Origin of the sequence: Fortiea sp. LEGE XX443, from assembly GCF_015206815.1 — a bacterium.
Lineage (GTDB): Bacteria > Cyanobacteriota > Cyanobacteriia > Cyanobacteriales > Nostocaceae > Nostoc_B.
In genome coordinates this window covers 1-54,278 of record NZ_JADEXZ010000039.1, presented here as the reverse complement: position 1 = coordinate 54,278, position 54,278 = coordinate 1, and the positions used below count along the sequence as shown (strand labels likewise).

Genomic DNA, 54,278 nt, shown 5'->3' with positions numbered 1-54,278 from the left:
CCGTTCCCCCTGCCCCCTGCCTCTAATCAAATTTTTTAGAGCATCGATTCAGTAATTAAAAACCTACCTGCCTCAGACTCCTTCCCTACGTTTGCATAGCGTGCCGTTCGCGGTAGCGTTGCGTAGCAAAGGCAAGGAAGGAGGAGCTAAACTCCCCTCTCCGCGTCGAAGAGGGGTTGGGGGAGAGGTTCTTCCAGCATTACTGAATTGGTGTTTTAGTAGTCTGACAAATCAATTTCTAGTTGACAGATTACGAGCCTGACGTTTTTGAACTTCTACAACAGCGCTTGTTCCTTGAATACCATAGCGAGTCACCGCAGAAATAGCGACATCTTCAACTTGAGGATTATTGATCAAAGTTGAATTCTGCCCAGCAGGTAAAATACTGGTATTCCACTCATTACCTATTTTGCTTTGCACAACCCATAACCAAACTTGTTGCTTACCTGTGGGTTGCCATTTGAGTAAAATCTTATTACCAATGACATCTTTTTCTAGGCTCACCTGTGGTTTTTCTGGTGGTGTTTTATCTAACCAAGGTGATGATGGGACTAACGCCTGATGACTGTAAACATCTTGTGGTAATAAATCTGCTATTCCGCCACGATTTTGCAGCAGAGGTTTCATACTAAAGTGAATATTACCATCTGAACCGTTATGTCCTTGGGTGGTTTTAATTTGATAGATGATTTCCTTAGCAGGCCAAGCTGCGCTGCCACTTTGACCAACACGACTAGTATAAATTCCTGGCCAAATATGCCGCGCTTGGGTGTTTTGTTCTATCCACCAATTCAACAATACAGGATAGCTTTGTTGTTTTTGTTCAATTCTCCAGTAAAGTTGTGGTGATAGATAATCTAACCAGCCATTTATTAACCATTTGCGAGAATCAGCATACAGCTGTTGATAAGGATTAAAGGCTTTATCATTGCCTATTTGTTTCGGAAATCCTGGTTGCCAAACGCCAAAAGGACTAACACCAAACTTTACCCAAGGTTTAGTACTTTTAATAGTTTGATATAACCGTTGAACTAAGTTATTGACATTTTCCCGTCGCCAATCACTGCGGTTTAGTGTGCCTCCTGATTGTTGATATTTTTGCCAACTTGGTTGATCTGGAAAATCAACAGGTTTATTTTTACTATCCTTGATTGGGTAGGGATAAAAGTAATCATCAATGTGAACGCCATCGATATCATATCGATTCAAAACATCCATAATTACTGCAATGGAGTGATCTTGCACAGCTTTTTCTCCGGGATCTAACCAGAGATATTTGCCGTAACGTTTAACTAATTCTGGACGAGTTTTGCTGATATGATTTGCAGAAATGATCGATTTGGCTTGAGCATGACGAGCGCGATAGGGATTAAACCAAGCGTGTAATTCTAGTCCGCGTTTGTGGGCTTCTTCTACAGCGAAAGCTAAAGGATCATAAAAAGGTGCAGGTGGTTTACCCATCTGTCCAGTTAAAAACTCTGACCAAGGTTCGTATTTAGATTCGTATAAAGCATCAGCAGCGGGGCGGACTTGTAAAACAACTGCATTGAGTTTTAATTTTGCTGCGCGATCGAGTATTGTAATTAACTCTGCCTGTTGTTGTGCGGTGGTTAAGCCAGCTTTAGAAGGCCAATCAATATTTACAACACTAGCAACCCATACACCCCGAAATTCTCGATTTGGTGATGGTGGGGCGATCGCGGCTGGCTGGGGTGAAGAGTCAGCAATTTGGGATGGAAGGAGACAAAAAGCAGAAGGTAGGAGAAACAAGGGAAGAAGCTTGATGTTTCTCACAGTCTGGTTATTTGTACTATGCTGCACTAGACTTAAAAATCCACTAAGAAAAATGTCTTTGATGTTCACAAAAATTTTGCAGGAGCGTTTAACAGATTAAACTATAACGTTATGGAAAAGTCTTCTACACCCTCTAAGCGCCTTGCTTCCCTGGATGCGTTTCGGGGAATTGCGATCGCCTCTATGATTTTAGTGAATAATCCCGGAAGTTGGGATTATCTCTACCCTCCTCTCAAACACGCCGAATGGCACGGTTGCACGCCGACAGATTTAGTTTTTCCCTTCTTTTTATTTATTGTCGGTGTCGCCATGCCTTTCTCTTTTGCCAAGTACACCCCAGAAAATCGCCCGACTGCTGCTGTCTATCAGCGCATTCTCCGCCGCGGTGTGATTTTGTTTGCCCTTGGTTTGTTCCTCGCCTTGTTTTCTTTAACTCTTGATTGGTTAATCAAAGGTATTCCACCCAATTTCAGCACACTGCGAATTATGGGAGTTTTGCAGCGCATCAGCCTAGCTTATGTATTAGCAGCACTAGCAGTTCTCAATCTTTCCCGCCGTTGGTTGTGGATACTAGCAGCCGTTGTCCTAATTGGTTACTGGCTGGCTATGCAATTTATCCCAGTCCCCGGCTTTGGTGCTGGTAATCTCACCCCAGAAGGTAATTTAGGCGGTTACATCGACCGGATAATTCTTGGTAAGCATCTTTATCGCGGTGGACCTTTCGATCCTGAAGGTTTATTTAGTACTTTGCCAGCAGTCGTCACAGTTTTGTTGGGATATTTTACAGGTGACTGGTTGCGAACTCAGCCAATTAAAAGCCGCACTAGTGTAAATTTAGTAATCTTTGGCTTAATTGCTGTAATTATCGGGCAGCTTTGGGGGTTTGTATTTCCGATTAACAAACAACTGTGGACAAGTTCTTACGTTATTTTCACTGCGGGTTGGGCAATATTAACTTTGGCTTTGTGTTATGAACTCATAGAAGTCCGCAATTTCAAACGCTGGGGAATACCGTTGGAAGTTATGGGACTAAATGCAATTTTTTTGTTCGTTGGTTCTGGCTTGTTTAGCAGAATCCTTATTAAAACCAATATTGGCAGCACCACAACTTACACTTGGATTTATGAAAATCTATTTCGCCCTTGGGCAGGGGCGCTAAATGGTTCTCTAATATTTGCCATAGTTATGGTTTTATTTTGGTGGATGATTCTCTATGGCATGTATCGTCGTCGTTGGTTTTTGAAAATTTAAAAAAGAATACAGGTTTATTCATCTACCTTTCAGGTGAAGATCAAGAGCATCGCAACCTGTGTGTCATAGGCGATCGCGCAGAACAAGCAAACGACTCTTATTTTTAGGATCATTATTCTACTACTTTGTCAATACCTAAGACCTAGCTCAATAGCTAGAAATATTTATTACCTCATTGGTATGAAGCTAACGCACTTGCAAATCTTTAAGATGAATCCAAAGGCATTATTGCCTTTGGTAAACCTAAAAAATTTCAAGAGGGTGAATAAATGGCTATACAAGAACTCACCTTAAGTCAAGTAAACCAACAAGTACAGCAGTGTATTCAAAACTGCTTAGACTGCCAGAGCATCTGTTTAAATACCGTGACTTATTGCCTACAAAAAGGTGGTCGTCACGCAGAACTTGCTCATATTCGGCTATTACTTGACTGCGCTGAAATTTGTAACACAAGTGCTAATTTCATGCTTCGAGCTTCTGACTTACATGCTCGTACCTGCGGCACTTGTGCCGAAATATGTCAACGATGCGCTGATCAATGCGATCGCATGGGTGATGATACTCAAATGAAAGCTTGCGCTCAGATGTGCCGTCGATGCGCGGATTCTTGTCGCCAAATGGCAATGGCAACTGCCTAAGTTACAGTCAAAATAGCTGGCTGCTTTGCAGCTAAATATCACAAACTGTGCTTAAACATCTGGTAGTCAGCTAGAAGGAAAAGTGAAAACTTTCAATTTCACCTCCCAAAAGCTTACTTTGCTAACAAGGAAATTGTATAAAATTCCTCTTCAAAAAGAAATTGGAGAGGAATACGCTTATTCGTAGTAGCAGTAGTGTAGACAAAGCATACTCTAGTTATTTAGCCATTAATTAAAAAAATATTAACTTGCAACTATGTTTGTAAAAACAAGGTATATTTAAGGGCTTGTAGTAATACTGATCAGCATTAATTACTCTAAAAAATTTCCTAGTCATCCGGAATCGAAAAATTTAGTTTTGTAGCTTTCCGTATCCTAACAGCAATAATTCCAGTTATTAATCTGAGAATACTGAAATGGCAGTAAAGCAATTATCTGAACTAAATCTGGCTTCTTATATCTCCAATAAAACATTTTATCCATCTCCAATTGCCTGGGAAGATCAGGTGTTTTATTTTATGATGCTCGACCGATTTTCCGATGGTAAGGAGAATGGATATAAGGACAATTCGGGAAAAGTTGTCTCTAGTGGTATGACTCCCAGATTCACAGGTGATCATAATAACGCTACACGCACACCAGAAGATGCGGCGCGTTGGCGAGAAGCAGGTGTAAAATACGTTGGTGGAAATCTCAAAGGACTAATTAGTAAAGTAGGTTACTTAAAGCGTTTAGGCATAACAGCAATTTGGATTAGTCCGATTTTTAAACAGGTATCTTTTCAAGATACTTATCATGGCTATGGTATTCAAGATTTCTTAGAAGTTAACCCTCATTTTGGTAGCAGTGAGGATTTAAAAGAATTAGTTCAAACTGCTCATGACAATGGCATTTACGTAATTCTAGATATTATTTTGAATCATGCTGGTAATATCTTTAGTTACGAAGCAGGGAATGTTGATTACAACAACGGTAGAACCTATAAAGTCAAAGGCTTTAATGACGAAAACGGTCAACCTAGCATCCCATTTGTCAAAACTGATCCCAACAACCCGGCAACTTGGCCTAACGAAGATGCAGCAATTTGGCCAGTAGAATTTCAAGATCCATCTTTATATACCCAAAAAGGACGCATTAGAAATTGGGATGGTGATCCTGAATTTTTAGAAGGCGATTTTGAGGATTTAAAAGATATTAGTCATGGCTTTGGCAGCCTTGATTATTATGTCGCATCTCCGGCGCTTAAATATCTGGCTGAGGTGTATAAATATTGGATAGCCTACGCAGACCTTGATGGTTTCCGCATTGATACGGTCAAACACATGGATAAAGGTGCGACGCGCATTTTTGCTTCCATTATTCATGAATTTACTCAAAGTATTGGTAAGGAAAAATTCTTTTTAGTTGGAGAGATTACAGGTGGAAGACGCAGAGCTTTTGAAACATTAGAAGAGACAGGTTTAAATGCGGCTTTAGGTGTAGATGATATTCCAGATAAACTAGAATATTTAGTGAAAGGATATCGCAATCCTAGAGATTACTTTGGCCTATTTCGTAATTCCTTACTTGTGCAGAAAGAATCTCACATTTGGTTTAGAGATAAGGTCGTGACAATGTTTGACGACCATGACCAAGTACGCAAAGGACAAAACAAAGCTAGGTTTTGTGCAGATAAAGACGCATCAAAAGTGGTACTAAATGCGTTAGCACTAAATGCTTTAACGCTGGGTATCCCTTGTATTTATTATGGTACAGAACAATGCTTTAATGGTCATGGAGATAGCGATCGCTATTTACGAGAAGCCATGTTCGGTGGTGAGTTTGGTGCATTTGCGACTAAAGGCGTTCACTTCTTTAATGAAGAAAATTACGTCTATCAAGAAATCTCAAAAATTCTGAAACTCAGAAGAGAGAAAAAAGCTTTAAGTCGAGGTCGTCAATATCTCCGGCCAATTTCTGGTGATGGCGTAAACTTTGGTTTACCGCAAATGATTGGCTCCGAAATTCGATCTGTTGTACCTTGGTCTAGAATTCTCAGTAACCAAGAAATAGTTGTGGCTATTAATACCGACTATGACCAACCTCGTGAAGCTTGGGTAACTATAGATAATGAATTACACAATGATGGTGATTTCCTGACTTGCATTTACTCCACAGATAAACAACAGGAAGGCCAAAAGGTGAAAGTTGAAGCGAGAAATGGCAAATCTGTGAAAATTACTGTTCCTGCGGCTGGGTTGATAATTTACGAGTAATTTTCTTGTAGCTGCTCAATATTATCTCCTCTGGGGGCGTATATTTATTTATACGCCCTTTTATTATCTGTATTGAAGGGAACTCAAGAAAATAAATTATCCATTCTTCTCACATATTCCTAGATCCCTTGATTAAAGCCAGACTAGTTTTTATTCCACAGCCATGATTTGTATAATGGCGATGATCAATGTATCAGTGATACACACACCTATAAGTAAAACTTTGCTACTATCAAATCTGACTAATTTCAGTCTCCTTACACCAATTCTATTTGCTAGTTTGATGGGACTTTTTTTTCCCAAAGTTCTTTTAACTGCTTCTCAACTCAAGTCTCAACAAGAAGCTATTCATTAGACATTTCTAAACGAACCAGCAAATGATTTATATCTTGAGATTATTCAGTAATTCTTTTTTTTCTGCTAAATATTTAGCAATTTCTGCCGCACTAAGGGGGATCACTTTTCTGGTTGGACGTATTGGTTGTAATAAAGCATTTAAGCTACAACAGGAACTGCTTGCTTTTCTATACACGCAACCGTAACTGATACCGGGTAGACGAAAATAGCTACCTATTGCTAATTGTTGGAATGTCATCAGAGCCTCAGAACCTCTATTTAATAACTGCCAGGAAAGTCAAGATTTATTAACGAAGGTCACTATGATGATAGTCTGAATTTCCTCAAAAGGAGAGATGAGGAAATACTTGATCGAAAGTCTCTTGATATTGCCGCATTTTTTCCTTAACCTGTCTATGCTTAATCGTTAATATGTCTCTTACTGCCCTCTTACTCGTATATAGGCTATCGCCAGGGTATTTAAGCAATTTTTCGAATTATTTTCTTGAGCGAAAAATCTTTTGGCTGCATGTTATTTGCCGCACCAAAAAAGCCGTTTTGAGGAGATGCTTAGGTTAGCTCTTCAGGCAAAAAAAAACAATACATGCTAAAATTGTATCAAAATATGACAATTATTCAAGAGTAATTTGGAATAATTTTACGCTTTACCAACTTTAAAGGCTAAAATCTACGATTTTTGGAGTTTTTTAGGCTATGACAACCTCACAGGAGAGGATTATCCCCATTGATCTCCGGAACGAAATGTCCCGGTCTTATCTGGAATACGCCATGAGTGTGATAGTGGGTCGGGCGCTGCCAGATGCCAGGGATGGTCTGAAACCTGTGCATCGCCGGATCCTCTACGCCATGCACGAGCTAGGTCTAACGCACGATCGCCCCTTCAAGAAATGCGCCCGTGTGGTGGGGGAAGTTCTGGGTAAATATCACCCCCACGGCGACACAGCAGTGTATGATGCCTTGGTGAGGATGGCGCAGGATTTCTCCATGCGATCGCCCTTAGTTAACGGACATGGTAACTTTGGTTCGGTAGACAACGATCCCCCAGCGGCAATGCGATACACAGAATGCCGCTTACAAGCCTTAACCAGTAATGCTCTACTGCAAGACATAGAATCAGAAACCGTAGATTTTGCTGATAACTTCGACGGTTCCCAGCAAGAACCTACAGTTTTACCATCGCGTATCCCTCAATTACTCCTCAATGGGTCTTCCGGGATTGCTGTGGGGATGGCTACCAACATTCCTCCTCACAACTTAGGTGAATTGATTGATGGGTTGGTAGCAGTGATTCACAATCCCGAAATCACTGACCTGGAATTAATGCAGTATGTCCACGGGCCAGACTTTCCCACAGGGGCGCAAATTCTCGGCACAGCAGCCATTAGAGAAGCTTACACCACTGGGCGCGGTTCAATTACCATGCGCGGCGTGGCAAACATTGAAACCATCGAACAGCGAGGAAGGCCAGAAAGAGAAGCAATTATCATCACCGAACTGCCCTATCAAACCAATAAAGCGGCATTAATTGAGAAAATTGCCGAATTGGTGAACGATAAGCGCATCGAAGGCATTGCAGATATCCGGGACGAAAGCGATCGCGACGGGATGCGAATTGTCATCGAACTCAAGCGTGATGCTTATCCTCGCGTAGTTCTGAACAACCTTTACAAGCAAACGCCCCTACAAGCCAATTTTGGGGCGAATATGCTGGCGTTGGTTAACGGTGAACCGCAGATTCTCACCCTGAAGCAGTTCTTAGAAGTCTTCCTCAATTTCCGCATTGAATCCATTACTAGACGCACCCGCTACGAGTTGCGGAAAGCTGAAGAACGCGACCACATTTTACAAGGGTTATTAATTGCCCTGGCGCATTTAGATGCGATCATCAACTTAATTCGCCATGCACCTGACGCACCTACAGCTAAAGGTGAATTAATTACAACTTACGGACTTTCAGAAGTCCAAGCTGATGCAATTTTGCAAATGCAACTGCGACGCTTGACTGCCCTAGAAGCAGATAAAATTCGTCTAGAACACGAAGATTTACAAACACAGATTACCGATTTGCAGGATATTTTGGCACGTCGGGAAAGAATACTAGAAATTATCGAAACCGAAGTCGCACAAATCAAAACCAGCTTCGCCACACCCCGCCGCACAATCATTACCCACGCCGAAGGGGAAATAGATGAACGTGACCTAATCGCCAACGAAAAAGCGATCATTCTTTTAACAAAACAAGGTTACATCAAACGGATGCCCGTCAACACCTTCGAGGCACAAAGCCGCGCCACCAGAGGCAAAGCCGCCGCTAAGGTGAAAGATGATGACACCGTAGAGCATTTCTTGACTTGCTGCGATCACGACAGCGTTTTATTCTTTAGCGATCGCGGTGTAGTCTACTGCCTCAAAGCCTACCAAATTCCCGTGGGTTCCCGCACCAGTCGCGGCACACCGATTGTGCAGATGCTCCCCATTCCCAGAGAAGAAAAAATCACCTCCATTGTCCCCGTTGACGAGTTTAGCGATGACGAATATTTAGTGATGCTGACCAAAGGTGGCAATATCAAGAAAACTGCATTGGCAGCTTTCAGTAATATCAGAGCTAATGGCTTGATTGCAATTTCTCTAGAAGAAGGGGATCAACTCCGCTGGGTACGCCGCGCCAGAGTTGAAGACAGCATAATTATTGGTTCTCGTCTAGGGATGGCAATTCATTTTCGGTGTACCCACGAACAACTGCGTCCTTTAGGTAGGGCGACTCGTGGCGTGAAATCCATGAAACTCAAAAATGGTGATGAATTAGTGGGGATGGATATTATCCCCGCCGCCATTCTAGATACACTCGACACAGAGGAAGTCGAAATTGACGAAATCGAAACCGAAGATATCGAAAATAGTGAAGAAACCGCAGAAATACCAGCAAATGGTAGTGTCGGCCCTTGGGTGTTAGTCATTACAATGGGCGGATATGGCAAGCGCGTACCCGTTGGTCAATTCCGCTTGCAAAATCGTGCCGGTCAAGGTTTAATGGCGACTAAATTCAAAAATCGCAAAACTAAAGACAAATTGGCAACCTTGCAAATTGTCCACAGCGACGATGAAATTATGATGGTCACAAATCGCGGTATTATCATTCGTCAGGCGACAAATGCGATTTCCGTACAATCGCGATCAGCCACTGGCGTAAGAGTGCAGCGCCTAGATGAAGATGACGCAATTACCGGAGTTGCGATCGTTCCTCCCGATACGGGCGATACAGAAGAAATAGAATGAAGTATGAAGTGTGAAGTGTAAAGTATGAAATATCAGATAAAAAAGCTGCTTTCAGCCTTTAGCCTTTACATTTCATCCTTTCTCAGCGGGGTTTTGATGGGGCTAACCGTCGCCCCTGTGGGTGCATGGTTCCTGGCTTGGATAGCCCTAGCCCCGCTTTGGGTATTAGTCGTTAAAAAAAGTAAATTACTTTTACCTTTTACCTTTTACCTTTTGCCTTTACTCTGGGGGATTGGTTATCACGGTGTTGCCTTATCCTGGATCACAGGCATTCATCCTATGACATGGTTGGGTGTACCTTGGTGGCCGAGTTTGGCAATTACCCTATTTTGTTGGGGATTTATTAGCCTTTGGGGCGGGATATTTGTCGCCGTTTGGGCAGCTGTGATGATGCGGTTGAGAATGCAGAAACCTTGGTTGCGTGTTCTAATTGGCACAGCAATCTGGTGCGCCTTAGAAAGTCTGTGGAGTTCTGGTTCTTTATGGTGGAGTTCTCTAGCTTATACTCAATCACCACATAATTTAATAATTTTACACCTCGGTCAACTATCTGGCCCCAATACTGTCACAGCTGCGATCGCAGTCATCAACGGCCTCATAGCCGAAGCCTACCTACTCACCGTGCCTCGGCGGTTCGTAAATAAATACCTAGCACTGGCTACAGGATTATTTATCACCCTACACCTAATTGGCTTTTACTTATACAGTTACCCCATCGCCCAACCACCAGAAGCGGCTATAAAAATCGGCATTGTTCAAGGTAATATTCCCAACATAATTAAACTAAAACCTGAAGGTTTTCGCCGCGCCATTACAGGCTACACCAACGGATATTTAACCCTAGCCGAACAAGGTGTCAATGCTGTCCTCACACCAGAAGGCGCTTTGCCTATTTTTCAGAGTGATTTGGTAAACACTCCCATCATCTCAGCCGTTGAGAAAAAAGGTGTAGTAGCTTGGATTGGCGCTTTTGGTAAACAAGGACGCAGTTATACAAACAGTTTATTTACAGTTAATAGCAAAGGCGAAATTACCAGCCGCTACGATAAATCTAAATTAGTACCATTGGGCGAATATATTCCCTTTGAAGAGATTTTAGGTAAACTAATTAGCCGCTTGTCACCATTAAATGAACATCAAGTCCACGGTGCAACCAACCAGATATTTGAAACACCTTTTGGCAGAGCAATTGTAGGTATTTGCTACGAGTCTGCATTTCCTGAAGTCTTTCGCCGCCAAGCTGCGACGGGTGGGCAATTTATCCTCAGTTCTTCTAATGATGCCCATTACAGTGAAGCCATGCCATTTCAGCATCATGCCCAGGATATCATGCGGGCAATAGAAAGCGATCGCTGGTCAGCGCGGTCAACCAATACCGGATATTCGGCTTTTGTAGACCCCCACGGCAGAACTTTGTGGATATCTGGCTATAATACCTACGAAACTCACGCAGAAACTATTTATCGCCGACAAACGCAAACTTTATATGTGCGTTGGGGTGATTGGTTGACACCGTTGTTGTTGGGTTTGGGTGTTGTCGGGTGGTTTGCGGGTAAAACGAAGGAAGCCCACTAAGATGAAATTAAGTGACGCGATGTGCAACTTATTCTTCAAACCCCTCTCCAAACCTCTCCCCGCCGCGGAGAGAGGCTTTGAGTAATACTCCCCTTCCCTGGTAGGGAAGGGGTTGGGGGTTAGGTTTGAAAGAAAGTTGCACACCACGTTAAGTGATAATCATATATCAGCCCATGCTACAGTACGATCCGTTGGATTGCTTACCCTCGGCTGAGGATTTGCCAGACTCAGACGATACCCCTGTAGATAATGAACTACAAGATTTAATTCCCGGTTTATTAAAAGCTATATTAGCTATGGCATGGCCAGAGCGTATGGACTGGTTTTTTGGCGTTGATATGGGGATTTATTATGATCCTGACGAACCAGCCATTGTTCCAGATGGGTTTTTGAGCCTGGGAGTAGAACGCATTCTCGACGAAAACTTGCGTCTCAGCTATGTGCTTTGGGAAGAAAAGCGCGTACCGACGATGGTGTTAGAGGTAGTTTCTCACAAACGTCGGGGAGAATACTCCACCAAAAAAGAATTTTATGCCCAGTTGGGAATTTTGTACTATGTGATTTATAATCCCCTACGGCGGCAAAAAGCACGTTTAGAAGTGTATTATTTAGCTGATGGTAAATATAAATTGCTGCCAGGGAACCCAGTTTGGCTACCAGAAATTGGTTTAAAAATTGGCTATGAACGGGGAACTTATTTAGGAATTACGCGAGAGTGGCTTTACTGGTATGACGAGTCAGGACGGCGTTTGTTAACACCAGAAGAACGGGTGCAACAAGCAGAAAAACGCGCCCAAATACTAGCGGAACAATTGCGAAAGCTTGGTATAGATCCAGATTCTTTAATTTAAACAGGTTTATCTGTTAACACTTGAGTTGATTTATTAGCTTGCAATTGCACCCAAACAAAGAAGGGAATTGCCAGTAGTTGAGTTGCAGCCGAAAAAATTACTAGTAAGATGAGCGACCGATCGTACAAAACACCCATTAAAGTGCTGCCTAAAAACCAAGCAAAACCGTAGCCTGTGCTGAAGATACCATAAGCTGTGGCGCGTTTGTTTTTTGGGACAAGTCCAGCGATCGCAGCTTTTAAAATTGACTCTTGCGCTCCCATCCCAATACCCCAAAATGCCATACCTAACAACGCCATCTGTGTATTTCCTAAAAATACCAATGGCGCGAAAAAAGATGAAATAAAGGCAGAAACCATCAGGATAGAAATACCCATGCGATCAAACAGATATCCAAATATGAGTGCAGCTACAGCATCTACTCCCATTGCCAAAGCATAAAATAGCGGAATTGTTTGCCCAGAAGCAATATTCCCTTTTTGGAAATGGAAAGCTATCAACGGAAAATCAGCATATCCAGCCGCAATAATCGCTACTGCACCAAGATAAATCCAAAATGCTTGGGGTAATTTATCTTCTTGCTCTACCTCAGTTTCTACTTCAAAATCGCTGGGATTAGGGTATAGAAATTGCAAAACCAATAACACAATCAATCCCAACACCGCCGGGACAATCAAAATTGTGAAGCCGTTACGATACTCCCCTTGAAAGTACACCATTGCCGCTACAGCTAAAGGCCCCATCACAGCACCGGTTTGATCCATTGCTTCATGTAAACCAAAGCCAAAACCTCTGCCAATTTGGCTAACACCGTGAGACAGCAGTGCATCTCGTGGGGGAGTCCGCACGGCTTTACCAGTACGTTCTGCCATCATTAGACCTGCGGCTACTTCCCATCTACCTGCAAAGGCTAAGAGTGGAACAACAGCAGTGTTTAAAATGAACCCTAAAGTTGTGATCCCCCAATATTTACGCGTCTGGTCGCTGAGATAACCAATGGCTAGGCGCAAACCATAACCAATCAACTCACCAAAACCAGCTACTAGACCTACCACAGTGCCGCTGGCTCCCAAAACCTGCAAATAAGCCCCCGTAATACTACGCGCTCCTTCATAGGTGGCATCGGCACAGAGGCTAACAAAACCTAATAAAATGACAAATTTCAAAGCGGCTGTTTTTTGTAGCATACCTTGGTATCAATAAAAGTACTGCTTCATAGAATTCTGTCCTGATCGTTGTGAATAAAATCGGGCAGAAACTAGCCTGTTTGTGCCAAAAACAATATTTTTACCAGGAATTACTTCCTATGGCATTTGTAAGAACAGAATTTCGGTTATATCATAAAATCCTCAAATGATTTACAAAGTCCGCTCTAAACATTTGAATTAATTCACACAGTGCTGTTTAAATACATAAGAATACTTATTATCGAGACATCACACCTAATTTTCTATTGAAATAAATACATAACCGGGGTGATTTTGACATGGATTGTGTAGTATTTTTGGTGCTAGTCTGTCTTAGGATGAATTCAATGAAACAGCTCCTCAGAACAGTATTTGGCATTAAAACATACATCATTTGTTTGGTAACACCGATACTGGCAATTATTCTTAGTACTTCGCTATTAACTGCTCCGGCATTCGCTACTGGCGTGTATCAAATTCCGAATATCAAACCAGGTAGTGACTGGGTTGTAGATCAAGGTGAAGTGATTAGTCGGGTCAACGAAGGTAAGATCAGCAATATCCTTGGCGATTTGGCAAAGAAAACTGGTAATGAAGTGAGATTTGTCACCATTCGCCGTTTAGACTATGGTGAAACACCAGAAAGCTTTACTAAAGGGCTTTTTGAAAAATGGTTTCCGACAAAAAAAGCGCAAGCTAACCAAACCTTGTTAGTGCTAGATACTGTTACCAACGGTACGGCTATTCTGAGTGGTGATGAAGTCAAATCTTTGTTAACTGACTCTATTGCCAACAGCGTAGCTACAGAAACCCTAATTGCACCATTACGGGATGGTAACAAATATAATCAGGCATTTTTGGATGCAAGCGATCGCCTAGTCACAGTCCTTTCTGGTGAACCTGACCCCGGCCCACCACAAATTACTGATAATGTACAGGTCGAAGGAACCTTCACAAAAGCAGAAGATACCGACCAAGGTAACGCCACTGCTTGGGTTATAGGACTGTTAATTGCTGCAACCGTTATCCCGATGGCGACTTACTATATCTACCAAGTGAATCAACCATCATCGAACAGCTAATTTCAAAGTCTAAAGTGTGAAGTATGAAGTAAAAAATTTCAGACTTCATACTTCATAATTCATACTTTTTTTAGTCTTGAACATACTCTTGCTCTGTCACCAAAGCCACCTCAGCGCGGACAAATTCTCTTCCTAAATAGGCCGCATGGTCTAACTGAGTAACTGGACAGGGCTGAGTTTGTTCAAATATTTTGACACTCAGTTCTTTAGCTGTTCTGCCACTAAAAACTGTTGTGTAAGTTCTTTCTACTTTACCCCGTGCCGGGATGACTTTTCCTGTTTCGGGATCTACAGCTAAACCACGCTCATCAATGACATTGGTGAAATGCTTGGCATAGATTAATCCCTCACTTCTATCTAAATAGATGATGAAATATCCAGCAGGGTCAAGGTCAATATGACGCTGAGAAAGTTTATCATCAATTGCCACTAAATCTTTAACTATTAAATCCATACGTATGATCAAAAGCAAAATTCTTTATTCAGGGTTTTTACACTATATACTTAAGTGTAATTCCTATTTTCCTCAGTACGATCATTAAATCGGTAAGCGATTAATATCTTTGTTACAGCCAATAACTACCATTGCGGAACCACGTTCTAGTCGCTTGAGAGGGTCTGGATTAATTACAAATTTGCCATCTTGACTCACAGCCAGCAAATTCAAACCGTAACGGTTACGCAGTTGAATTTCTGTAATGGTTTTGCCGTGAAATTCATCTGGTACAATCATCTCGACAATACTGTGATCGGGATCGAGGTCAAATCGGTCTAATATTGATGGTTTGGTAAGAGTACGTGCTAAAGCACAACCGGCTTCGTATTCGGGAAAAACAACGTGATCTGCTCCTACTTTTTTTAATAATTTGCGGTGAACATCACTAGATGCTTTGGCAACAACATGAGGTACACCTCCTTCTTTGACATTTAGTGTGGTGATAATACTTTCTTGAATATAGTTGCCAATCGCCACAATGACCGTATCAAATTCAAAAACCCCAGCTTCTTTGAGCGCAGCGGGTTCAGTAGAATCTAGTTGCACAGCATGACCAACTATTTCTTCTGTTAATGCTTCTGAAACCCTTTTTTCATCAATATCTGTTGCCAGAACTTGATAACCTAATTTATGCAATGTTGAGCAGACAGATCGACCAAAGCGACCTAACCCAATTACCGCAAATTGGTGGTTATCTCTACGCAAACTGCGAAAAAACCCTAACGATGCAAGATTCACAGTTGTTATCCTTATTAACGCTCCCTGGATTTAGGACAAAAAATAGTAAGAACTAACTTGATGTAATAATTTTATTTTTTGCCTAGTGAGTTATATTTTATCAGTTTCAGTTAATAGTATCGATTTATATAGCAATCCTATTTAATTTACCTTGCTAAATAGGGACGAACAACAATATCCCCGATTCGTCAAAAAAAAATCAGGTATCTGAGCCTCTCAGAAATTTTAAATTTCAAATTTTAAATTGTTGGACTATCCCACAAGCAAATTTTCTTCGGGATAGTGAATTCTGCTAGGACGAGGATCACCGAGAACAGCAGCCATTAGTAATAAAACGCCGACTCGGCCAATATACATTGTGATAATTAGGATGAGCTTTGCTGGTATGGAGACACTGCCTGTAATACCTGTAGAAAGACCAACAGTGGCAAAAGCTGATACTACTTCAAATAGAATTTGAATAAAATCAAATTTTGGGTCTGTGAGTGAAATTATAATTGTTGAAAAAATTACGGTAGCAACGGAACCAACTAACACACCTACAGCTTTCAAAATTAAAGATATTGCTATTTTGCGCTCATATAACAAAACTTCTTCTTTTCCCTGAAGAATTGATTTAGTACAACTCGTGAGAACTCGCAGAGTTGTAGTTTTCATCCCGCCACCTGTGCCTCCAGGACTAGCACCAATAAACATGAACGCAATCGTAATAAATAAACCGGCAGAGGTCATTTTACCAATATCAATGGTATTAAAACCAGCAGTTCTAGGAGTGATAGATTGAAACCAAGCCACTAATAACTGATCAATTAAGCTGAGTTGACCAAAGGTTTCAGGGTTTCTAATTTCTATACAAAAAAAAGCAAACATCCCTAAGAATATAAGAATTAAAGTTGTACTGGTAGCAACTTTAAAATCTAGAGAAAATACCAAAGTTTCACTCTTTTTGAGCAAGCGATCGCGCAACCAAATATATATTTCTAAAATTACTTGATAACCAATCCCACCAAAGATAATTAACCCGGTAATTGTGAATACTACTAAAAAAGATGACTGGTATCCAATTAGACTATCTTTGAATAAACTAAAACCAGCATTATTCCACGCATTAACACTATGAAAAATCGCTAACCACAGCCCTTTTGACCAGCCGTGATCTGGAACAAAAGCAGGCAAAAGTAAAAATATCCCAGTGATTTCAAAAATTAAGGTAGTAGCCATAATTGAGCGAATAACTTGGGTACTACCACTCATACCCGGTCGGTCTAAGGCTTGTTGAATGGCGACTTTTTGTCGTAAATCAAACCTACGTCCAATCAACAAAATTAAAAAAGTGGTGGTTGTCATGTAGCCCAACCCGCCAATTTGAGCTAACAACACAATAAACAATTGTCCCCAAAAAGAAAAGTAAGTACCAGGGTCAACTACTGATAGACCAGTAACACAAACTGCCGATGTAGAAGTGAACAGTGCCACAATTGGGTCATTCCAAGCACCATCACTAGTCGAAAAAGGCAGCATCAGCAAAATTGTTCCCACAGTGATGACAGCCAAAAATCCTAAACAAATTGTCCGAGGAACAGTCATATCAAGGTAAAACCGCTAAATTCTTCCAAGAAGGGACTACACGATAGATTTTCCTAGAAGGAAAAACATTCTAATCTAATTAAAAACACACATGGTAGCCTAACCAGTATGTTTATTTAGAATCTATTTTGTCTTAACATTATTTGCTTCATGAGTAATACACTTTATCAACAAATTCAGCAGTTTTACGATGCTTCCTCTGGATTATGGGAAGAAATTTGGGGCGAACACATGCACCACGGCTACTATGGCGCAGATGGGACGCAAAAAAAAGACCGCCGTCAGGCACAAATTGATTTAATAGAAGAAATACTTAATTGGGCAAATGTAAAAACAGTAACCAATATTTTGGATGTGGGTTGTGGGATTGGAGGTAGTTCTTTATACTTGGCAGAAAAGTTTCATGCGAGGGCTACAGGTATTACTTTGAGTCCTGTACAAGCGGCGAGAGCTACAGAACGCTCTCAGGAAATGTTGTTAAATCTCAGAAGTCAGTTTTTGGTTGCTGATGCTCAAGCAATGCCCTTTGCTGATAATTCCTTTGACTTAGTTTGGTCACTGGAAAGTGGCGAACACATGCCAGATAAAATCAAGTTTATGCAAGAGTGCTATCGGGTGCTGAAACCAGGTGGTACTTTGATTATGGTAACTTGGTGCCATCGACCAACAGATGAAGCACCACTAACGGCAGATGAACAAAAACATTTGCAGGATATTTATCGGGTGTATTGTTTGCCTTATGTGATTTCGTTACCGGAGTATGAAGCGATCGCACATCAACTACCATTAAACAATATCCGCACTGCTGATTGGTCAACTGCTGTTGCGCCATTCTGGAATATGGTGATTGATTCAGCATTCACTCCCCAAGCCTTGTTTGGATTGTTGTGTTCCGGTTGGACTACGATTCAAGGAGCATTATCCCTAGGGTTGATGCGTCGCGGTTATGAGCGTGGTTTAGTTCGGTTTGGGTTGGTATGTGGAAAAAAATCATAATTCCTCATTTCACAACCTACGTAACTTCAAACCCGCGCAAACCTTCTGGTTTTTCATACTCAGTCACAATCTCTTGCACCACAGCCGCAGGTGGTCCGGAATGACACCAGCGAATCATTTCCTCCACAACCTCCTGCGCCCCTTCAAATACCGCTTCTACACGATAATCGGGAAGATTTCGCACCCAACCAGTTAAGCCCAATTGGCTGGCGGTATCGACGGTTGCATAGCGATAGCCCACTCCTTGAACTCGACCAGAAATGAACAGATGGGCGCGAATTATCTTTGGCAGTTGTTGGGAATGTTGCATAAACTGGTCAATTGTTTACGATTTCCAGTCTACCTGCATTTTAATTTCATACTTAACTTTCTAGATAATAACTTGGTTAGCAAATTTAGAGAATAATAGGATTATCATTATCTTTAAAGTATCTCAAGATAATGATAAATTATTTTTTATCCCTTTCTTCGCCGGATACCTGCATCCTTAATTACAGATTACTACTTACCAATCTGCTAATTTTTAAGTTTGAATTCTGCATTGGTTATGTCTAATTTACCACCACTTAACACAGATACAATCTGGGGAATACTTCAGGATCAAATTGATGATATTACAGTCAACCACTTAGTATGGTACTACTTAGGATATCACTATGACTCCACAACTGGGAAATGGGATAATAGCGCAGTTTCCCCAGAATGGCGAGATGAATACCCAGAACCACCCAACTTTCTAGAAAGCCGTCCCGCAACTATGAAGCTAACCCGTTCAATTCCCAAACAATACAAGCAAATTGCCAAAGAAAAGCTGGGTTTTAAAGGTTATAAACTGGGTGAATTTACACCAAGAGAGACTCGTAGAGCAACAGCCGCAAATTGGCTGTTAAGTTATTGGCAGCAACAACATCCTGAATTATAGTTATTAGATAAAGTTTATCCTAATATTCAGTTGAGATGATTTTATTTTCAACTGAATATTGTTTTATATACCAATCTTAAATTATTGGCGAACAACAAGATAACTGACTTTTTAAAAAAGCCAAATATCTGAGCTTTTTGGAGTGCTATGTCAATATATACAAATAAAGTAGAATTGATTTTTTAAAATCTATCTACTGATGGTAGATAGTGGATTTTGAGTATATGGTGAGCATTTACTGCAACTAATTACTAAAAAACACCTATTTTGAATATGAACTAGTCTCTCTTCAGATAGAGGAAGTACTTATTTAATTATTTCTTCAGACCGATATGCAAAATGATTAATAATTAAGAGAATACTGATACTCGCATTATATATTTCCAAAACTTTAACTTATGGCAAGTACCATTGAATTTAGATTATTTGCACCTTATAACAAAGGTGCAGCATTAATAGGTTCTTTTTCTGATTGGCAAGAAATTCCAATGGAAAAAGGCGAAGATGGTTATTTTCGGACAAATGTTGAATTAAGAGATGGTGTTTATCAATATAAATTTCGTGTTCAGTCAAAATCATGGTTTTTTGAACCAGATCAGTGGGTAAATGTTACCGACCCATATGCAACAGATATTGACGAAATTGGCGGACAAGATAATAGTATCATCCGCATCAAAGATGGGCAAAAAATTGTTGATACTTACGTTTGGCAACATGATGATAAACCCTTACCAGCAGACCATGAGTTAGTTATTTATGAATTACATGTGGGTGACTTTTCTGGTGGTGAAAATGACCCCCATGCGCGAGGTAAATATAAACATGTAATGGAAAAACTAGATTATTTGTGTGAGTTAGGAATCAACGCAATTGAGTTATTACCAGTTAAAGAATATCCCGGTGATTATAGTTGGGGTTATAACCCAAGATATTTTTTTGCTACAGAATCTAGTTATGGTTCTACAGAACAGTTAAAGCAACTAATTGATGAATGTCATAACCGAGGTATTCGTGTCATTATGGACGGGATTTATAATCACTCGGAAGCTTCCAGCCCTTTAACTCAAATAGACCATGATTATTGGTATCACCATGCTCCTCGTGACCCTGATAACAGTTGGGGGCCAGAGTTTAATTATGAATTTTATGATGAAAATTTAGAAACTTATCCAGCACGGAAATTTAGTGGTGATGCAGTCCGTTTTTGGATTGAAGAATATCATGTAGATGGTATTCGCTATGATGCTGCAAGGCAAATAGCTAATTACGACTTCATGCACTGGATAGTTCAAGAAACTAAAAAAACAGCTGGTGCTAAACCTTTTTATAATATTGCCGAACACATCCCTGAAACTGCAAGCATTACTAATGTAGATGGCCCGATGGATGGTTGTTGGCATGAAAGCTTTATGCACACAATTACAGCACATATCTTTGGTGAAACTTTTGATTTAGAAAACCTCAAAGATGTGATTGATCCTAAACGCCAAGGTTTTATGGGTGCTACCAATGTAGTAAATTATCTTAGTAACCACGACCATAATCGGGTGATAGTCGAGTTAGGTAATCGTAATATTTTTGATGAAGAAGCCTTTAGACGAATAAAATTAGGTGTAGCTATCTTGATGACTGCTGTTGGTGTACCTTTGGTGTGGATGGGACAAGAATTTGGCGAGTATAAACCCAAAACACCAGAATCATCCAAAATTGATTGGACACTTCTAGGTAATGACTTAAACCGCAGTTTATTTGATTACTACAAAGGCTTGATTAATTTGCGGAAAAATAGTCATGCCTTATACACCGAAAATATTGATTTTATCCATGAGAATCCTGAAGCTAAGGTGGTTGCTTATAGTCGTTGGAATGATGAGGGTTCCCGTGTTGCTGTGGTAGCAAATTTTTCGGAAAACTTTTTAGCTGGTTATCATGTTCCTGACTTCCCTTGTGGCGGTACATGGCATGAGTGGACAGGTAATTATGATGTTGAGGCTGGTGATGACGGAATTATGACTGATATTGGCCCATATGAAGCTAAGGTATTCGTCTGGCAGTAACAAGATTCTCTGACATTGAGTTGGACATATCATAAAGAAATAAAGGGGGCTATATTTGCCCCTTTTTTATTTATGATTATAAAACTAGCGATCGCCAGTAATTTTCTTTCTCAGCAAATACAGTTAAACTATCAATAGACTGAGGAGTAAAGTCTGTTTAAAAAAAAATCCATGAGTTAATTGTTGTGCTTTTGACTTAAAATGTGTATATTAATTTTCCCTCAAGCAATGAGATAACAAAAATCTCCAGAGTCGCTCCATGCACAACAAATTATCTAACACTAACATCAAAAGTTCTCACGTCTTATTAACGCCTCATGACGTTAAGACGAAATTACCGATAACTAAATCGGCAGAACATATAGTTCTAAAATATAGACAGGAACTAGAACATATTTTAGATTTTCAAGACAGTAGAAAATTTATTGTAGTTGGCCCTTGTTCTATCCACGACACAAAAGCAGCAATCGAATATGCCGAAAATTTGAAGATTTTAGCTGATAAAGTTAAAGATAAACTCTTACTAATTATGAGGGTTTATTTTGAAAAACCCAGAACAACAATAGGGTGGAAAGGGTTAATTAATGACCCTGATATGGATGATTCTTTCCATGTTGAAAAAGGGTTATTAACTGCCAGAAGCTTGTTATTAGAAATTACTGAATTAGAATTGCCTGCGGGTACAGAAGCCTTAGATCCCATCATACCCCAATATATTAGTGAACTGATTGCGTGGTCTGCCATTGGAGCTAGAACCACAGAATCACAAACTCACCGCGAAATGTCTAGCGGACTTTCCATGCCTGTCGGTTTTAAAAATGGCACTGATGGTAATATTCAAGTAGCTTTAAATGCTCTCCACTCAGCCAACAGTCCGCATAATTTTTTAGGGATTAATCACAAAGGACAGGTTAGCGTATTTCAAACTAGAGGTAATCCCTATGGTCATGTTATTTTACGAGGTGGTAATCAGCCTAATTATGATGCGGCCAATGTCAAATTGGTGGAAGAAAAATTAAAACAGTCCAATTTACCACCAAGAATTGTGATTGACTGTAGTCATGGCAATACAAATAAAGATTACCGATTGCAATCTACTGTGTTCGCCGATGTGATTCAACAAATAATTAATGGTAATACATCAATTGTCGGCATGATGCTGGAATCTCATTTATATGAAGGTAATCAACCGATGAATTGTAAACCAGAGGAATTAAAATATGGTGTGTCTGTAACCGATAAATGTATTGGTTGGGAAGAAACAGAACGAATTATTTTAGCAGCTCACGAAAAATTGAGCTAGTGGTAGAGACGTTGCAATGCAACGTCTCTCGATTAAGTTTACAAAATCGTGCCAACTTCTTTCAAATAAACCCTATTGAATGGCTCATCTTCACCCAAGGTGTAGTCTTCTATTAACCCCTTGCGTCTAATGGAAATATCCTTGTCTTTTTTAATGACAACTGTTGAACCATCAATCACATCACGCACCAACATCATTTCGCTTTCAGTGGGATTATCTAAAATTACGAGATTACTTCCCTGATAGAACATACCCTCTGTTTCCAAAATGTCTGATTCATACTCAGCAATTAATAAATCCAGTTTAGGATGACGAAGTAAACTTTGGATATTGCTGTTGTAATCTGGACGAAGGACTTTTTGTGAGCGATTAACAAAAACAGCCTCACGACAAACAGCACCTACTGTCCATTCGGGGTGGTGCAACAAAATATGGTCAATTATTGTTTGTAGTTCTTGAACTGAGATTTTGTTAAAGGTAATAGTGGGAATTCTGGCATCAATACCCGACTCAAAAAAAGTTTCGAGGATGTGGGATGGGACATCAACGCTTTCACCAACTGCCGGGTTAAGGTGCATTAAAATGCCTGGTGCTGCATTAATTTCTAGGATGGCAAGGTTACTCTTTTTCCAAGATTCTGCCAAATCTTCGGCAATAATATCAATGCCAAGGCAAGTTAGCCGAAAGTGTTGGGCAATGTCTTGAGCCAAGATAATATTATCATCATGAATTGTGTGGGTAGCATTGATACTCATACCACCAGCGGAGAGATTGGCAACTTTACGCAGGTAGACAGTCTGACCTTTCTCTGGCACACTTTTTAAGGACAAACGTTGTTCTTCTAGATACAATTCCATCGCCTCATCAATCTGAATGTTGCTCATTGGCGAGGTGGGTGAATCTAAACGTGCAGGTTTACGATTTTCTTGTCGGATTAACTCGTTAATGGTGTGCTTGCCATCACCTGTCACCGACGCTGGACGGCGTTCTGTAGCTGCAACGAACTTACCATTGACACAAAGTAAGCGAAAATCCTTACCGGAAATGCTTTTTTCGACAATTATGCGGGTGGGTTGGTCTTCGGGAATGGCTGCTAAGGCGCGACCATAAGCAGATTCTAACTCGTAAGAGTCCTGTACTTCTGCGGTGACACCAATTCCTTTGTGACCAACCACCGGTTTGACAGCTACAGGATAACCAATTTCTTTGGCTACTATCAAGGCTTCTTTTTCAGAAGCCACGATTTCACCGTTGGGAACTGGGAAGCCTAAATTATGCAAAAAGTCCTTACAGTCATCCTTGCGGGTCGTGAAGTCAGAATCGAGATGGCTATCACAGTCAAAGGTTGTGGCTACACCGCGCACTTGTTTTTTTCCCCAACCGTATTGCATCAGTCCCTCGTCCCAGAGGTAAAAGGTGGGAATACCTTTTTCATCGGCGGTGCGTAATAAAGAGTAAACAGTAGGGCCGCCATAGACAGATTTGCGGAATCTAGTTTGTAATTTTACCAGTTGGTCATCAAAGAGAAAATCTTCGTCTTGACTAATGGCTTCAAACCAATCCCACACGCAGTAAATCATAGCTCTGGTTGTGCGTGCATGGAGTGATTGAATACTAATCCGCGTGAACTTGTCGTATGGCTTAACGTTCCAGTGGCCTAGATGCAAATCCATTTCCAGCTTACCCACTTCTGACGCAGTACGGGCGAACAGATGGGCGTAGGATTCATAAGTTTCGTTACCTAAATGGGGATAGCGATCGCTAATCCTGGCAACATAATCTTCAATAGGCAAAGGCTCTCTATATCCAGTCAGCGCAAAATCAAATACTAGTGCGCCTCTATCCAAATAGGGGTTAGACCCGTTGTAATGCTGGAAGTTAAAAACATCAAACACATCTGTTCTTCTAGCATTAATCCGGACTACATTGGTACTTTTTTCTTGAATCATTGATTCTAAACCTTTGCTAAACACCCTGAAATTTAGACTTTAATTTGTAGTTGCTTAGACGCAATCAAATATTGTAGGTTAATTCAATTTAAATTGATAAAAGTAGTAAGTTTTTTTCTTGACCTCGTTAGCTTCACCCTAATTCTACTTTTGAAGCATTTTTAACTATCGTAGGGAATGATCCAATCTCCGTGAAGTTGAATAAAATCAATAGCATTCTACACGCAATCAGTAACGATAAAAATATAACCTTTGAAAGGTGATATATCCTCGAAAAAAATATATAAATATAAAAATTAGGGTTTCGCGGAGACAGCCAAACATGAATGACACAAAAGCTGCCCTTAAAGATGAAGTTAGACAACTTGCAGAGGAAGCTTTTCACTGTAAGCTAATTTCTGGCTATGGAGATGGCCCAGACATCAACGAATTCCAAATAGTATATCAAGGTAAACCACGGCACTTACCTCTGGAACAAGCACGTTTATTCTTAGTTAACTTGCTTTACAAAATGCGTCCACAGTAGAAAGTCCCCTTTAGATATGTAGATAACAATACCCAAATTCACGGAGCTAGGGCTAATAACAAAATCAACTTATAACGCTTCTCCTTTAAGTCTTACATTTTTTAGTAAGGCTAGAAACTGCTTCCTCATAGACTTCTTGCATAATTTTTTTTACCTCACACAGAGCAGCACAAGTGCAGAGAAAGAGTTAAAAATTAAGACTATTGCAAGCAGTCTCGTAACTAGACTGTTCTAGTTATTACAATTGAGTGGGCTATAAAAATATTCTTACGGCACTAGTAATTGGTAATTCTGCTAAATAAATTACCAATTACTCATCATTTGCAAAATTGTAAAACTTGTTTTTTTCTATAAAAAATATTTTTATCTACTCATTAAGGTATATATATTCTAACTCTTTCTAGGAAAAATTAATCTGCCAAATGGCTGATTTGATTACTAGAATTGTCATGTTTTATTGAAATTAATATAAATTTAATTCTTATCCGGTTATCCGGGAGGCATTATGACAGAGGTTGATAATAAACGCCAGTTGATTATTATTGGGGGAGCAGAAGACAAAGAAGGAGATTGCCAAATTCTACGAGAGTTTGTTCGCCGCGCTGGGGGTACAAAAGCTAATATTGTAATTATGACAGCGGCAACAGAACTACCCAGAGACGTAGGGGAAAATTACATTAGGGTGTTTGAGCGACTAGGGGCAGAAAGTGTTCGCATTGTTGACACAGAAACCCGTGAAGATGCAGCTTCATCCACTGCTTTAGAAGCTATTAGTAACGCAACTGGTATATTTTTTACGGGAGGAGACCAAGCCCGGATTACCAGCATCCTCAAGGATACTGAAATTGATGCGGTTATTCACCAACGCTTTTCGCAAGGTGTAGTTGTGGCGGGTACAAGTGCCGGTGCTGCGGTGATGCCTGATAAAATGATTGTGGAAGGCGATTCTCAAACCAATCCCCGAATGGAAATTGTTGAAATGGGGCCTGGCCTTGGTTTTCTACCTGGGGTAGTTATCGACCAACATTTCTCACAACGTGGACGCTTAGGACGGTTGATTACAGCTTTAATCCAAGAGCCAGCAGTTTTAGGATTTGGTATTGACGAGAATACCGCTATAGTTGTGACTGATAATCAAATTGAAATTGTTGGTGAAGGCTCGGTCACAATTGTAGATGAATCAGAGTCTACATATAACAATGCAGGGGAAATTCTTAAAGATGAACCATTGGCCATTTGCGGAGCGAAGTTACACATTTTGCCACATGGTTATAAATTTAACCTCAAAACTCGTCAAGCGATTTTAACTAGTGGTGTCGTAGCTAGTGAAGCTGTCAGCGAAACCGTAACTGTAGGTTAAATTTCTCACGCAAAGATTTTTTGTATCTTTGCGTGAAATTCGCTTATTCATACCTTGCTTAACTGAGAAAAAAGCGCCTCCCAGTCAATTACAAGCGGTCTTTTTCCTTGATTGACGATTTCAAAAGCTTGATTTGTTGTGGATGGGGAAAAAATCGATTCCACACAAGCAGCGGCGACATCAATGCGACTAGTATCTCCTGATAAGGTGTCGCCTTTAGCCAAAACCACACCCAACTTACCCCCAGTAGTTGCTTTGAGGAGAGTATTGAGGTCGTAGGAAGTAAACGGCCCGTCAATCAAACGACCTGGGCGGATAATTGTATATGGTAATCCAGAATTTGCGATCGCAGCTTCACCTTTTTGTTTCGCATCCAACACGCCAAAAGCGTTCAACACACTAAAAGGAAATTTATCCTTGCGGTGAACACCACAGGAAGAAACAAACACAAATCGCTGTAAATTTTGAGGTGCAGCAGTTACTAAGTTGCTGACACCTCCAGCATCTACCTTTGCTGGAGTATTCTTAGCTTTTGCTTCCCGATAATCAGAGTCAAGCAAAATCTGTCCCCATTCAAACAAGTTTGGTTGAGGGTCGAATTCCCATCTGTCAGAGGGAAAAGCTGTAGTACCAGTACAACAGATAATGTGAGTAATATTCGGCATTGCTGCTGGGAGGGTGGTAGAGTCGCGGATATCACCGACAGTAACTTCTACCTTGTTTTCAAACATCTTTTGTGCTTTTGCCGCATTGCGTGTCAGGACACGCACTCTGACATTCTTCTCTAGCAGCTTACCTACAACTAGCTGCCCCACTCCACCAGTAGCACCTACAACTAGCACTAAATCTTCAGCACTCATAACTTTCCCTAGGATGGTCTATTGCTAATCTACTCAAAATATAGAACAGGCTGTTTGCTTCCATAGGGAGATATTGCACTCAAAAGCCCGGCTATTATAGCCGGGCTTTTAAGAAAGGTGGTAGGGGTATATTTCCCAAAGCTTACATATAGAGTTTCTGTATAAATCGCTGTACTGATAGGTAATACCACTTCGTTTAGGCTTATTCCGGAAAAGTAAAAAAATTTTTTGAGGAATTTGTCTGAGTATTTTTGACCATACCCATGAACAAGTTGCAACGTCAGCCTTTAGGATTTTAGAAGAGAGTTTCGTTGTTTTGACTGATGAACAATACATTTAGTAGCTGGCAAGAGTGGGTAACTGTACTGAGTTATGTCGGATTTACGGTGTTTATCATTGGTTGCGTGTTTGCCGCACAGAAAAAATAGAGGGGGAATGGGACATTGCTGAATAATTCAGGAGTAAATAAATAGAAGATATTTTTCGTATCATAAATAATTAAGTAGGTCGGTGTTAAAAATTGTCGTTATGACAAGGCAGGAGGCAGAGGGCAGAAGGCAGAAGGGAAGAGGTTTTCAAGCTACTTTACTTTCCGTTACATAGTTCGGTTTATTTGCACCTTTCTACTTAAGCGATCGCCTGTATACAGGAGAATTCAAGAGTCAGCAGTAAAATGCCCTGTATCCCTGTCTTTGAGTGATAGGTTATGTACTTCACCAAGTTGAAACACGCTGTAAAAATATACATTAATATATAAAATTGTTTTTTTTTGCTGGTTTTTTATCTTTCAAAAGACACATTTAAACCATATACTCACATGGTGATATTTTCTCGCTAATAGCGATAAATAATCATTAAATTTACCAATGACAAAATTTGCTAGTTGCATGGATAATAGCATAAATAAATATTTTATTTAAATTATATGTTCGCTCATATACTAAATGCTTGTAATCCAGTTATAACCCATTCAATAAACAGCAATGTAATTTTATATGTCATTCATGAAATAGTATACAGCCAAGAAAAAAAACATTTAATGATGGCAGTTCAACAGCTACATTCTCCAACAATAGATACAAGATTAGAAGGAATTATAAAGCTAGAAAACTTAGGGAAAACTCATCCCAAATACACTTGGGAAATAATAGAAATTCTCACTACATTTGTGCGGATAAATTCGCCTTGCAAGACTTACGAAGAAGTTAAAGACATCGTATCACTCAAAATTCATCCCGATATTCAAGCATCTCTGAGCGTTATCAGTAGAAGCGATTCCCAACAATACGTAGAATATAAACAAATTGATTTAAGCCATACAGATTTAAGAAAGACAAATCTCTGTGAAGCAAATCTCGCTGGTGCAAATCTCTACCAAGTTAATTTATCAGGTGCAAACCTTTCAGGTGCAAACCTTTCAGGTGCGATTTTGAGCGCTGCTAATTTATCTGAAGCTAACCTCGCTAGTGCAAACCTTTCAGGTGCGATTTTGAGCGCGGCTAATTTATCTGAGGCTAACCTTTCAAAAGCCAATCTGATGAAGGCGAATTTGTATTTAGCTAATTTATCTCAAGCTAATCTTCAAGATGCTATCTTTGATGGGGCTAATCTCCGAGAGGTAAAATTTTCCGGACAAGAGACTACAGACGTTGAATAGATAAAAGTTTTATTTAAACTAGTATTTTTAATCCTCATTCGTCAAAATATCCCTAAAAAGACAACTTCAAGAATTAAAGTAGCATCAATGAAAATTTTCTGCTGCATATTCAAATTTTTGACAAAATGATATACTCGTACCAACCTCTAAGTAATAATTCTATGTTGTGAGGAATATTACTGCTATGTCTGCAAATCAGACAGATAAAATATTGCGTTGGTTGATAGGTACGACAGTTATATTCGCTCTCGCACTGAATCTAATTGTTTTCGCTGCCTCCAATAAAAAGGAGTTATCAATTCCGCAACAAATGCAATATAGAACCCAAGCATTAACAACTACTGCGATCATGTTTTTAGGATTGGCAGTTATGATTAATGCTTACTATGCAGGCAAACATGCAGAAGCGATGCAGAAAAATGCGGCTGCATCTGAAAAGAACGTAGAACTGAGTATGCAAAATGCTCAAATCTCTCAAGATAGGTTGATTGCCGAACGCTTTATGGCTGCTATCACTCAACTGGGTCATGAGAGGATTGAAACTCGCATAGGCGCAATTTATATTTTAGAACGTATAGCCCAGGATTTTCCGAAAGAACACTGGACAATCATGGAAATTTTGGCGGCCTTTGTGCGAGAGAATACGGGGATTCTAAAAGAAGGTGAACTAGTCAAAGAGGAAGACTCACAGCCGATATACTGGAGCAAACCAAAAAGCCGAGTGCTGAGTACAAAGCTTGTAGAACAAAACAGCAATGAAGAAGCACCCAAAATTCGCCGGGATGTGCAAGCCGCATTAATAGTCATTGGCAGGCGTAATTCTCTCTTAGAGTTAGAAATTCAAAAACTAGATTTACGTAACATAGATATCAGGCGAGCCGATATACTGGGAGCCAATTTAGAAAGGGCAGATTTACGCGGTTCTGACCTTTCAGGGGCAGATTTGCGCGGTTCTAACCTCTCAGGAGCCAACCTCAACTGTGCAAAATTAGCTCGGTCGATTCTTTATGAAACCAATTTGCTGAAAGCCAACCTGCGCGGCGCTAATTTACAAGGGGCAAACCTGAACCGAGCCAACTTACAAGGGGCAAACTTGCGTGCAGCTAATCTGCAAAGCGCAAGTCTGCGTGCAGCTAACTTGGAAGGAGCAAACCTCTATAAAGCCAACTTGCAACAGGCAACCTTAAAAGTTGCTAACCTCCAAGGGGCAAAGTTGTTTCTGGCTAATTTACAAGGGGCAAAATTGGGTAAAGCCAATTTGCATCTGGCTGGATTGATTGGCGCTAACCTACAAGGAGCCAACTTGAATGGCGCTAACCTCTCCGGAGCTAATTTAAATGCTGCCAAACTCCAACAAACAGAAGTCTTCTTTGCTAACCTCACCGAGGCGAGTTTGACGGAAGCCGATTTATATCAAGCCAACCTCATGGGAGCTAACCTGAATCGGGCAATTTTATATGAAGCCAACCTGTCTCAGGCTAATCTAATCGGTGCAAATTTATTCGGCACAAACCTTTGCGATGTCAAACTAGAAGGAGCAATCCTCACAGGCGTGAAAAATTTAGACTCACAACAAATTGGCATGGCAGTAGGCGATCGCACAACCCGTCTACCGGATGATCTTGAAGCCCCCACACACTGGCCACAATCAAGTTAAATTACTCAATTATGTCCATTAATTGATTCGTTCTAGGATTTGGCAGCACCCTCAGGGTTTCTAGATTCCTGCACAAGAATCTTGTGTAAAGTTTGTAATAATTCCTTCGCCGTATAGGGCTTAGAAAGAAATTTTCTGACTCCAGACATTTTAGTGAGTTTATCAGTGGCAGTTAAACCGCTAACAGCCACAACCTTGACCTGAGAATTCATTTTTTGCAATGTGCTAATGGCGGTTGTACCGTCCATTAATGGCATCATCACATCCATCAATACTAAACTAATTTCGTCTTCGTGTTGAGCATAGAGAGCGATCGCTTCAATCCCATTACTAGCTGTCATTACTCTGTAGTTGTAAGTTTCTAAGGAAATTTTAGTTGTTTCTAAAATTCCGGTTTCGTCATCAACAACTAATATTAATTCTCCGTTACCTTTGAATAATTCCAAGTCTTCTCTTAAAGGTGTTTGTGGCACTTCCAGCGCTGGTAAGTAAACTTTAAATACCGTTCCTTGACCAACTTGACTGGACACATTTACAAAACCGCCATGACTTTGGATAATACCCCTAACGGTAGACAAACCCAATCCTGTGCCTTTACCAATATCTTTAGTGGTGAAAAACGGCTCGAAGATTCTATCAATGATCTCTGGGTGCATCCCCACACCTGTATCTGCAACAGTAATCACAATATAAGCACCGACACTGGCATCCAGATTCATTCGCGCATACTGTTCATCAATCAAGACATTTTCGGCAAATATCTTAATACTACCGCCTCTAGGCATGGCATCACGAGCATTAACTACTAAGTTCATCAGTAGCTGATGTAGGTGTGTCGCATCTCCAATCACAGCCCAAAGTCCTGGCTGAATATTTGTCGCCAATTCTATCGATTTCGGAAATGTCTCTTGGGCAATTTGCTGAATTTCTGAGAACAGATGACTAACTTGTACAATGGTACGCTGACCATCAACTCCCCGCGCAAACTGTAATACTTGCTTGACTAAAGCAGCCCCACGTTTAGAATTAATTTCTATGGTCTTCAACATCTGCTGATTACGCTCATTAGTATCAGGCATTTTGAGTTGCAACAGTTGTGCTGCTGTCAAAATGGGAGTCAGGATATTGTTCAAGTCATGAGCCATACCACTGGCTAATGTACCAATGCTTTCTAGCCGTTGAGCGCGGAGAATTTGACTTTCTAACTGTTTTTTTGCGGTAATATCAGTATTTACAGTCAAAATTGATTTTGCTTGGCCATTGCGATCGCGCATTAATGTCCAACGACTAGCAACAATCACATCTTGTCCTTGTTTGTTAACCTGGTTTAACTCACCTTGCCAAAAACCAGACTCAGCTATAATTGTGGTGATATTTTGGATTTGAAGTAAAGTTTCTGGTAGATACAAAATCTGATTGACATTTGTACCTATTACTTCTGTGGCTTTCCAGCCATACAAATGTTCAGCGCCTGAGTTCCAAAAACAAATTTGATTGTCAACATCTTTGACGATAATTGCATCACTAGTAACATCTAACAAAGCTGCTTGTTCGCGGATTTTTTCTTCGACTTGCAGACGTTCTGCAATTTCAGCCTCCAACTGCAAATTTTGTGCTTGCAGCGTTTTTGTGAGAGTTCTTAGCTTGAGATGGAGTTGAATTCTAGCTAAAACTTCTTGATATTGAAGTGGTTTAGTAAGGTAATCGACTGCACCCAATTCAAAGCCTTTGACTTTATCCAAAGTTTCCGAAAGTGCAGTCATGAAAATAATCGGAATATCTTGTGTTAATTGACGTGCTTTCAGACGACGACAAGTTTCAAAGCCGTCTATTCCCGGCATGAGGATATCTAACAAAATTAAGTCAGGTGTGCCATATTCGGCTATGGCGATCGCGCTTTCGCCGTCTTCAGCAATCAAAACCGTAAATCCGGCTGTGTCTAAAAAATCAAACAACATTTCTAAATTAATAGGAGTGTCATCAACAATTAAAATGACACTGGATTTATTAAAATCATTTTTCATAAAGCCTCAGAATACCTTTGGAGAAACATCAAGATTTGTTTCCCGTTAAAATTTTTAGCTAGTTGATATAAACATCTGGTTAAAGGTTATAACTCCTCATCTAGTTTTACAGATTGTTCAACAATAAGTAATTACACAAGTTTTGGACTGTAACCTTCACTCTGTCCCCTATATCCACCTATGAATTTAATTGTGTCCGACTACTTACTTCTTTAGTTACTCCACATAGATAAATCTAGCAAAATTTCTAATTCTTCTGCTGAGGGAGGATTAATCGCAGCCTAAGATATCAAGTGTAAAGGATGGAATATAGTTTCGTGTTCATCCTTCATCTTTCTTACTTTATCTTTGTCTTCATACATCCAGCGCAATTCCATGCGAACCTGTAACTTTTCTAAAAGTTTTGCTTTTTGGAGTTTTGCTGATTAACGAGGTTTGTTCTAATTCTCGGAAAGCACTGTAGACATCAGTATTTCTACTAATAGTTATTGCCTTGTACCGTTTTGCAGTTACTAAAAGTACCTAAACTTTTAGTCTAACTAGCAGCCATTTCTAGTAACATTTACGTACTAACTTAATTAACTACTTAATTTTGATGACACACTCTACAAACCAGGTTTATCCCGTAATTTGGCACAACAATTCAGTGTCACTAATTGATCAAACCCGTTTACCCAATGAGTACGCGTTTGTGGAAATTCATCGTAGCGAAGACATGGCGCAAGCGATTAAAACCATGATTGTGCGGGGTGCGCCAGCAATTGGTGTGGCTGCGGCTTATGGGATGTATCTTGGGGCGAGAGAAATTGCAACTAGCGATCGCCATGAGTTTTTAAACCACTTAGAAACAGTTGCCAAGTTATTGCGGGCAACTCGTCCGACAGCGGTAAACTTATTTTGGGCGATTAGCCGGATGTTGAAAACTGCCTACGAAACCTTGGGAACCGTTGAGGATATCAAACAAGTTCTCTTTCAAACAGCCCAAGCAATTAATATTGAAGATGTGCAAACCTGTCAGGCGATCGGCGATCACGGTTTAGCCGTGCTACCCAAAACCCCAGACAAGCTGACACTGCTAACTCATTGTAATGCTGGGGCGTTAGCAACTGCTGGTTACGGTACAGCATTGGGGGTTGTGCGTTCCGCTTGGCGAGATGAACGCTTAGAACGCGTGTTTGCTGATGAAACTCGTCCCCGCTTACAGGGAGCAAAACTCACTGCTTGGGAATGCGTACAAGAAGGTATCCCGGTGACAGTAATTACTGATAATATGGCAGCCCACTGTATGCAGCGGGGTTTGATTCATGCTGTAGTTGTGGGGGCCGATCGCATTGCGGCCAATGGTGACACAGCTAATAAAATTGGGACATATAGTTTAGCGATCGTAGCAAAAGCCCATAATATTCCCTTCTTTGTGGCTGCGCCTTTATCTACTATTGATTTCGACTTATTTGATGGTACTCAAATCCCCATTGAAGAACGCCAACCAGAGGAAATTTATCAAGTTGGCGACACCATTCTCACACCTGAAGGTGTAAATTTTTATAACCCAGCTTTTGATGTAACTCCGGCAGATTTGATTACAGCCATAATTACGGAAAAAGGCGCATTTTTTCCTAATCAATTAGCAAAATCTCTTTCACCGCAAATGCTTTAAACTTTAGCAATATTAAAATTTATTTTGTAGATTTGCCTCTGGACAAAACTGCTACTATCAATATAATGGGTTATTCATTTCTAGTTAATTTACTGCGCTTGAAAAATGCAAAACTTCAAGACGTGGCTTTGCTTTTTTTATAGTAGTGAATACCTAGCATTTATTGAAGAACATTCTACCCATGAAAAATTTCATTTTGACAATTGTATTAATTATTTCTCCTTTCTCGATTATGAGTTGCAGTAACTCATCGACAGCTATCACAGAAACTTCTACAGATAATGTCGAGCAGGTGAAATCTGAAGCTACACAAAATAATACCAAAGAAACTCCTACAAATAATGTCGAGCAAGTCAAATCTGAAGCTACACAAAATAATACCAAAGAAACTGTCAGTAAAAATTCTACTCGACCAACTCCTATAAAAAATTCCTCTACATCTGAGAATAATCAAAAACCTAATAGCAAGCAACCCACAATTGGGACAGTGAAAGAACTCGTCAACGGTGATTTATTGTGTTATGCCACATTAACTGATGAAAAAGGAACTGAACATAATGTAGGCGCATCTTTTGAGATTTGTGCAGAATCGGAAAAATTTTTAAATAAGAAAGTCCGTGCATCTTACACAATTGCATCAGTAAATGATTGTCAAAGCATCGAACCTTGTGGCAAATCTAAAAAAGAATCGATAATTACCAAAATGGAAGTTTTAGATGAAACATCATCAAAGCAATCTCCAAGTAGTAAATCGCAGATTCTCAGCAATGGTGAATGGACAATAACTATTGGTAATGCAGATTCTTGGTCAGGAGTTAATGGTACAGGAAATCTGACTTACAAAGGATGTGATGCTAAAGGTAGTTGCCTAGAATTAACAGGAGGAAAAATTACCTGTCGAGATGGTAAATGTACCACAGGCTGGCGTAATGGGGATTATTCCTATATTTTGGAACAGCCGATAACTGAGGAAGACAATCCTCAGGAAATAGCCTCTTCAACAATTTTTACCGTCCGAAAAGATGCAAATGTCATCTTGAGTGCTAAAGGATTTAAACTTGCCTCTGGCAACTAATTAGGAATAATTCTATCTCCTGTTTTAGAGTCAAATACAAACAAGTGATTCAAATCTAGTTGTGTGTGCAGGCGATCGCCTGTACGCACACGCACATCTCCGCCAATCTGTAAATTCAACAGCACAATTGAACCAGGTAAACTAGCGCGAATCAGAGTTTCCCTCCCCAAAGGTTCTACCACCTTCACATCAACTAAAAGTGCTGTTAGCGGTAGCGGGAGTTGAGCAGCGTGCTGAGGAGCCAGCGCCGTGCGGGGGTTCCCCCAGTTGAGGCGACTGGCGTTGCTAAGTGCTGAGTCACTGTTAATATAGATATGCTCCGGCCTAATACCTAAATTACAACTTTGACCTTGGCGCAGCTGCAACTTCTCCTGAATACCTGCTGGAACTTGAATTAGTTGTTCACCAATATCAAAGCCATCATTCTTATAAATAGCAGGCAAAATATTCATTGGTGGACTACCTAAAAAAGTCGCCACCATCTGATTAGCAGGAAGAGCATAAATGCTTTGTGGATCGCCAATTTGCTGAATTCTGCCGCGATTTAGCACCACAATCTTATCAGCCAAAGTCATCGCCTCAACTTGGTCGTGGGTGACATAGACAGTAGTAATTCCCAATTCTTGATGCAGCTGCTTTAATTCTGCTCGCGTATCATCTCTCAATTGAGCATCTAAATTTGATAAAGGTTCATCCAATAAAAATACTTGAGGTTCACGCGCGATCGCTCTCCCTAATGCTACCCGTTGTTGCTGTCCCCCGGAAAGCTGTTTGGGTTTGCGCTCTAACAGATGTTCCAAAGACAGCGATCGCGCCACTGTTACGACTCGTTCTTGAATGATCTTCGCGTCAACCTTCCGCATCTGTAAGCCAAAGGCGATGTTTTGCGCCACCGTCATGTGGGGGTAAAGAGCGTAATTTTGAAATACCATTGCGACATCCCGCTGTCTGGCTGGGATGTTGTTCATTAAGCGATCGCCAATCAACAGTTTGCCAGATGTTGCAGTTTCTAAACCAGCGATCGTCCGCAAAATTGTAGATTTACCACAACCCGAAGGCCCGACTAATACCCAAAATTCGCCATCAGGAATTTCAAAGGTAATATCTTCGATTGCGGTGACGTTGTTAAACCGACGTTTAATGTCTTCTAGACGAACATTTGCCATTATTCAATCTGATAATTTGAATTTGCAATTGTTAGGGATATTCCCTATTGTTTCATTACAGCAATGCTATAAACTCCTTGCTTCTAAGTTCATGTGTCATTCTGCTCTAATAAAATATTAGGTTGCTTTGTAAATTGAGTAAGTTGATTTTTCTGTGTCACTCTAATCAGAAACCTGAGAGCTTCATTCACAGCTTCAGCATTGGGAAACATTGCTGCGACATCAGGTTCTAAAGTAATTGTTGTTTGATCAAAGTTTTTTCTTTCAGAACCAAACTTTTTAACTTTTAGACTTTTTAATTCATATTCTGAGCGCAGATTCCCTTTCATTTCTGGCTTATCCTTATTTTCTGCTGCTAAACAAAGTTCAATAACTTCTTTAAGATTTGTTATCAACTCATCAATTGTGTTTCCTTGTGAGTAACAAGCTGTTAACTGCGGGACTTCTGCGACATAATAGCCATCTTCATTCTGTTCAATGATGACGTAGAATTCACGTTTGCTGGCATTCTGCATAATTTAATTTTACGTATACTCATGACTTTTCTAAATTACTTGTCCACGCCGGATGAGCAAATAAAGACGCAATCACACGTACTCCTCGTAGTTGATTTGATAGAGGTAAATGACCTTTCGGCGCACTCAAATCCCAAATAAATTCATTGGGGTAGCGTGTCCAATTATTGCCATTTTTCCAAGCAATTTTTGGCCAGAAATTGTCCCAATTTTTGCCGAGGCTTAACCAAATTTCACGCTGTACTGAAAAGCCAAATTTGCCTTCAGAGTGGACTAACCACAAATTGTTGATGGTGTGTAAGTCAATCACAGGAAAATTGTCAACTTCCGTAAAATATAGCCATTTTCTTTGAACAGCAGTTGACCCTGCTAGTTCGCACATTTTCTCAATAGTTAGGCGATCGGCTGCTTGGAAGTCTTGTGCAGCAAGTAACTGTTGCAAAGAATTGTAATTAATCCGACGCTCTGATTTTAGAGGTACAATGCCCTCAGGAAAATTATTTTGCAGGAAGTCTCTGGCTTGCGGTGCATCAGAGTTGTAAAGTATTTGGTAGGCTTTACCATCAATCCAAGTTGCTGGAAGATCACGACGTTTCAGTAAAAAGTCCATTAACACATCTAATCCCCCATTACCCAATTCAGCCAATTGTGGGATGATCTGTTGTTGGACTTGAAGAGACCCAGCGATTAAACGTTGTCGGAGGGAGTCGATGTCATTAGCAGTGCCTGATACAATCATTGGGTCTGTCATGCCATTATTCATGTTAGCGGTCAGTGAACAAGCGATCGCTATCAAGGGTTCTTGATGACGAAGCATTGATAGCGAAATGTAGTTTACTATTTTTGATCGTACAAAATTGCGACAGTTTCACTGAAATCCCTAAATGCTGTACAAGGGGAATAGGGGGAAAATCTGCAAATCAAGAGGCTAAGGACTAGAAAGAATGAAGGATGAAGCATAAAGGCTGTTACCCTTGGCGTTCCCGCAGGGTAGGCTGAAATTTATATTTGATACTTCATACTTCATACTTCATACTTTTTATATTTTTCTGGAGTGTTTGAACTATGTACAACAAGATTACCCCCCCTACAACCGGAGCAAAAATCACCTTCAAGAAGGGTGAACCGATTGTGCCTGACAATCCAATTATCCCCTTTATTCGGGGCGACGGAACGGGTATTGATATTTGGCCTGCTACCCAAAAAGTCTTGGATGCAGCAGTGGCTAAGGCATATCAGGGTAAACGCCAGATTAGTTGGTTTAAGGTTTATGCTGGAGATGAAGCTTGTGATTTATACGGTATTTATCAGTATTTACCCGAAGATACGCTGACAGCGATTAGAGAATATGGTGTGGCAATTAAAGGGCCTTTGACTACTCCTGTTGGCGGTGGAATTCGTTCTTTGAATGTGGCATTACGTCAAATTTTTGACTTATATGCTTGCGTACGTCCTTGCCGTTATTATGCGGGTACACCTTCACCACACAAAAATCCAGAGAAGTTGGATGTAATTGTTTATCGGGAAAATACTGAAGATATTTATTTGGGAATTGAGTGGAAACAAGGAAGTGAAATAGGCGATCGCTTAATCTCCATTCTCAACAAAGAACTTATCCCCGCCACCCCAGAACACGGCAGGAAGCAAATTCCCCTCGATTCTGGTATTGGCATCAAACCCATCAGCAAAACCGGTTCTCAACGCCTAGTACGCCGCGCCATCAAACACGCCTTAACATTACCCAAACACAAGCAACAGGTAACTCTGGTGCATAAGGGTAACATCATGAAATATACCGAAGGCGCTTTCCGTGATTGGGGTTACGAACTAGCAACCACCGAGTTTCGTCAAGAGACAGTCACAGAACGGGAATCTTGGATTTTAAGCAACAAGGAAAAAAATCCTGATATTTCTCTAGAAGAAAACGCCCGGTTAATTGATCCGGGTTTCGATGCCCTCACCCAAGAGAAAAAAGCCCAAATTGTCAAGGAAGTTGAAACCGTTCTTAACTCAATTTGGAACACCCACGGTAACGGTTTGTGGAAAGATAAAATCATGGTCAATGACCGGATTGCTGACAGTATTTTTCAACAAATCCAAACTCGACCGGATGAGTATTCGATTCTGGCGACAATGAACTTGAACGGCGATTACTTATCTGATGCAGCAGCTGCGATTGTCGGCGGTTTGGGAATGGGGCCAGGGGCAAATATCGGCGATGCTTGCGCCGTTTTTGAAGCAACCCACGGTACAGCACCTAAACACGCTGGTTTAGACAAAATTAACCCTGGTTCGGTGATTTTATCTGGTGTGATGATGTTGGAATATCTCGGTTGGCAAGAAGCAGCCGACTTAGTGAAGAAAGGTTTAAGCGATGCGATCGCCAACAGTCAAGTCACTTATGATTTAGCACGGTTACTCGAACCACCTGTAGAACCGCTCAAATGTTCTGAATTTGCCGATGCAATTATTCAACATTTTGGTTAATTTCAGTTAACTATTAGGGCGGGATTTTCCCCGTCCTATCAGTATTTATCATTTAAAATTAAAATTGCCAATCTTCACCACCAGGCAATTGAGTTAACGTTTCTACAACCATCCTGGATAATTCTTTAGGTGAATAAGTATAAATTAAGAGCAACAATTTTACAGCATTCTGCATTAGTTCTTTTCTATTGATTACATCAGCTAGTTGAAATTGACTATATGCACCGTTCATGACTTCCAAACTAGCATCAGCTATGGCATCTTCGATTACTTCCTCTTCTATTAATTTTTCCCATTCATCTTGATTAACATAATAAAATGTTTTATTTTCTTTAATATTCAGCTTCTGAATTTCTCTAACTGAATTACGGATTGACGCAGCCCAAGAATTTGTCAGTCGCTGCTCTATTTGATTTTTGATAAGATGAATCAATAAAATCTTTAAATAAGATTGAATATTCCTCAAAATTGCTTGTTTACTCATTCCCTCCAACTCATCAACAATTGCCAAAGCATCCTCGTAACGCCCTTGTAAAATACTATTTCTGAGGTCGATTAATTCCTGCGTCATTTTCATTAACCTCAATGCTCACTCATATTGATAATAACCTATGTACTGAAGGGTACATTTAATAAAAATTATATTATTGTATCAACATCAAAACATTTAGAATCAAATAATTTATCATTACAATATACTTTTCATGAGTATAGATAGTTATGGTTGCTACTCCCGTTAAACAAAATGTATCTACAGATTATTCCCTAGAAGATTGGCTGCAAAGCCCTCCAGAAGGTACAGCATGGGTAAATGGGGAGTATATTAGACATCTCCAAAAATTAATTTTGCGTTGCCCGAAATCCTTGTAGAGACTTAGCAGTGCCACGTCTCCACTTATTGGGATATTTCTATTAGCCAATTAATTTTTTGTAGCCTAAATCTAAGACAATAAAAACTGACAACAAATTGCGTAGATTTGCTGCAAAAACTCTTATGACTCTTAACCGCAGACATTTCTTGTTTTTACTGAGTGCAGGTACAGGTGCTTTTGCATTAGACTCCTTTGCATTAGCAGATAAATCACCCATTAGCAAACAACCAAGCACCATAAGGGCAATTGAACTACCACCTTTACCCTACCCCTACGAAGCGCTAGAGCCACATATTGATGCTAGAACAATGCAGTTTCATCACGATAAGCATCATGCGGCTTATGTGAAAAATTTGAATGCGGCGCTAGACAAACACCCAGAACTCAAAAACAAAACCGTTGAAGAACTATTACGCAGACTTGACAAAGTACCAGCAGATATTCGCAAGACAGTCCGCAATAATGGTGGTGGCCATGTCAACCACTCCATGTTCTGGAAAATTATGAAGCCGCAGGGAGGGGGAGAACCCACCGGAGAAATAGGCTCCGCCATTAATCAAAATTTTGGTAGTTTTGCAGCTTTTAAAAAGCAATTTAACGAATCTGGTGCAGCACGTTTTGGCAGTGGTTGGGTTTGGCTTGTCCGCAACAAAAATGGCAAGCTAGAAGTGACAAGTACCGCGAATCAGGATAGTCCTTTAAGTGAAGGTAAATATCCCATTTTCGGCAATGATGTCTGGGAACATGCCTATTATCTCAATTATCAAAACCGTCGGGCTGATTATTTAGAAGCATGGTGGAATGTTATTAACTGGGATGAGATTAACAGGCGATTTGCGGAAGCAAGTAAATTTGCTTAAATAAAGGTAGTGACGTTCTCTCCCGTTAACCATGCGGTATAACGGGAGCTACTAATATAGAACTAGATAGTAAAGAACCATCAAATTCTAAAAAAGCTTCGCGCTTCACAGGCTGGGCTGCCCCGAAGCCTCCACGCGCAGACAAGATGAGTCCCACCTCGTTAATTGCCCGATTTAAAATATTGATTGCGGCATTCTCATCTCTATCCATCAATAATCCACATTTCGGACAATGATGCAAACGAACAGAGAGAGTTTTCGGGACTTTATGACCGCAAGCGGAACAATTCTGACTCGTAGAATGGGGGTTAACTTTAACTACTCGGACACCGCGTTTGACCGCCACTGCCTCCAAGATATTGATAAATGCTCCCCATGCGGCATCCAGAATGGATTTACTCAATTTTGTTCTAGCAAGACCTTTAATATTTAGGTCTTCTACGGCAATTAAGTCAAAATTTTTGACTAATTTGTGTGCTGTTTTGTAGTGAAAATCTTGCCTCTGACGCTCAATTTTTTGATGAATCCGGGCGATGTGGTTTTTCTTTTTAGCTTGTCGCCGGGAACCTTTGTCTTGAAAAGTTTTGTGGACGGAAGCCGTCCCCACAAACTTTTCGCTTTGTTGACGAGCTAGTTGACGTTGTTGACGAGCTAGGTGATATTGAGTGCGACGATAAATCTGTGGAATAGCCACTGTATCACCATCTGATGTTGTCAAGAATTCTTTCAATCCAACATCAATCCCTACAGCAGATTTAACCTCATCAAGTGGTAATAGTTGCGGCACGGAATCATCTTGCATAGAAATGTAACAGTACCATCCATCAGCTTTGCACGCAATCGTACAAGTTTTGAGTACAAAGCCCTCTGGTAAAGATCATGGCATTATGATGCGGTTGCGTGCATGGCGACCTAATTGTGAAGTTCTTTTTCCCTTCGATTTAAGGCAAATTATTGCTGCTGATGTTGCCAGAGAATTTCAGCTTTATCATCAAAGTTGATTCTTTTAAGTGGTTAAGCAAAATTAAATATATATTGCGATTGCTTCGTTCCTCGCAATGACAAGGGTTTGAAGTTTTCAAAATGTATAAATATTTTTGCACTACTACTTATGAATAAATTACGAACAGTGCTAAAAAATCTGGTAGATGGGTTGAGTGAAGTGTGGATAAAAGTTGGGGAGTATTGGAAAGTCCCCAGCAAGTTATCAATTACAGAAGCGAGACAACCTATATCCGCATTTCTCACAAACAGTAGGGGCGGGTTCACAGATATGCTCAAATCATTCACGAATATTTCGCTCAACCCGCCCCTACGGACTCTGGACTGAGGTTGCAATAATTGGTGAGAAATCCGGGTTATAGGATGTAGGGTGATGAGCCACCTTGCCATAGGAAGTTATTCTTCACTATCTTGATATAAATCCTGCAATGCTTGTAGTTGAGTTTTACGAGAAACCCGACGATATTTTTTACTTTCTAGTTTGGGTTCGTATTGATTCTGCCCTTTACCTTTATTTTTGACCTTTAAAGTCGATTCGGGATCGGCTTGTTGGTTCAGGTGAGTTTGTCTAGCGATCGCTTCATCTAAAAATTCTACATAATGTTCATAGCGTTCCCAATCTCCCCGCACCACACAATCAGGTTCGTCTCGATGCACACAATCACTAAAGCGACACTTAGCAACCGCTAGTTTTTTTCTCGCTTCTGGAAAATAATGTACTAATTCTTCTGGTTGGTTATCTAAGTCAGGTTGATTAAAGCCGGGAGTATCAGCCAGCAAACCGCCATCAGGTAATTCAAATAATTCTACGTGGCGAGTTGTATGACGACCACGCGCCAGTTTACCAGAAATTTCCCCGACTCGCAGGTTAACGTTGGGTATAAGGGCGTTAATTAAGCTAGATTTTCCTACCCCAGAAGGCCCAGCAATTACAGTAATTTTATGGCTGAGATGGTTTACTACTTGGTCAATATTAAGATTATTTTGCACACTGATAAATAAAGGTTGATAACCCCAACTCAAGAGGCGATCGCTAATTTCTTGCTGTTCCTGTGGTGATATTAAATCGCTTTTATTCAAGCACAGCACCACATCCCAGCCAGTAGACTCAGCTTTTACCAAAAACCGACTCAATTGGTAAGGTTCTAAAGGTGGATCAGCAACAGCAAATACCAGCATAATTTGATTGAGATTAGCGATCGCTGGCCGATCCAATTGTCCAGTGCGGGGTAAAACTTCAGAAATTGCGCCTCTTCCACCAGCCCAATCTGGTTCTTCAACTACCACGCGATCGCCTACCATTACCTGTTGTCCAATTTTTTTTAATCGCGTTCTGCGGGTACACAGGAGAATAGCAGGATCGGGATGAAATTCTTGATCTAGCTGTACGCGATAAAAATTGGCTTGTACAGCCACAACTGTACCGAGTAACTGTCCAGTATTTACAACAGTTATCATTGGTTAGCGGCCGGACGGCGAACTAACAAAGAAAAATAACCAGTACAGTCTGTAATTTGTTCTACCTGATAGCCCGCCATAGTCAAACTATCAGGTACTTGCTCGATTGGTTCTCCGGGATCAAGCCATACTTCCAGTAAACCGCCTAGGGGCATTTTTTCCAGGCGGAGTTTTGTCCGCACGAAATTAATCGGGCAAGGAGTACCGCGCAAATCAAGTTGAGCATCAGGAGTAGATACGGAAGATAAACTCATTACTTAAACAAATTTCCCAAGAATCCTTCCAGACCGCCTTTACCAGTACGATCTCCCTTAATTTTAGCCAGCTTCTCTAGCAATTCTCTCTCCTCTGGAGTCACCTTGGTAGGGATATCAATTAATATCGTTAGTAGATGATCCCCCCGACTCACAGGATTACCCAAGCGAGGTACGCCACGATTTTCTAGCTTCATCACTGTATTGGGCTGAGTTCCCGCCGGAATGATCAATTCTACTGGCCCATCTACTGTATTAACTTCTAAGCGACAGCCTAAAATTGCTTGTAAATAGCTAACTTGAATTTCGGAAAGAACATTAATCCCATCCCGTTGAAATTCTTCATCCTCGTTTACAAACAGGTAAACGTACAAATCTCCAGGCGGGCCACCACGTTGACCTGCATCGCCTTCTTGGGATATCCGTAAGCGGGTACCGTTATCTACCCCAGCCGGAATGGTAATTTTGAGTTTCTTGGTGATTTGATTTGTACCCTTACCATCGCAAGAATCACATTTATCTTCAATTACCGATCCCGTACCGTTACAAGTAGGACAGGTAGAAACTTGCGTAAAACTACCAAAAGGCGTGCGTGTCACTCGGCGGACTTGACCGGAACCGCTACAAGTTGAACAGGTACGCGGGCGAGTTCCTGGTTTGGCACCTGAACCATTACAGGTTTCACAAGTTTCTAGGTGGGAAATGCGAATTTCTTTTTCACCACCAAATACCGCTTCTCGAAAATCTAACTTCAGGTCTAGCCGTAAATCATCACCTCGTACTGGGCCACTGCGCCGTCTTTGGGCTGTTTGTGCGCCCATACCGCCACCAGCAAAGCCGCTGAAAATGCTTTCAAAGATATCGGCAAAACCACCCATGTCGCCTACGTCTTGGAAACCAACACCAGCACCTGAAACACCTTCTGGTCCAAAGCGATCGTAACGCGCACGGGTTTCTGGTTCTGACAGTATCTCATAAGCGCGGTTAATTTCTTTAAACCGTTCTTCCGCCCCCGGTTCTTTATTCACATCTGGGTGATATTTCCGGGCTAAACGGCGATAGGCTTGTTTGATTTCTTCTTTGTCGGCGTCACGAGAGACACCCAGAATTTCGTAATAATCGCGGGCCATATAGCAAAGGTAAAAGTTAGAAGGAAGAAAGCAGAAGGCGGACTAGAGGCTAGTCTTTTTACTTGGCACGGGCTAAACATCCCGCTACCGCTAACAGCACTTTTTTAAGATAGAAGGCATAGATTAATTTTTATTAATAATTGATTGTACCTTTTATAAAAATCACCAGCAAATCAAATATTGAGCAACATTTGCTTTTTCCTGGGAAAGGAGAAGTATTAACGAGTGTTAACAGCAGAGTCACCAGATGTCGGAATCCCTTGCTGTCGAGTTGGCTGTCTCTTTTACAATTGTGCTACGTGTCAGGTAAAACCCTGTCTATAAACTAGAGGGGCTACCCGCACCCTTAGGTGTGGAAAACCCCCCATTTGTAATACATCACATCTGTAGTAAGACATTATTTAAGGGTGAATCAGAGGAGATGAAGGCTGAAATTTCATATTTCGTACTTCATCCTTCATTCCTTAGTCTATCGCCTCATAATCAGCTTGTGCGGTCATTTCCTCATCAAAATCAAAATTAAACTGTGGTATAACAGTTCCATTGACAGGATTTTCTAATTCAGATGTCAATACGGACTCGGAAACTTCTTCAACCTCATCAGTATTTTGGCTATTAGCGCGGTTGTACACATCAGATCCGATCGCAAACAAAGTTTGCTGGAAATCATCCAAGCAATTTTGAAATTCTTGCAGAGAAATACCGGAGTTAGTCATTACAGCTTGAAGTTGGACAAATTTTTCATTGGCTAAAGTTTTCATCTGGTCGCCAATAAAGTTGGCATTGTCCTTCAAGGTTGATTCGTAACTGATTAACAGATTATCAGCTTGGTTTTTGAGATCAACAAATTCCTTGCGTTTTTTGTCTTCTTCCGCAAACACTTCGGCTTCTTGTCGCATCCGTTCGACTTCGTTAGAACTTAAACCACCCGTATTAGTAATCCGAATGCTCTGCTCTCTACCTGTGCCTTTATCTTGGGCGGAAACCTTGAGGATACCGTTAACATCGATTTCAAAAGATACTTCAATTTGCGGTACACCACGAGGCGCAGGGGGAATTCCTGCCAACAAAAACTTACCCAGACTTTTATTATCCCGCGCCATTGCCCGTTCCCCTTGGAGAACATGAATTTCTACCGAAGTTTGCCCATCAATCGCAGTGGAAAAAACTTGGGACTTGCTTGTCGGAATTGTGGTATTGCGCTCGATAATTTTAGTAAATACTTCCCCTAGGGTTTCAATACCCAAAGATAAGGGAGTAACATCTAATAGCAAGAGATTATCAACTTCGCCGCCGAGAACTCCAGCTTGAATTGCGGCTCCCAGCGCTACAGCTTCATCAGGATTAATAGAGCGATCGGGCGCTTTGCCATTAAAAAATTTGATCAGGGCGTTTTGAACTGCGGGAATACGCGTAGAACCGCCAACTAAAATAATCCGGTCTATGTTTTGTGGTTTGAGGTCAGCATCTTTGAGGGATTGAATCATCGGTTCGATGGTAGCCTCAATCAAATGGGTTGCCAGTTCCTCAAATTTAGAGCGGCTTAGTTCCATCTCTAGATGCTTCGGGCCAGATTCGTTAGCCGTGATAAAAGGCAAGTTGATCGAGGTACTTGCCATACTGGAGAGTTCAATTTTGGCCTTTTCTGCTGCTTCTCGCAAACGTTGCAAAGCCATCTTGTCTTGGGCAAGGTTAATTTTTTCTTGTTCCTGGAAGCGTTCAATCATCCAGCGGACAATACAGTTATCGAAGTCATCACCACCAAGTTGATTGTTCCCACTGGTTGCTTTGACTTCAAATACTCCATCTCCTAGTTGTAGAATGGAGACATCGAAAGTACCACCGCCCAAGTCAAAGACTAAAATTAGCTGTTCTTGATCTTGCTTATCCAATCCAAAGGCTAAAGCAGCTGCCGTTGGTTCGTTGATGATTCGGAGAACTTCTAGACCGGCGATTGTCCCAGCATCTTTAGTTGCTTGCCTTTGGGCATCGGTGAAATATGCTGGTACGGTAATTACTGCTTGTGTTACAGATTCACCTAAGAAATTTTCTGCGTCCTGCTTTAATTTTTGCAGAATCATGGCAGAGATTTCTTGAGGGGTGTAATTTTTGCCGCGAATATGAACATCAACAGTTTCATCTCGACCTTTGACACAATTGTAAGGAACGCGATCGCGTTCTTCTTGTGTATCTTCCCAACGTCGACCAATGAATCGCTTGATACTGTAGATTGTATTTTCGGCGTTAGTTACGGCTTGGCGTTTTGCCAGCTGACCGACTAAGCGATCGCCACCCTTGCCAAATCCTACAATACTAGGAGTGGTTCGTCCGCCTTCAGAATTAGAGATGACAAGGGGTTGACCACCTTCTAAGACTGCGACGCAACTGTTAGTCGTGCCTAAGTCGATCCCAATAACTTTTCCCATACTTACAGTATTTGTACTGAATGCTTTTGCCGTGGTGTTGTACGGGATATTTACTGGCAATCAATCAAGCGTAAGGGTGCAAGTGAAAACCCAGACACCCTTACATCCTTCCTTCTAGAACATCAAAATCAAAAGTTAAAAGCATGATTGGTTTTGACTTTTTACTTTTAACTTTTTACTTGAAGTAAGGCGAGCAAATACAGCTTAACTGTTGGCTGAACTCGACTGATCTTCTTGTGCAGGCGGTGTATCCTCCTTAGGAGCAGCCACCTTAACCATTGCATGACGCAGCACGCGATCGCCTATATAATATCCGCGTACTAACTCTTCTAACACTGTTCCTTCCGGATGTTCATCCGTAGGTTCCCGCATTACTGCTTCGTGGAGGTTGGGATCAAACTGTTCGTTTTCAGGACGCATAGGTGATACTCCCAGGCGTTTTAAAGAATCCACTAATTGTTTATAAACTCCTTGATAACTTTTGTGAATTGTCATCTCGCCTTCAGTTTGTGGCTTGAGGTGCGCTCGCGCCCGCTCAAAATTATCGACCACTGGCAATAATTCTAGAATTGTGTTCCGCTTCACCTGTACGTCTAGCTCTTCTTTTTCTTTGCTAGTACGCTTGCGGTGATTTTCAAAATCTGCGGCTATCCGCATGTACTGAGTACTACGTTCTTCTACCTGGGCTTTGAGAGACTCAATTTGTTGAGTCAGTTCTGTCAAAGCAGCTGTGTCTGTTTCCGTCTTATCCGTTACAGCGAAGCCATCTTCTTGATTGAGCGCAGCCGTATCTCCTGATACATTGCTTGTGGCTGCCACTTTCTCAGTAACTTCGCTGCCAGATTCGTGGGAGTTCATTTGGGCTGGGGAGTCGCTCATCATTTCTTGCTTTACCTCTGTTGGTTCACCCAATTGCTGGCTTGTATTGTTTACCTGTTTATTTTCGTCCATCATTGTCTATTCCAGATACTCTTGAGGACAATAAATCACCACAGGGGTAGATTTTATGGACAATATTGTTCTGGAAGTAATATCACCGTCATTTTATTGTGGCAAATGGTGAATATCTTAGCGTATACCCTCTAAGGACGGGAATCCGAACGCTCAAAGCTAAAGTATGAAGTATTAATTTCAGACTTCATATTTTACACTTCATAATTCAATTGGAATTTTATTAAGTTTAAATGAAAATTCTGTGCCACAGGTTGGGAATACTTTAAGCAGAGGTTTTCCCCAATAATTGCTCACCTATGACTCAATCGTCCCCGCAAAGGCGTAGTACCGCGCTCACGACCCGAACAGAATTTTCGCCATTCGGCAGTAAGCTAGTGCAATCTGGCTATGTTAATAGCGAACAGATGAGACAGGCTCTGATTGAAAGTCGCAAATCTGGCAGGCCCCTGACGGAAGTGCTGGAGTCGATCACTGGGCGACAACTATCACCTGAATTTCTCAGACAGTATAAAAAACAACAATTATTTGAACTTAAAATACTATACGGGGTTGAATTCCTTGATCCGGAAGTCAACAACATTGGCAGTACGAATGTCGGGAGCTTAATTGAAACCCTCATCCCAGTAGATATTTGTCGTCGCCATCGCTTAGTACCCCTATCCAAAAGCGAAGACCAAAACCCACCCAGTGTTTTGGTGGCGATGGTCGATCCAGATAACTTAGAAGCATCTGATGACCTAAATCGCATCTTGCGCCCACAAGGTTTGGCGTTACAGCGCATGGTGATTACCCAAGAAGACTATCAGCAACTCATCAACCAGTTTTTAGATGAGATGGCTGTCAAGCAAAAGCATCTGGAGCAAGAAAAGTTTACAGATATCAATCAAGATTTAGAAAATCTTGGCAATCTTGATTTAGAAGATGCCCCTGAGGATATGGAGGCTGACTTGGGGGCAGCTATGAAAGGTGCAGAGGATGCCCCAGTCATCAGCCTTGTGAATAGAATTCTTGCCAAAGCTTTGCATGAGAAAGTTTCTGATATTCACATCGAACCGCAAGAAGAAAACTTACGCATCCGTTTTCGTAAGGATGGTGTACTGAATGAAGCTTTTCCCGAACTGCCGAAAAAAATCATTCCTGCTGTCACAGCCCGATTTAAAATTATCGCCAACCTAGATATTGCCGAACGGCGTTTACCTCAAGACGGTCGCATTCGCCGGATGTTTGAAGGAAGGAAGGTGGATTTCCGCGTTAATACTTTGCCCAGTCGTTACGGGGAAAAGGTCGTACTGCGGATTTTGGATAACTCTTCTACTCAACTTGGATTGAATAAGTTAATCACTGATCCAGAAACATTGGAAATTGTCCAGGAGATGGTCAGTCGCCCCTTTGGGTTGATTTTGGTAACTGGGCCAACGGGTTCTGGTAAAACTACTTCGCTGTATTCAGCATTAGCAGAAAAAAACTCGCCCGGAATTAATATCAGTACTGTCGAAGATCCGATTGAATATAGTTTGCCAGGGATTACCCAAGTACAGGTAATTCGGGAAAAAGGACTGGATTTTGCCACAGCGTTGCGGGCTTTCTTGCGGCAAGACCCAGATGTGTTGCTAGTGGGTGAAACGCGGGATAAAGAAACCGCAAAAACAGCGATTGAGGCTGCTTTGACAGGTCACTTAGTATTAACTACCTTACACACCAACGATGCTCCTGGTGCGATCGCTCGTTTGGGAGAAATGGGCATTGAGCCATTCATGGTTTCTAGTTCTTTAATTGGTGTGTTGGCACAACGCTTAGTCCGGCGTGTGTGTTCTGACTGTCGCATTCCTTATACTCCCACTCCCGAAGAACTAGCTCGCTATGGTCTATCTGCTTCTGGTGATGTAGAACTCACGTTCTACAAAGCCAATACCTTAACCGCAGAAGCTTTAGCAGAAGCCAAAGCCAAAAATCATGTTTGCCCAACTTGTAGTGGTGGTGGTTATCGGGGACGATGTGGTGTTTATGAAGTCATGCGCGTCACCGAAAATTTGCAAACCTTGATCAACCAAGAAGCACCCACAGAACGTATTAAAGAAGTTGCTGTAGAAGAAGGCATGAAAACCTTGTTGGCCTACAGCTTAGATTTAGTGCGTCAAGGAACCACCACTTTAGAAGAAGTTGATCGGGTGACATTTACAGATACAGGTTTAGAAGCAGAGTTGAAAGCTAAACGTAAGAGCGGCCTTACCTGTCGGACTTGCAGTGCCGAACTTCAGCCGGAATGGTTGGATTGTCCCTACTGTATGACACCAAGATTTCAAGATTAGTCAATAGTCCAAAAATCACAAAAGGAAGCAGAACTATGGAAATGATGATTGAAGACTTGATGGAACAAATGATTGAAATGGGTGGCTCGGATCTACACTTATCCGCAGGTTTGCCTCCCTATTTCCGCATTAGTGGGAAACTAACTCCCATCGGCGACCAACCATTGACAGCAGATCAATGCCAAAGATTAATCTTTAGTATGCTCAATAATACCCAGCGTAAGACTTTAGAACAAACCTGGGAGTTAGATTGTTCTTATGGTGTCAAGGGTTTAGCTCGATTTCGGGTGAATGTTTACAAAGAGCGTGGAGCCTACGCTGCTTGTTTACGGGCATTGAGTTCTAAGATTCCTAACTTTGAAAAATTAGGATTGCCAGATGTGGTGCGAGAAATGGCAGATAAGCCTAGAGGGTTAATCCTGGTGACAGGCCCTACAGGTTCTGGTAAAACCACTACTCTAGCGGCAATTATTGACTTGATTAACCGCACCAAGGCAGAGCATATTTTGACTGTGGAAGACCCAATTGAATTTGTCTACGAACCAATTAAAAGCTTGGTTCACCAACGACAACTGGGTGAAGATACCAAGAGCTTTGCTAATGCCTTGAAAGCAGCCCTCCGGGAAGATCCAGATATCATCTTAGTAGGAGAAATGCGGGATTTAGAAACTATTTCTTTGGCAATTTCGGCAGCGGAAACCGGACACTTGGTTTTTGGAACACTGCATACTAGTTCCGCAGCCCAAACAGTTGACCGGATTATCGACGTTTTCCCTCATGAAAGACAAACTCAAGTACGAGTGCAGTTGTCTAACTCCCTAGTAGCAGTATTTAGCCAGACCTTAGTACCGAAGAAAAATCCCAAACCAGGTGAGTATGGTCGAGTCATGGCTCAAGAAATTCTGATTGTTACTCCTGCTATTTCCAACTTAATTCGAGAAGGTAAAACATCACAAATTTACTCAGCTATTCAGACTGGCGGTAAATTGGGTATGCAAACGCTGGAAAAGGTTTTAGCAGATCATTACAAAGCCGGAAATATTTCTTTTGAAGCGGCAATGTCTAAGACTTCCAAGCCGGATGAAATTCAACGTCTCATTGGTACTGCAACACCAACAGGAGCAAAACCTGGTGCTGGAGTTGCTAAAGCTCACTAAAATTTCACCTCGATTAAGAATGGTCAAAAGAAGCAGGGGAGCAGGGAGCGGGGAGCAGGGGGGAGAGACTGGGACAAAGCTTGTACCCCGCCCCAGCCGAGCGCCCTGGAAGAGCGGGGCTTCTTACCCATGCTCCGCGCAGAGAGGAAGGGCTTGCTCCCCCTGCTCCCTGCCCCCTTCCCCTCTGCCTCTTCGGTAATAGTGATTAGTCAAAACAACTATTGACTATTGATTATTGCCTCTTAAGCAAATTTAAAATTTTGAATTTTTAATTATTTAATCTATGCCAACTTACGTTGCCCGTATTCGGGATTCTCAAGGAAAATCTCGGAAAGAAAAAATTGTTGCTGATTCCTTAGCGCAAGCCCGTACTAATCTCAGAGATAAAGGTTTTGTAGTCCAAGAACTCAAACAATCTCAAGGCTTTTCAGGAAGCTTTGACTTGAAAAAAATTAAGAATTCATTTGTTAAGGTTCCGATTAAGGAAAAAGCAGTTTTTTCCCGACAACTTGCTACCTTGGTGAATGCTGGGGTCGCAATTGTCAGAGGTTTGGGCGTGCTGTCCGATCAATGTACCAATCCTAAAATGAAACAAGCGCTAATTGACATTAGTAATGATGTGCAGAGCGGTGTCAATCTTTCTGATTCAATGCGTAAACATCCTGACTGCTTTGATGGTTTGTATGTGAGTATGATTCAAGCTGGCGAAGTGGGCGGTGTATTAGATGAAGTATTAGCTCGTTTAGCGAAGTTATTAGAGGATGTAGCCCGATTACAAAACCAAATTAAATCAGCATTAGCTTATCCGGTTGTTGTGGGTTTTATCGCTGTTAGTATTTTTGTGGGGATGACAGTTTTTCTTATCCCCATTTTTGCTGGGATTTTTAAAGATTTAGGAACTGAATTACCTGCTCTAACTCAATTTTTGATGATTTGTAGTGAAATTCTGAGAAGTTTTTGGTCTTTAGCAATCGTAGGTTTTCTAATAGGTTTAGGAATTGCCTATAAGCAGTTTTACAAGACAGCAGCTGGTCGTCAAACTATCGATCGCCTTTCTCTAAAAATGCCGTTATTTGGTGATTTGATTCAAAAATCTTCTGTTGCTCGTTTTAGTCGTACCTTTGGTGCGCTGACTCGCTCTGGTGTACCAATTCTGACCTCGTTGGAAATTGTGCGGGATACATCAGGAAATCAAGTTGTTGCTAACGCCATTGATGCAGCACGTTTAGAAATTCAACAAGGGGGCATGATTAGTATTGCTTTGCAAAAAGAGAAAGTTTTTCCTCCTATGGCAATTCAAATGATTAGTATTGGCGAAGAAACTGGAGAATTAGATGCAATGTTAATGAAAATTGCTGATTTCTATGAAGATGAAGTCGAGCAAGCTGTAAAGGCACTAACCAGTATTTTGGAACCGGTGATGATTGTGGTTTTAGGAGGCATGGTTGGTACAATTATCTTGGCGATGTATCTGCCTCTATTCAAGGTATTTGAAAATCTAGGCTAACCAAAATTTGCAGTATGAAGTTTGATATTTCAGACTTCATACTTCACACTTCATACTTAATAAAATATGCCTGTGCAAAAATCTCATTATGAAGCAAGCTTGTCAGAGTATAGCAATCATCAAGCGGCGATCGCTCTACTCAAACAACACAGACCATATCTAGAAATGATTCCTAGTTTGCGTCGCCCAGATGAAAGTGTCATTACTATCCCTCTGCCTATTGTTCGCCTGCGTAATACTGTTTCAGCGGCTCCACAGGCAACTTGTTTACCCTGTGATATGGCAATATTAATGTGCGATCCAGAATGGAAAATTAAAACTGGAGCCGAAATTTTAATATTTATTCATCGTCCCCATGAAGATTTTTCTGATTTATTGGGACGTTGGCGACAAACTCAAGTTTGCTTAGACCAAGACTATGAGTGGTTAATGCCTCCTCGCCATAGTCATGTTTTAAGTGAAGGGGCTAACACTATATATCCGTTGTTTGTGGTTTTTAATGAAACATTAGAACGTATTCAACGCGGCCTTATAGGTGCAGAACTGCCATTTGTAATTCAAGCACCATATTCGCTACTTGAGGAGGAAAGGAATGAAGAGAGGCTAGAGATTAGTACCGCTATTTGGTTTGTTCCTTGATTTTGGTGAATAGCTATAGGAGGTGACAGGGAACAGGTGACAGGTGACAGGGTTAAAAGTCTTTTAGTGCATGAGTTTTATCATTGGCCGATGTCCTCACTGCCTTGGCTACTGCTATAAATATATAACCCCGCTTTCTCTGAGAAAGTGGGGTTCTGCAATCTCAAACTAATTTAATGTGAGTGATTGAGATATTTAGCGATGTTTGCAAACAGAACGAACAAATACACCACCAAGGAGTAAAGTCTATGATTCAGCAACACCCGTTTAGCTACTTTTAATACCGGCGTTGCTGAATGAAGAGATGAATTGATTTATATGGGTACAATTTTATACTTTAAATAATGAAGTAATAATTTAATCGAGTATCTCAGCATTTGTTCTGATTTGGAATAGCATAAAGTTTTGCGGT

General features: G+C 41.0%; 45 protein-coding genes and 2 pseudogenes. 26 read left to right on the top strand and 21 right to left on the bottom strand.

Features of this window, described 5'->3' with window-relative positions; translation table 11 throughout:
- Positions 1 to 231 precede the first annotated feature (231 nt).
- Positions 232 to 1,863 carry a glycoside hydrolase family 10 protein gene (locus IQ259_RS15620; RefSeq protein WP_370568035.1) on the bottom strand — a complete coding sequence of 544 codons (1,632 nt, stop codon included), beginning with the start codon at positions 1,861 to 1,863 and terminating at the stop codon, positions 232 to 234.
- A gap of 42 nt (positions 1,864 to 1,905) precedes the next feature.
- Between IQ259_RS15620 and IQ259_RS15615 the strand changes: the two genes are divergently transcribed.
- The 3 genes from IQ259_RS15615 (at position 1,906) to IQ259_RS15605 (ending at position 5,938) form a co-directional block, all read left to right on the top strand.
- A complete protein-coding gene (locus IQ259_RS15615; RefSeq protein ID WP_193886327.1) occupies positions 1,906 to 3,045 on the top strand; it encodes an acyltransferase family protein in 1,140 nt (379 codons plus the stop codon).
- Positions 3,046 to 3,314: 269 nt separating this feature from the next.
- Entirely contained in the window at positions 3,315 to 3,683 is a 369-nt protein-coding gene (locus tag IQ259_RS15610) for a four-helix bundle copper-binding protein (protein ID WP_193886325.1), read from the top strand.
- Positions 3,684 to 4,099: 416 nt separating this feature from the next.
- On the top strand, positions 4,100 to 5,938 hold the full coding sequence (locus tag IQ259_RS15605; protein ID WP_193886323.1) for an alpha-amylase family glycosyl hydrolase: 1,839 nt from the start codon (positions 4,100 to 4,102) through the stop codon (positions 5,936 to 5,938).
- Between the two features lie 382 nt (positions 5,939 to 6,320).
- Here IQ259_RS15605 and IQ259_RS15600 read toward each other — a convergent pair whose 3' ends face one another.
- A complete protein-coding gene (locus IQ259_RS15600) occupies positions 6,321 to 6,533 on the bottom strand; it encodes a hypothetical protein (RefSeq protein WP_193886321.1) in 213 nt (70 codons plus the stop codon).
- A 455-nt stretch (positions 6,534 to 6,988) separates the two neighbouring features.
- Between IQ259_RS15600 and gyrA the strand changes: the two genes are divergently transcribed.
- The 3 genes from gyrA (at position 6,989) to IQ259_RS15585 (ending at position 11,997) form a co-directional block, all read left to right on the top strand.
- Positions 6,989 to 9,571, top strand: coding sequence for a DNA gyrase subunit A (gene gyrA, locus IQ259_RS15595; RefSeq protein ID WP_193886320.1), 2,583 nt, complete (start codon positions 6,989 to 6,991; stop codon positions 9,569 to 9,571).
- A 24-nt stretch (positions 9,572 to 9,595) separates the two neighbouring features.
- A complete protein-coding gene (gene lnt / locus IQ259_RS15590) occupies positions 9,596 to 11,146 on the top strand; it encodes an apolipoprotein N-acyltransferase (protein ID WP_193886318.1) in 1,551 nt (516 codons plus the stop codon).
- A gap of 173 nt (positions 11,147 to 11,319) precedes the next feature.
- On the top strand, positions 11,320 to 11,997 hold the full coding sequence (locus IQ259_RS15585; RefSeq protein ID WP_193886316.1) for a Uma2 family endonuclease: 678 nt from the start codon (positions 11,320 to 11,322) through the stop codon (positions 11,995 to 11,997).
- On the opposite strand, the gene IQ259_RS15580 is transcribed toward IQ259_RS15585, so the two are convergent.
- The gene (locus IQ259_RS15580; protein ID WP_193886314.1) at positions 11,994 to 13,184 is read right to left on the bottom strand and encodes an MFS transporter; all 1,191 of its coding nucleotides are present in this window, start codon (positions 13,182 to 13,184) and stop codon (positions 11,994 to 11,996) included. The genes IQ259_RS15585 and IQ259_RS15580 overlap by 4 nt on opposite strands.
- A gap of 347 nt (positions 13,185 to 13,531) precedes the next feature.
- Between IQ259_RS15580 and psb32 the strand changes: the two genes are divergently transcribed.
- Entirely contained in the window at positions 13,532 to 14,266 is a 735-nt protein-coding gene (gene psb32, locus IQ259_RS15575; protein ID WP_193886312.1) for a photosystem II repair protein Psb32, read from the top strand.
- Positions 14,267 to 14,336: 70 nt separating this feature from the next.
- On the opposite strand, the gene IQ259_RS15570 is transcribed toward psb32, so the two are convergent.
- The 3 genes from IQ259_RS15570 to IQ259_RS15560 form a co-directional block, all read right to left on the bottom strand.
- Entirely contained in the window at positions 14,337 to 14,720 is a 384-nt protein-coding gene (locus IQ259_RS15570) for a DUF4346 domain-containing protein (protein WP_193886311.1), read from the bottom strand.
- 84 nt (positions 14,721 to 14,804) lie between these two features.
- Complete coding sequence (locus tag IQ259_RS15565) at positions 14,805 to 15,500, bottom strand: TrkA family potassium uptake protein (protein ID WP_193886309.1); 696 nt, start codon at positions 15,498 to 15,500, stop codon at positions 14,805 to 14,807.
- Between the two features lie 252 nt (positions 15,501 to 15,752).
- On the bottom strand, positions 15,753 to 17,087 hold the full coding sequence (locus tag IQ259_RS15560; protein WP_193886307.1) for a TrkH family potassium uptake protein: 1,335 nt from the start codon (positions 17,085 to 17,087) through the stop codon (positions 15,753 to 15,755).
- A gap of 150 nt (positions 17,088 to 17,237) precedes the next feature.
- On the opposite strand from IQ259_RS15560, the gene IQ259_RS15555 reads away from it, so the two are divergent.
- Complete coding sequence (locus tag IQ259_RS15555; protein ID WP_193886305.1) at positions 17,238 to 18,083, top strand: methyltransferase domain-containing protein; 846 nt, start codon at positions 17,238 to 17,240, stop codon at positions 18,081 to 18,083.
- A 16-nt stretch (positions 18,084 to 18,099) separates the two neighbouring features.
- On the opposite strand, the gene IQ259_RS15550 is transcribed toward IQ259_RS15555, so the two are convergent.
- A complete protein-coding gene (locus IQ259_RS15550) occupies positions 18,100 to 18,393 on the bottom strand; it encodes an acylphosphatase (protein ID WP_193886303.1) in 294 nt (97 codons plus the stop codon).
- Between the two features lie 237 nt (positions 18,394 to 18,630).
- On the opposite strand from IQ259_RS15550, the gene IQ259_RS15545 reads away from it, so the two are divergent.
- The 3 genes from IQ259_RS15545 (at position 18,631) to IQ259_RS15535 (ending at position 22,365) form a co-directional block, all read left to right on the top strand.
- Positions 18,631 to 19,005 carry a DUF1823 family protein gene (locus tag IQ259_RS15545; protein WP_193886301.1) on the top strand — a complete coding sequence of 125 codons (375 nt, stop codon included), beginning with the start codon at positions 18,631 to 18,633 and terminating at the stop codon, positions 19,003 to 19,005.
- A 398-nt stretch (positions 19,006 to 19,403) separates the two neighbouring features.
- Entirely contained in the window at positions 19,404 to 21,062 is a 1,659-nt protein-coding gene (locus tag IQ259_RS15540; protein ID WP_193886299.1) for an alpha-amylase family glycosyl hydrolase, read from the top strand.
- A gap of 259 nt (positions 21,063 to 21,321) precedes the next feature.
- Positions 21,322 to 22,365 (top strand): 3-deoxy-7-phosphoheptulonate synthase, encoded by a 1,044-nt coding sequence (locus IQ259_RS15535; RefSeq protein ID WP_193886298.1) that lies wholly within the window; start codon positions 21,322 to 21,324, stop codon positions 22,363 to 22,365.
- 38 nt (positions 22,366 to 22,403) lie between these two features.
- Here IQ259_RS15535 and IQ259_RS15530 read toward each other — a convergent pair whose 3' ends face one another.
- Positions 22,404 to 24,314 (bottom strand): acetate--CoA ligase family protein, encoded by a 1,911-nt coding sequence (locus IQ259_RS15530; protein WP_193886296.1) that lies wholly within the window; start codon positions 24,312 to 24,314, stop codon positions 22,404 to 22,406.
- A gap of 322 nt (positions 24,315 to 24,636) precedes the next feature.
- Between IQ259_RS15530 and IQ259_RS15525 the strand changes: the two genes are divergently transcribed.
- Positions 24,637 to 24,840: a hypothetical protein gene (locus tag IQ259_RS15525; RefSeq protein WP_193886294.1), complete on the top strand. Its 204-nt coding sequence runs from the start codon at positions 24,637 to 24,639 to the stop codon at positions 24,838 to 24,840.
- 505 nt (positions 24,841 to 25,345) lie between these two features.
- On the top strand, positions 25,346 to 26,200 hold the full coding sequence (locus tag IQ259_RS15520) for a cyanophycinase (protein ID WP_193886293.1): 855 nt from the start codon (positions 25,346 to 25,348) through the stop codon (positions 26,198 to 26,200).
- A 47-nt stretch (positions 26,201 to 26,247) separates the two neighbouring features.
- Here the strand turns inward: IQ259_RS15520 and IQ259_RS15515 are convergent, their stop codons facing one another.
- Complete coding sequence (locus tag IQ259_RS15515) at positions 26,248 to 27,060, bottom strand: SDR family oxidoreductase (protein ID WP_193886291.1); 813 nt, start codon at positions 27,058 to 27,060, stop codon at positions 26,248 to 26,250.
- A 1,039-nt stretch (positions 27,061 to 28,099) separates the two neighbouring features.
- Here IQ259_RS15515 and IQ259_RS15510 point away from each other — a divergent pair.
- Both IQ259_RS15510 and IQ259_RS15505 read left to right on the top strand, forming a co-directional pair.
- Positions 28,100 to 28,717: a pentapeptide repeat-containing protein gene (locus IQ259_RS15510; RefSeq protein WP_228014564.1), complete on the top strand. Its 618-nt coding sequence runs from the start codon at positions 28,100 to 28,102 to the stop codon at positions 28,715 to 28,717.
- Between the two features lie 184 nt (positions 28,718 to 28,901).
- On the top strand, positions 28,902 to 30,374 hold the full coding sequence (locus tag IQ259_RS15505; RefSeq protein WP_193886287.1) for a pentapeptide repeat-containing protein: 1,473 nt from the start codon (positions 28,902 to 28,904) through the stop codon (positions 30,372 to 30,374).
- Between the two features lie 32 nt (positions 30,375 to 30,406).
- On the opposite strand, the gene IQ259_RS15500 is transcribed toward IQ259_RS15505, so the two are convergent.
- Entirely contained in the window at positions 30,407 to 32,398 is a 1,992-nt protein-coding gene (locus IQ259_RS15500; RefSeq protein ID WP_193886285.1) for a response regulator, read from the bottom strand.
- A 595-nt stretch (positions 32,399 to 32,993) separates the two neighbouring features.
- On the opposite strand from IQ259_RS15500, the gene mtnA reads away from it, so the two are divergent.
- Positions 32,994 to 34,055: an S-methyl-5-thioribose-1-phosphate isomerase gene (gene mtnA / locus IQ259_RS15495; protein ID WP_193886283.1), complete on the top strand. Its 1,062-nt coding sequence runs from the start codon at positions 32,994 to 32,996 to the stop codon at positions 34,053 to 34,055.
- Between the two features lie 181 nt (positions 34,056 to 34,236).
- Positions 34,237 to 35,130, top strand: a complete 894-nt coding sequence (locus tag IQ259_RS15490) for a hypothetical protein (protein ID WP_193886281.1) — start codon at positions 34,237 to 34,239, stop codon at positions 35,128 to 35,130.
- Here the strand turns inward: IQ259_RS15490 and IQ259_RS15485 are convergent.
- The 3 genes from IQ259_RS15485 to IQ259_RS15475 all read right to left on the bottom strand — a co-directional run bounded on the left by IQ259_RS15485 (position 35,127) and on the right by IQ259_RS15475 (position 37,562).
- Positions 35,127 to 36,296 (bottom strand): ABC transporter ATP-binding protein, encoded by a 1,170-nt coding sequence (locus tag IQ259_RS15485; protein WP_193886279.1) that lies wholly within the window; start codon positions 36,294 to 36,296, stop codon positions 35,127 to 35,129. The genes IQ259_RS15490 and IQ259_RS15485 overlap by 4 nt on opposite strands.
- A gap of 89 nt (positions 36,297 to 36,385) precedes the next feature.
- On the bottom strand, positions 36,386 to 36,811 hold the full coding sequence (locus IQ259_RS15480) for a type II toxin-antitoxin system HicB family antitoxin (RefSeq protein ID WP_193886277.1): 426 nt from the start codon (positions 36,809 to 36,811) through the stop codon (positions 36,386 to 36,388).
- 19 nt (positions 36,812 to 36,830) lie between these two features.
- Positions 36,831 to 37,562, bottom strand: coding sequence for a GUN4 domain-containing protein (locus IQ259_RS15475; RefSeq protein WP_193886333.1), 732 nt, complete (start codon positions 37,560 to 37,562; stop codon positions 36,831 to 36,833).
- 314 nt (positions 37,563 to 37,876) lie between these two features.
- On the opposite strand from IQ259_RS15475, the gene IQ259_RS15470 reads away from it, so the two are divergent.
- Complete coding sequence (locus tag IQ259_RS15470; RefSeq protein WP_193886275.1) at positions 37,877 to 39,298, top strand: NADP-dependent isocitrate dehydrogenase; 1,422 nt, start codon at positions 37,877 to 37,879, stop codon at positions 39,296 to 39,298.
- A 58-nt stretch (positions 39,299 to 39,356) separates the two neighbouring features.
- Here IQ259_RS15470 and IQ259_RS15465 read toward each other — a convergent pair whose 3' ends face one another.
- Positions 39,357 to 39,869, bottom strand: a complete 513-nt coding sequence (locus IQ259_RS15465) for a DUF29 family protein (protein WP_193886273.1) — start codon at positions 39,867 to 39,869, stop codon at positions 39,357 to 39,359.
- A 149-nt stretch (positions 39,870 to 40,018) separates the two neighbouring features.
- On the opposite strand from IQ259_RS15465, the gene IQ259_RS15460 reads away from it, so the two are divergent.
- Both IQ259_RS15460 and IQ259_RS15455 read left to right on the top strand, forming a co-directional pair.
- Positions 40,019 to 40,168 (top strand): hypothetical protein, encoded by a 150-nt coding sequence (locus IQ259_RS15460; protein ID WP_193886271.1) that lies wholly within the window; start codon positions 40,019 to 40,021, stop codon positions 40,166 to 40,168.
- 124 nt (positions 40,169 to 40,292) lie between these two features.
- Positions 40,293 to 41,030 carry a superoxide dismutase gene (locus tag IQ259_RS15455; protein WP_228014563.1) on the top strand — a complete coding sequence of 246 codons (738 nt, stop codon included), beginning with the start codon at positions 40,293 to 40,295 and terminating at the stop codon, positions 41,028 to 41,030.
- Positions 41,031 to 41,055: 25 nt separating this feature from the next.
- On the opposite strand, the gene IQ259_RS15450 is transcribed toward IQ259_RS15455, so the two are convergent.
- A complete protein-coding gene (locus IQ259_RS15450; protein WP_228014562.1) occupies positions 41,056 to 41,832 on the bottom strand; it encodes a transposase in 777 nt (258 codons plus the stop codon).
- A 49-nt stretch (positions 41,833 to 41,881) separates the two neighbouring features.
- Between IQ259_RS15450 and IQ259_RS15445 the strand changes: the two genes are divergently transcribed.
- Both IQ259_RS15445 and IQ259_RS27770 read left to right on the top strand, forming a co-directional pair.
- The gene (locus IQ259_RS15445; protein ID WP_339383905.1) at positions 41,882 to 42,031 is read left to right on the top strand and encodes a hypothetical protein; all 150 of its coding nucleotides are present in this window, start codon (positions 41,882 to 41,884) and stop codon (positions 42,029 to 42,031) included.
- Positions 42,032 to 42,150: 119 nt separating this feature from the next.
- A pseudogene (locus IQ259_RS27770) lies at positions 42,151 to 42,270 on the top strand (IS4 family transposase); the annotation flags it as partial.
- A 158-nt stretch (positions 42,271 to 42,428) separates the two neighbouring features.
- Here IQ259_RS27770 and rsgA read toward each other — a convergent pair.
- The 5 genes from rsgA to grpE form a co-directional block, all read right to left on the bottom strand.
- A complete protein-coding gene (gene rsgA / locus IQ259_RS15440; RefSeq protein ID WP_228014561.1) occupies positions 42,429 to 43,490 on the bottom strand; it encodes a small ribosomal subunit biogenesis GTPase RsgA in 1,062 nt (353 codons plus the stop codon).
- Positions 43,487 to 43,744 (bottom strand): sulfurtransferase TusA family protein, encoded by a 258-nt coding sequence (locus tag IQ259_RS15435; protein WP_193886269.1) that lies wholly within the window; start codon positions 43,742 to 43,744, stop codon positions 43,487 to 43,489. Before IQ259_RS15435 ends, rsgA begins: the two co-directional genes overlap by 4 nt.
- Positions 43,744 to 44,874 carry a molecular chaperone DnaJ gene (gene dnaJ, locus IQ259_RS15430; RefSeq protein ID WP_193886267.1) on the bottom strand — a complete coding sequence of 377 codons (1,131 nt, stop codon included), beginning with the start codon at positions 44,872 to 44,874 and terminating at the stop codon, positions 43,744 to 43,746. The genes IQ259_RS15435 and dnaJ overlap by 1 nt, the downstream gene beginning before the upstream one ends.
- Positions 44,875 to 45,338: 464 nt before the next feature.
- Complete coding sequence (dnaK, locus tag IQ259_RS15425; RefSeq protein ID WP_193886265.1) at positions 45,339 to 47,300, bottom strand: molecular chaperone DnaK; 1,962 nt, start codon at positions 47,298 to 47,300, stop codon at positions 45,339 to 45,341.
- Between the two features lie 204 nt (positions 47,301 to 47,504).
- On the bottom strand, positions 47,505 to 48,254 hold the full coding sequence (gene grpE / locus IQ259_RS15420; protein WP_193886258.1) for a nucleotide exchange factor GrpE: 750 nt from the start codon (positions 48,252 to 48,254) through the stop codon (positions 47,505 to 47,507).
- A gap of 296 nt (positions 48,255 to 48,550) precedes the next feature.
- On the opposite strand from grpE, the gene IQ259_RS15415 reads away from it, so the two are divergent.
- The 4 genes from IQ259_RS15415 (at position 48,551) to IQ259_RS15400 (ending at position 53,866) form a co-directional block, all read left to right on the top strand.
- Entirely contained in the window at positions 48,551 to 50,563 is a 2,013-nt protein-coding gene (locus IQ259_RS15415; RefSeq protein ID WP_193886256.1) for a GspE/PulE family protein, read from the top strand.
- Between the two features lie 35 nt (positions 50,564 to 50,598).
- A complete protein-coding gene (locus IQ259_RS15410) occupies positions 50,599 to 51,720 on the top strand; it encodes a type IV pilus twitching motility protein PilT (RefSeq protein WP_193886254.1) in 1,122 nt (373 codons plus the stop codon).
- Positions 51,721 to 52,003: 283 nt separating this feature from the next.
- Positions 52,004 to 53,227 (top strand): type II secretion system F family protein, encoded by a 1,224-nt coding sequence (locus tag IQ259_RS15405; protein WP_193886252.1) that lies wholly within the window; start codon positions 52,004 to 52,006, stop codon positions 53,225 to 53,227.
- A gap of 66 nt (positions 53,228 to 53,293) precedes the next feature.
- Positions 53,294 to 53,866, top strand: a complete 573-nt coding sequence (locus IQ259_RS15400) for a hypothetical protein (protein ID WP_193886251.1) — start codon at positions 53,294 to 53,296, stop codon at positions 53,864 to 53,866.
- A gap of 314 nt (positions 53,867 to 54,180) precedes the next feature.
- Here the strand turns inward: IQ259_RS15400 and IQ259_RS15395 are convergent.
- Positions 54,181 to 54,278 (bottom strand): annotated as a pseudogene (locus IQ259_RS15395) (IS1 family transposase); the annotation flags it as partial.

Bases quoted from the DNA above. Each gene is read 5' to 3' on its own strand.
- IQ259_RS15585 (WP_193886316.1), top strand. From the start codon at position 11,320: ATGCTACAGTACGATCCGTTGGATTGCTTACCCTCGGCTGAGGATTTG.
- lnt (WP_193886318.1), top strand. From the start codon at position 9,596: ATGAAATATCAGATAAAAAAGCTGCTTTCAGCCTTTAGCCTTTACATT.
- IQ259_RS15545 (WP_193886301.1), top strand. From the start codon at position 18,631: ATGTCTAATTTACCACCACTTAACACAGATACAATCTGGGGAATACTT.
- IQ259_RS15520 (WP_193886293.1), top strand. From the start codon at position 25,346: ATGACAGAGGTTGATAATAAACGCCAGTTGATTATTATTGGGGGAGCA.
- grpE (WP_193886258.1), bottom strand. From the start codon at position 48,254: ATGATGGACGAAAATAAACAGGTAAACAATACAAGCCAGCAATTGGGT.
- dnaJ (WP_193886267.1), bottom strand. From the start codon at position 44,874: ATGGCCCGCGATTATTACGAAATTCTGGGTGTCTCTCGTGACGCCGAC.
- IQ259_RS15530 (WP_193886296.1), bottom strand. From the start codon at position 24,314: ATGATTCAAGAAAAAAGTACCAATGTAGTCCGGATTAATGCTAGAAGA.
- IQ259_RS15415 (WP_193886256.1), top strand. From the start codon at position 48,551: ATGACTCAATCGTCCCCGCAAAGGCGTAGTACCGCGCTCACGACCCGA.
- IQ259_RS15525 (WP_193886294.1), top strand. From the start codon at position 24,637: ATGAATGACACAAAAGCTGCCCTTAAAGATGAAGTTAGACAACTTGCA.
- IQ259_RS15405 (WP_193886252.1), top strand. From the start codon at position 52,004: ATGCCAACTTACGTTGCCCGTATTCGGGATTCTCAAGGAAAATCTCGG.
- IQ259_RS15490 (WP_193886281.1), top strand. From the start codon at position 34,237: ATGAAAAATTTCATTTTGACAATTGTATTAATTATTTCTCCTTTCTCG.
- IQ259_RS15460 (WP_193886271.1), top strand. From the start codon at position 40,019: ATGGTTGCTACTCCCGTTAAACAAAATGTATCTACAGATTATTCCCTA.
- IQ259_RS15510 (WP_228014564.1), top strand. From the start codon at position 28,100: ATGATGGCAGTTCAACAGCTACATTCTCCAACAATAGATACAAGATTA.
- IQ259_RS15410 (WP_193886254.1), top strand. From the start codon at position 50,599: ATGGAAATGATGATTGAAGACTTGATGGAACAAATGATTGAAATGGGT.
- IQ259_RS15470 (WP_193886275.1), top strand. From the start codon at position 37,877: ATGTACAACAAGATTACCCCCCCTACAACCGGAGCAAAAATCACCTTC.
- IQ259_RS15435 (WP_193886269.1), bottom strand. From the start codon at position 43,744: ATGAGTTTATCTTCCGTATCTACTCCTGATGCTCAACTTGATTTGCGC.
- IQ259_RS15515 (WP_193886291.1), bottom strand. From the start codon at position 27,060: ATGAGTGCTGAAGATTTAGTGCTAGTTGTAGGTGCTACTGGTGGAGTG.
- gyrA (WP_193886320.1), top strand. From the start codon at position 6,989: ATGACAACCTCACAGGAGAGGATTATCCCCATTGATCTCCGGAACGAA.
- rsgA (WP_228014561.1), bottom strand. From the start codon at position 43,490: ATGATAACTGTTGTAAATACTGGACAGTTACTCGGTACAGTTGTGGCT.
- mtnA (WP_193886283.1), top strand. From the start codon at position 32,994: ATGACACACTCTACAAACCAGGTTTATCCCGTAATTTGGCACAACAAT.
- IQ259_RS15600 (WP_193886321.1), bottom strand. From the start codon at position 6,533: ATGACATTCCAACAATTAGCAATAGGTAGCTATTTTCGTCTACCCGGT.
- IQ259_RS15610 (WP_193886325.1), top strand. From the start codon at position 3,315: ATGGCTATACAAGAACTCACCTTAAGTCAAGTAAACCAACAAGTACAG.
- IQ259_RS15555 (WP_193886305.1), top strand. From the start codon at position 17,238: ATGAGTAATACACTTTATCAACAAATTCAGCAGTTTTACGATGCTTCC.
- IQ259_RS15535 (WP_193886298.1), top strand. From the start codon at position 21,322: ATGCACAACAAATTATCTAACACTAACATCAAAAGTTCTCACGTCTTA.
- IQ259_RS15475 (WP_193886333.1), bottom strand. From the start codon at position 37,562: ATGACAGACCCAATGATTGTATCAGGCACTGCTAATGACATCGACTCC.
- psb32 (WP_193886312.1), top strand. From the start codon at position 13,532: ATGAAACAGCTCCTCAGAACAGTATTTGGCATTAAAACATACATCATT.
- IQ259_RS15560 (WP_193886307.1), bottom strand. From the start codon at position 17,087: ATGACTGTTCCTCGGACAATTTGTTTAGGATTTTTGGCTGTCATCACT.
- IQ259_RS15455 (WP_228014563.1), top strand. From the start codon at position 40,293: ATGACTCTTAACCGCAGACATTTCTTGTTTTTACTGAGTGCAGGTACA.
- IQ259_RS15540 (WP_193886299.1), top strand. From the start codon at position 19,404: ATGGCAAGTACCATTGAATTTAGATTATTTGCACCTTATAACAAAGGT.
- IQ259_RS15615 (WP_193886327.1), top strand. From the start codon at position 1,906: ATGGAAAAGTCTTCTACACCCTCTAAGCGCCTTGCTTCCCTGGATGCG.
- IQ259_RS15505 (WP_193886287.1), top strand. From the start codon at position 28,902: ATGTCTGCAAATCAGACAGATAAAATATTGCGTTGGTTGATAGGTACG.
- IQ259_RS15485 (WP_193886279.1), bottom strand. From the start codon at position 36,296: ATGGCAAATGTTCGTCTAGAAGACATTAAACGTCGGTTTAACAACGTC.
- IQ259_RS15580 (WP_193886314.1), bottom strand. From the start codon at position 13,184: ATGCTACAAAAAACAGCCGCTTTGAAATTTGTCATTTTATTAGGTTTT.
- dnaK (WP_193886265.1), bottom strand. From the start codon at position 47,300: ATGGGAAAAGTTATTGGGATCGACTTAGGCACGACTAACAGTTGCGTC.
- IQ259_RS15550 (WP_193886303.1), bottom strand. From the start codon at position 18,393: ATGCAACATTCCCAACAACTGCCAAAGATAATTCGCGCCCATCTGTTC.
- IQ259_RS15570 (WP_193886311.1), bottom strand. From the start codon at position 14,720: ATGGATTTAATAGTTAAAGATTTAGTGGCAATTGATGATAAACTTTCT.
- IQ259_RS15480 (WP_193886277.1), bottom strand. From the start codon at position 36,811: ATGCAGAATGCCAGCAAACGTGAATTCTACGTCATCATTGAACAGAAT.
- IQ259_RS15500 (WP_193886285.1), bottom strand. From the start codon at position 32,398: ATGAAAAATGATTTTAATAAATCCAGTGTCATTTTAATTGTTGATGAC.
- IQ259_RS15450 (WP_228014562.1), bottom strand. From the start codon at position 41,832: ATGCAAGATGATTCCGTGCCGCAACTATTACCACTTGATGAGGTTAAA.
- IQ259_RS15465 (WP_193886273.1), bottom strand. From the start codon at position 39,869: ATGACGCAGGAATTAATCGACCTCAGAAATAGTATTTTACAAGGGCGT.
- IQ259_RS15400 (WP_193886251.1), top strand. From the start codon at position 53,294: ATGCCTGTGCAAAAATCTCATTATGAAGCAAGCTTGTCAGAGTATAGC.
- IQ259_RS15605 (WP_193886323.1), top strand. From the start codon at position 4,100: ATGGCAGTAAAGCAATTATCTGAACTAAATCTGGCTTCTTATATCTCC.